The organism is Chitinophaga sp. ARDCPP14 (assembly GCF_051362515.1).
GTDB lineage: Bacteria > Bacteroidota > Bacteroidia > Chitinophagales > Chitinophagaceae > Chitinophaga.
This window is the reverse complement of record NZ_JBKIXB010000003.1, coordinates 748,097-805,767: the sequence shown is the minus strand read 5'-3', so window position 1 is coordinate 805,767 and position 57,671 is coordinate 748,097. Positions and strand designations below refer to the sequence as shown.

Annotated in this window: 45 protein-coding genes (2 of these 45 running past the window's edge); 30 read left to right on the top strand and 15 right to left on the bottom strand. The window is 47.4% G+C overall.

Going from position 1 to position 57,671, the window contains the following annotated elements:
• From ACLHR0_RS12375 to ACLHR0_RS12310, 14 genes are all read left to right on the top strand, one after another.
• Nucleotides 1–377 carry the end of a heavy metal translocating P-type ATPase gene (locus ACLHR0_RS12375; RefSeq protein ID WP_436486938.1) on the top strand. Its footprint begins 1,894 nt before the window's first position, so only the last 377 of its 2,271 coding nucleotides appear in the window; its start codon lies off the left edge, out of view; the stop codon is at nt 375–377.
• Nucleotides 378–395: 18 nt separating this feature from the next.
• On the top strand, nt 396–1,445 hold the full coding sequence (locus tag ACLHR0_RS12370) for a 2Fe-2S iron-sulfur cluster-binding protein (protein ID WP_436486936.1): 1,050 nt from the start codon (nt 396–398) through the stop codon (nt 1,443–1,445).
• A 15-nt stretch (nt 1,446–1,460) separates the two neighbouring features.
• Nucleotides 1,461–2,339: a hypothetical protein gene (locus tag ACLHR0_RS12365; RefSeq protein WP_436486934.1), complete on the top strand. Its 879-nt coding sequence runs from the start codon at nt 1,461–1,463 to the stop codon at nt 2,337–2,339.
• Between the two features lie 51 nt (nt 2,340–2,390).
• Nucleotides 2,391–3,248, top strand: coding sequence for a helix-turn-helix domain-containing protein (locus ACLHR0_RS12360; protein WP_436486932.1), 858 nt, complete (start codon nt 2,391–2,393; stop codon nt 3,246–3,248).
• A 95-nt stretch (nt 3,249–3,343) separates the two neighbouring features.
• Nucleotides 3,344–3,985: a class I SAM-dependent methyltransferase gene (locus tag ACLHR0_RS12355; protein ID WP_436486930.1), complete on the top strand. Its 642-nt coding sequence runs from the start codon at nt 3,344–3,346 to the stop codon at nt 3,983–3,985.
• Nucleotides 3,986–4,150: 165 nt separating this feature from the next.
• Entirely contained in the window at nt 4,151–5,311 is a 1,161-nt protein-coding gene (locus ACLHR0_RS12350; protein ID WP_436486928.1) for an acyltransferase family protein, read from the top strand.
• A gap of 137 nt (nt 5,312–5,448) precedes the next feature.
• The gene (locus tag ACLHR0_RS12345; RefSeq protein WP_436486926.1) at nt 5,449–6,993 is read left to right on the top strand and encodes a hypothetical protein; all 1,545 of its coding nucleotides are present in this window, start codon (nt 5,449–5,451) and stop codon (nt 6,991–6,993) included.
• Nucleotides 6,993–8,081 (top strand): hypothetical protein, encoded by a 1,089-nt coding sequence (locus ACLHR0_RS12340; protein ID WP_436486924.1) that lies wholly within the window; start codon nt 6,993–6,995, stop codon nt 8,079–8,081. Before ACLHR0_RS12345 ends, ACLHR0_RS12340 begins: the two co-directional genes overlap by 1 nt.
• 57 nt (nt 8,082–8,138) lie before the next feature.
• Entirely contained in the window at nt 8,139–8,753 is a 615-nt protein-coding gene (locus tag ACLHR0_RS12335) for an RNA polymerase sigma factor (protein WP_436486922.1), read from the top strand.
• A gap of 65 nt (nt 8,754–8,818) precedes the next feature.
• Nucleotides 8,819–9,943 carry a FecR family protein gene (locus ACLHR0_RS12330; protein WP_429048798.1) on the top strand — a complete coding sequence of 375 codons (1,125 nt, stop codon included), beginning with the start codon at nt 8,819–8,821 and terminating at the stop codon, nt 9,941–9,943.
• A 263-nt stretch (nt 9,944–10,206) separates the two neighbouring features.
• Nucleotides 10,207–13,761 carry a SusC/RagA family TonB-linked outer membrane protein gene (locus tag ACLHR0_RS12325; RefSeq protein WP_436486920.1) on the top strand — a complete coding sequence of 1,185 codons (3,555 nt, stop codon included), beginning with the start codon at nt 10,207–10,209 and terminating at the stop codon, nt 13,759–13,761.
• Between the two features lie 11 nt (nt 13,762–13,772).
• Nucleotides 13,773–15,134, top strand: coding sequence for a RagB/SusD family nutrient uptake outer membrane protein (locus ACLHR0_RS12320; protein ID WP_436486918.1), 1,362 nt, complete (start codon nt 13,773–13,775; stop codon nt 15,132–15,134).
• 91 nt (nt 15,135–15,225) lie between these two features.
• Nucleotides 15,226–17,190 (top strand): TlpA family protein disulfide reductase, encoded by a 1,965-nt coding sequence (locus tag ACLHR0_RS12315; RefSeq protein WP_436486916.1) that lies wholly within the window; start codon nt 15,226–15,228, stop codon nt 17,188–17,190.
• Nucleotides 17,187–19,775, top strand: a complete 2,589-nt coding sequence (locus ACLHR0_RS12310; protein WP_436486914.1) for an alpha/beta hydrolase family protein — start codon at nt 17,187–17,189, stop codon at nt 19,773–19,775. The genes ACLHR0_RS12315 and ACLHR0_RS12310 overlap by 4 nt, the downstream gene beginning before the upstream one ends.
• A 43-nt stretch (nt 19,776–19,818) precedes the next feature.
• Here ACLHR0_RS12310 and ACLHR0_RS12305 read toward each other — a convergent pair whose 3' ends face one another.
• Nucleotides 19,819–20,505, bottom strand: coding sequence for a DUF3592 domain-containing protein (locus ACLHR0_RS12305; RefSeq protein WP_436486912.1), 687 nt, complete (start codon nt 20,503–20,505; stop codon nt 19,819–19,821).
• A gap of 158 nt (nt 20,506–20,663) precedes the next feature.
• On the opposite strand from ACLHR0_RS12305, the gene ACLHR0_RS12300 reads away from it, so the two are divergent.
• Complete coding sequence (locus tag ACLHR0_RS12300; RefSeq protein WP_436486910.1) at nt 20,664–21,473, top strand: FkbM family methyltransferase; 810 nt, start codon at nt 20,664–20,666, stop codon at nt 21,471–21,473.
• Here ACLHR0_RS12300 and ACLHR0_RS12295 read toward each other — a convergent pair.
• The 13 genes from ACLHR0_RS12295 to ACLHR0_RS12235 form a co-directional block, all read right to left on the bottom strand.
• On the bottom strand, nt 21,470–22,879 hold the full coding sequence (locus tag ACLHR0_RS12295; protein WP_436486908.1) for an undecaprenyl-phosphate glucose phosphotransferase: 1,410 nt from the start codon (nt 22,877–22,879) through the stop codon (nt 21,470–21,472). The genes ACLHR0_RS12300 and ACLHR0_RS12295 overlap by 4 nt on opposite strands.
• 54 nt (nt 22,880–22,933) lie before the next feature.
• On the bottom strand, nt 22,934–24,130 hold the full coding sequence (locus tag ACLHR0_RS12290) for a glycosyltransferase family 4 protein (protein ID WP_436486906.1): 1,197 nt from the start codon (nt 24,128–24,130) through the stop codon (nt 22,934–22,936).
• Nucleotides 24,127–24,867, bottom strand: a complete 741-nt coding sequence (locus ACLHR0_RS12285; protein WP_436486904.1) for an FkbM family methyltransferase — start codon at nt 24,865–24,867, stop codon at nt 24,127–24,129. The genes ACLHR0_RS12290 and ACLHR0_RS12285 overlap by 4 nt, the downstream gene beginning before the upstream one ends.
• Nucleotides 24,864–25,967 carry a glycosyltransferase family 4 protein gene (locus ACLHR0_RS12280; protein WP_436486902.1) on the bottom strand — a complete coding sequence of 368 codons (1,104 nt, stop codon included), beginning with the start codon at nt 25,965–25,967 and terminating at the stop codon, nt 24,864–24,866. The genes ACLHR0_RS12285 and ACLHR0_RS12280 overlap by 4 nt, the downstream gene beginning before the upstream one ends.
• A 10-nt stretch (nt 25,968–25,977) precedes the next feature.
• Nucleotides 25,978–26,847 (bottom strand): FkbM family methyltransferase, encoded by an 870-nt coding sequence (locus ACLHR0_RS12275; protein ID WP_436486900.1) that lies wholly within the window; start codon nt 26,845–26,847, stop codon nt 25,978–25,980.
• The gene (locus tag ACLHR0_RS12270; protein WP_436486898.1) at nt 26,831–28,258 is read right to left on the bottom strand and encodes a hypothetical protein; all 1,428 of its coding nucleotides are present in this window, start codon (nt 28,256–28,258) and stop codon (nt 26,831–26,833) included. Before ACLHR0_RS12270 ends, ACLHR0_RS12275 begins: the two co-directional genes overlap by 17 nt.
• Nucleotides 28,259–28,273: 15 nt before the next feature.
• Nucleotides 28,274–29,179 carry a hypothetical protein gene (locus ACLHR0_RS12265; RefSeq protein WP_436486896.1) on the bottom strand — a complete coding sequence of 302 codons (906 nt, stop codon included), beginning with the start codon at nt 29,177–29,179 and terminating at the stop codon, nt 28,274–28,276.
• The gene (locus tag ACLHR0_RS12260; protein ID WP_436486895.1) at nt 29,179–29,826 is read right to left on the bottom strand and encodes a class I SAM-dependent methyltransferase; all 648 of its coding nucleotides are present in this window, start codon (nt 29,824–29,826) and stop codon (nt 29,179–29,181) included. The genes ACLHR0_RS12265 and ACLHR0_RS12260 overlap by 1 nt, the downstream gene beginning before the upstream one ends.
• Before the next feature lies 1 nt (nt 29,827).
• Nucleotides 29,828–30,520: an FkbM family methyltransferase gene (locus tag ACLHR0_RS12255; protein ID WP_429048772.1), complete on the bottom strand. Its 693-nt coding sequence runs from the start codon at nt 30,518–30,520 to the stop codon at nt 29,828–29,830.
• On the bottom strand, nt 30,517–31,863 hold the full coding sequence (locus tag ACLHR0_RS12250) for a flippase (RefSeq protein WP_436486893.1): 1,347 nt from the start codon (nt 31,861–31,863) through the stop codon (nt 30,517–30,519). The genes ACLHR0_RS12255 and ACLHR0_RS12250 overlap by 4 nt, the downstream gene beginning before the upstream one ends.
• Nucleotides 31,856–34,219, bottom strand: coding sequence for a GumC family protein (locus tag ACLHR0_RS12245; RefSeq protein WP_436486891.1), 2,364 nt, complete (start codon nt 34,217–34,219; stop codon nt 31,856–31,858). The genes ACLHR0_RS12250 and ACLHR0_RS12245 overlap by 8 nt, the downstream gene beginning before the upstream one ends.
• Before the next feature lie 8 nt (nt 34,220–34,227).
• Nucleotides 34,228–34,989: a polysaccharide biosynthesis/export family protein gene (locus ACLHR0_RS12240; protein ID WP_429064058.1), complete on the bottom strand. Its 762-nt coding sequence runs from the start codon at nt 34,987–34,989 to the stop codon at nt 34,228–34,230.
• 129 nt (nt 34,990–35,118) lie between these two features.
• The gene (locus ACLHR0_RS12235; RefSeq protein ID WP_436486888.1) at nt 35,119–36,339 is read right to left on the bottom strand and encodes an acyltransferase family protein; all 1,221 of its coding nucleotides are present in this window, start codon (nt 36,337–36,339) and stop codon (nt 35,119–35,121) included.
• A gap of 276 nt (nt 36,340–36,615) precedes the next feature.
• Between ACLHR0_RS12235 and ACLHR0_RS12230 the strand changes: the two genes are divergently transcribed.
• Nucleotides 36,616–37,308 (top strand): hypothetical protein, encoded by a 693-nt coding sequence (locus ACLHR0_RS12230; protein ID WP_436486887.1) that lies wholly within the window; start codon nt 36,616–36,618, stop codon nt 37,306–37,308.
• Nucleotides 37,309–37,325: 17 nt separating this feature from the next.
• On the opposite strand, the gene ACLHR0_RS12225 is transcribed toward ACLHR0_RS12230, so the two are convergent.
• On the bottom strand, nt 37,326–38,291 hold the full coding sequence (locus tag ACLHR0_RS12225) for a hypothetical protein (RefSeq protein ID WP_436486885.1): 966 nt from the start codon (nt 38,289–38,291) through the stop codon (nt 37,326–37,328).
• Nucleotides 38,292–38,448: 157 nt separating this feature from the next.
• Here ACLHR0_RS12225 and ACLHR0_RS12220 point away from each other — a divergent pair, with 157 nt between their 5' ends.
• From ACLHR0_RS12220 to ACLHR0_RS12155, 14 genes are all read left to right on the top strand, one after another.
• The gene (locus ACLHR0_RS12220; RefSeq protein ID WP_436486883.1) at nt 38,449–40,119 is read left to right on the top strand and encodes a hypothetical protein; all 1,671 of its coding nucleotides are present in this window, start codon (nt 38,449–38,451) and stop codon (nt 40,117–40,119) included.
• A gap of 152 nt (nt 40,120–40,271) precedes the next feature.
• Nucleotides 40,272–40,718 carry a hypothetical protein gene (locus ACLHR0_RS12215; RefSeq protein WP_436486881.1) on the top strand — a complete coding sequence of 149 codons (447 nt, stop codon included), beginning with the start codon at nt 40,272–40,274 and terminating at the stop codon, nt 40,716–40,718.
• A gap of 3 nt (nt 40,719–40,721) precedes the next feature.
• Nucleotides 40,722–41,609 carry a DMT family transporter gene (locus ACLHR0_RS12210; protein ID WP_436486879.1) on the top strand — a complete coding sequence of 296 codons (888 nt, stop codon included), beginning with the start codon at nt 40,722–40,724 and terminating at the stop codon, nt 41,607–41,609.
• Between the two features lie 94 nt (nt 41,610–41,703).
• On the top strand, nt 41,704–42,282 hold the full coding sequence (locus ACLHR0_RS12205) for an RNA polymerase sigma factor (RefSeq protein ID WP_436486877.1): 579 nt from the start codon (nt 41,704–41,706) through the stop codon (nt 42,280–42,282).
• Between the two features lie 49 nt (nt 42,283–42,331).
• Nucleotides 42,332–43,510 (top strand): FecR domain-containing protein, encoded by a 1,179-nt coding sequence (locus ACLHR0_RS12200; RefSeq protein ID WP_436486875.1) that lies wholly within the window; start codon nt 42,332–42,334, stop codon nt 43,508–43,510.
• A 227-nt stretch (nt 43,511–43,737) separates the two neighbouring features.
• Nucleotides 43,738–47,109, top strand: a complete 3,372-nt coding sequence (locus ACLHR0_RS12195) for a SusC/RagA family TonB-linked outer membrane protein (RefSeq protein ID WP_436486873.1) — start codon at nt 43,738–43,740, stop codon at nt 47,107–47,109.
• Between the two features lie 10 nt (nt 47,110–47,119).
• Nucleotides 47,120–48,619, top strand: coding sequence for a RagB/SusD family nutrient uptake outer membrane protein (locus tag ACLHR0_RS12190; RefSeq protein ID WP_436486871.1), 1,500 nt, complete (start codon nt 47,120–47,122; stop codon nt 48,617–48,619).
• Between the two features lies 1 nt (nt 48,620).
• Nucleotides 48,621–49,412, top strand: coding sequence for a DUF4397 domain-containing protein (locus tag ACLHR0_RS12185; protein ID WP_436486869.1), 792 nt, complete (start codon nt 48,621–48,623; stop codon nt 49,410–49,412).
• A gap of 37 nt (nt 49,413–49,449) precedes the next feature.
• Entirely contained in the window at nt 49,450–50,376 is a 927-nt protein-coding gene (locus ACLHR0_RS12180) for an ABC transporter ATP-binding protein (protein WP_370910460.1), read from the top strand.
• A gap of 9 nt (nt 50,377–50,385) precedes the next feature.
• The gene (locus ACLHR0_RS12175) at nt 50,386–52,716 is read left to right on the top strand and encodes a Gldg family protein (RefSeq protein WP_436486866.1); all 2,331 of its coding nucleotides are present in this window, start codon (nt 50,386–50,388) and stop codon (nt 52,714–52,716) included.
• A gap of 10 nt (nt 52,717–52,726) precedes the next feature.
• On the top strand, nt 52,727–54,031 hold the full coding sequence (locus tag ACLHR0_RS12170) for a MutS-related protein (protein WP_436486864.1): 1,305 nt from the start codon (nt 52,727–52,729) through the stop codon (nt 54,029–54,031).
• Between the two features lie 16 nt (nt 54,032–54,047).
• Nucleotides 54,048–55,364 carry a MutS-related protein gene (locus tag ACLHR0_RS12165; RefSeq protein ID WP_436486862.1) on the top strand — a complete coding sequence of 439 codons (1,317 nt, stop codon included), beginning with the start codon at nt 54,048–54,050 and terminating at the stop codon, nt 55,362–55,364.
• A gap of 20 nt (nt 55,365–55,384) precedes the next feature.
• Nucleotides 55,385–56,866, top strand: coding sequence for a S41 family peptidase (locus ACLHR0_RS12160; RefSeq protein WP_436486861.1), 1,482 nt, complete (start codon nt 55,385–55,387; stop codon nt 56,864–56,866).
• A 48-nt stretch (nt 56,867–56,914) separates the two neighbouring features.
• Nucleotides 56,915–57,671: the 5' portion of an MFS transporter gene (locus ACLHR0_RS12155; protein WP_436486859.1), read on the top strand. Its footprint extends 470 nt past the window's final position; only the first 757 of its 1,227 coding nucleotides appear in the window; it begins with the start codon at nt 56,915–56,917; its stop codon lies beyond the right edge, outside the window.

Below are 57,671 nucleotides of genomic sequence, written 5' to 3'. Positions count from 1 at the left end.
TGCAGCAATCCGGAAAAGTGGTGGCGATGGTGGGCGATGGTATCAACGACTCACAGGCACTGGCCCAGGCGGATGTAAGTATTGCCATGGGCAAAGGATCGGATATCGCCATGGATGTGGCCAAAATGACGTTGATTACCTCAGATCTCAATAGCATTCCAAAAGCGCTGAAGCTGTCGCGGAAAACGGTTAGCACCATTAAACAGAACCTCTTTTGGGCATTCATCTACAACATTATTGGTATTCCCATTGCCGCCGGTGTTTTATTCCCTGTCAACGGATTTTTATTAGATCCTATGATTGCCGGTGCTGCGATGGCCCTCAGCTCAGTAAGTGTGGTCAGCAATAGTTTGCGTTTAAAAGCCGCACGTCTTTAAAATAAATCATCAGAAAGCATGAACAATGTACAGATCTGGCGCACCGCGGGTATCATCCGGGAAACTGCCTCCACAGTCACCATAAAGTTTGATACCGGCGGCCAGCCTTTTATATATCAACCCGGCCAGTTTATCAATCTAACATTAACGATCAACGGCGCCACTGTTACCAGGTCTTATTCTTTAAGCACAGTCTGTAGCAGGGATAAACAACCAGCCATTACCGTAAAAAGAGTAGCCGGTGGCATCATGAGCAACTATATTGCCGATAAGGCCTCCGCCATTGAACATTGGACAGTATCCGGTCCCTATGGCTCATTTACGCCGGTACCCGGTAGCTATCAGGCAAAGCACGTTGTGCTGCTGGCCGGCGGAAGCGGGATCACACCTTTGTATGCCATTGCCAGGTCAGTGATCGATACCGCTCCGGACACACATGTTACACTCGTCTACGCCAGTCGTACACCGGATGAAATTATATTCAGAGATGACATTGCACAGTGGAAGGAACACTACCGGGAACGGATCAACGTTTATCACGCGATATCAGTTTATGAAGGAGCAGCTGCCCCCGAATTTATCAGCGGCAGACTGGGCAAACTGGTTACCCGTAAGCTTATTCAACAGGCAGTGACCGATTCCGGTGAGGGGGTTCACTATTTTCTCTGCGGTCCATCAGGCTTGATGAAAATGCAGCAGGAAGTGCTGGAAGCGCTGCAAGTGCCGGCAGATCGTATTTTCATGGAATGGTTTTCCCCGGATAGTAGCAAAGAAGAGGAAGTATTGCCCGGTGCCGCGCAGGAAGTATTGCTCCACTTTTACGAACAGAGCAACCTGCTGGACGTGGCCGCCGGCAAAACGATTCTCGAAGCGGCGCTGGAAGACAGGATACCATTGCCATATTCCTGCAAAGGAGGCACCTGCGGTATTTGTGCGGCGAAACTCACTGCCGGGAAAGTAAAAATGCGCGGTAATTATGCGCTCAGGCAACAGGAGCTGGATGAGGGAATGGTGCTGCTTTGCCAGAGCTTTCCACTTACGGATGATGTGACGGTAGAGATAGGCTAAAGTGGCATAATACTCGTGGGATCTGGCGAAAGCTGGAAGGGACAGCCACTGGTCGACCGCCAGCATCCGCATGACCTGTTTTCTGAATTATCCGTCAGTTACAGTTATGCTTTTTCAAAAAAAGTAGACGCCTTTGCTTATTTCGGCTATCCGGGTGAACCGGCATTGGGATCTGTTGCCTTTATGCATCGCCCGTCTGCGTTAGCAAACCCGGATGCGCCTGTCAGTCATCACTGGAACGACGGAACGCATATCACTTTCGGAGTGGCCACCCTCGGTGTGCGCGTGGATAAGTTTAAATTGGAAGGGTCACTCTTTACAGGAAGGGAGCCCGACGAGAACAGGTACAACTTCGATAAAATGCGATTTGATTCCTGGAGTGGCAGGCTTTCCTTTAACCCTTCCCGCAACTGGGCATTCCAGGTGTCACACGGCTACGTTAAAAGCCCCGAAGCGCTTCATCCCGGTGAAGATGTTAACCGGACTACCGCTTCTGCCATATTCAGCCTGCCAATGCGCAACGATAACCGGATGAATGTAACAACGCTGTGGGGCCTGAATAAAACGCCCGGTCATGAAGGAGAGAACGCGTTCCTGCTGGAAGGAGCATGGCAGATGAAGAAAGCAGCGGTTTATACCCGCTACGAATGGGTACAGAAATCAGTGGAAGAATTGGATCTTGATCCTGCGAAGTACGGTGATGCCCTGTTTCCGGTTAACGCACTTACCGCAGGGGTAAGTTACGACCTGCTGAATATTGCAAAAACGCGGCTTGCATTGGGTGGGCAGCTGAGTGTTTTCTTTGATGATAAATCCCTGCATGATTTGTATGGCAAAAATCCGCTGGCGCTCCAGGTATATTTAAGGATCTACCCCGGGCTTATGAAAATGTAATTACATTTGACTCACATTGCAGCAATAATAATTTTACTGGAGTGCAGTTAAATGGAAAAGATACCTGTCAGACATATTACTACAGCGGAAAAAGGTACGGATGCTGCTGAAGGCTTCGGCATCCGGGATCTTCAGACCTTACTGGATGGGGATGACATGGTGCAGGAGTATCACCGGCACGACTTCTTTTATATGCTTGTTTTGGAGAAGGGAAGCGGTAGTCATGATATTGACTTCACCCGCTACGTGATCGGCGACCATACTGTTTTTTTTCTTCGCCCGGGCCAGGTACACCGGTTAGTATTGAAAGCAGGCAGCACAGGGTACATGATGCATTTCAATGACGGATTCTGTTTCTCTCATCACAAAGTATCCAGCCAGTTGTTACGCAGGGCAGGAAATATCAACCACTATCAGCTTAATGCTGCCGGGTTTCAACAATTGCAGGCGATATTAACTGATATCTTCCGGGAATATACCGGCAAACAGGAAAACTACCGGCATGTTATTAAAGCCCACCTGGATGTGTTGTTTATTCAGCTGATAAGACAGTCCGGTAATGATGCTCACCGCAACGCAAACATTTACAGGCAGGAGCAACTGGATGCGTTGTTCAGTCTTTTGGAGACGCATGTTTTAAAGTGTAAGGAGGTATCCCAATATGCCGGGATGCTGAATCTTTCCAGCTATCAGCTGAATGCCATCACCAAGGCAACGATAGGTAAAACCTGTTCAGCACTTATTAATGAATATATTATACTGGAAGCCAAAAGACAGCTACTGGCAACATCCGGGCAGGTAAACCAGATAGCAGATCATCTTGGCTACGAAGATGTTTCCTATTTCATCAGGTTCTTCAAAAAACATACAGGCTATTCACCCGAAACGTTCAGACGCGATTACAGATAAATCCTATACTACTACATTTTTGTCCTACTCCTCTGTGTGCCGCTCCCATTACCTTTGCGGAAACCCTCTCATTTTTTAATTATAAATCAACGTATATGAATCAATCCTGGGATGAGCAATACAAAAATATGTGGGACGACCGGTATAAAAACAACGAGTACGCCTATGGGAAAGCCCCGAATGATTTTTTCAGCGAATGGCTGCAGCAATTTGAGCCGGGCGCCATACTGATGCCGGCAGACGGAGAAGGTCGCAATGGTGTATTCGCTGCACAGCTTGGATGGAAGGTAACTTCATTTGATCTGAGTGCAGCAGGGAAATCAAAGGCATTGCAACTGGCCGCAGCAAACCATGTTAGCCTGGAATATATTGTCGGCGACCTGGAGCAGCTAACGTTTGAAAAGGAATCATTTGATGCTATCGGGCTGGTGTATGCGCACTTCGCCGCCGCTAAAAAATCTATATTTCACCAACAATTAAGCAGCTACCTTAAACCTGGCGGGATCATTATTTTAGAGGCCTTCAGTAAAAAGCATGTAGAGCTGAAGAAGCTCAATCCTGCTGTAGGTGGGCCAACAGATATGAATATGCTGCTTTCCAAAACAGAGATAGCAGCAGACTTTGAGAACTATGATATACTGACACTGGAGGAAGAAGAAATCCTTTTAAGTGAAGGGCAATGTCATATTGGAAAAGGCGCTGTAGTAAGATTTACGGGAAGAAAGCGGCGCCGGTAATTAAATGTTAGGAATAACAATGTTGATAATCAATCTTTTAGTTGCTGATATAATGGGCTGATTTTCCTGCAGATTAATTTTAGAAAAAGTTAGCGCCATTTTTATTAGCTTGTATGCTGCCAAAATCGTTTGAAATTATACACTAATCGTTTGATCTCTTCAACAATGAGCACATTAACAGCATTGCCGGTGGAAACCGGGACCCCGGCAGCAATAAACCGTGACAATGAAAAAAAAGGCCGGCTTTACTCATTAGATGCCCTCCGGGGATTTGATATGTTCTGGATTATGGGCGGCGGCTCCATCTTTCATGAAATAGCAAAGGCAACAGGATCTCCTTTCTGGGGTGCCATCGCCGTACAGCTTGAACATCCTGCGTGGAACGGATTTCATTTCTATGATCTGATATTCCCGCTTTTCCTGTTCATGGCCGGTGTTTCCACGCCGTATTCGGTAGGCAGGGAACTGGAAAAAGGTAAAAGCCGCACCCAGCTGCTGTTGCGTGTAATAAAAAGAGGACTGGTACTGGTGTTGCTGGGTGTTATTTATAATAACGGCCTGCAATTGCAGCCGGTATCGCAGATAAGATTTTGCAGCGTTTTAGGTCGTATCGGCCTGGCTTATATGTTTGCCAACATCATTTACCTGTATACAAAGGAACGGGCGCAAATGATCTGGTTCGTAGGTATCCTGGTCGCGTACTGGCTGCTGCTGAAGTTTACAGCGGCGCCCGGATTTTCGCCCGGTGATCTTACCATGGAAGGGAATTTCGCATCGTACGTGGACCGTCTCGTTGTTCCTGGTAAATTGTATCTCGGTATTCATGATCCGGAAGGATTTACCTCCACCTTCCCGGCTATCAGCACCGCGATGTTGGGGATTCTCACCGGTAATTTATTACGGAACAGCACGATGGCCCCGGTAAAGAAAGTAGGCGTAATGGCCCTTACAGGACTCGTTTTTTTAGTGCTGGCACAGTTGTGGAACCTTGATTTTCCCATTAATAAAAATCTGTGGACCAGTTCATTTGTGTTGCAGGTAGGCGGTATCAGCCTGTTGTTGCTCGCGCTTTTCTATTATGTTATCGATATTGCAGGGTATAAAAAATGGGCTTTCTTTTTCCGCGTGATTGGAATGAACTCTATTCTCATCTATATTTCGGGCCACTTTATCGACTGGAACTATAGCAATGAGGTGTTTTTTAAATGGCTTGGGCAGTTGGTAGGAGACCCGTTCGGCGCGGTGGCCCTCAGCATCTCCCTGGTATTTCTAAAATGGTTATTCCTGTATTTTATGTATAAACAGAAGGTGTTCCTGAAAGTTTAGTTTAACAACGATATGATAAAAGCATGGTATCATCCGGAAGAAAGATGCCATGCTTTTTTTATGTAATATTTCTTATCTTAGAGCAGATTAGTACTTCGTAGCCCCCGACAATTATTCCTTATCCCTAATAGTTACACATGAAAAAGTTCCTTTCATTATTATTCCTGTTACCTATAGCAGACCTGTACGCCCAGTCGCCCGATACCATCCTGATCGACTACCAGCATTTACCCAAATCAAGGATAAAGCACCGCGTAAAGCATGGAAACCTGGTGGTACTGGAAATCATTAATATCAATAAAAGCCGCTACAACATCCAGGTAAATAATACCAGTACCAATTTCTTCGTGCAACAACCGGCTATCCTCTCAAAACTCGACGGATCAACCGTTGATCTTGGTACCGCAGATGATCCTAAACCCGCAGGTGGCGCCGCATTTTCATTTAACGATGGTGTGTTGAAATTGAAAACCTCGTACCAGGCGGAGTTAACGCCGTTTAAAGCAAGCTATAAAAAGTTAAATGATAAACTGGATAATTACTGGGAGAGCCTGGAGAAATTTAAAAAAGCAGTAGCAGTACTGCAACATAGCCTCTATTATAAAAATGAACTGATAGCCATAAAAGAGGCCTGTGATGGCGCCTACCCGCAGGCGGAGACAAACCTCCTGGCAGCCACCACCGCTTTTGTCAACAATAATAAAATCGGAACGGAAACAGCAGCGGCCTCAAAAGAACTGTTGCTCGCCCAGGTGATTAATATCCTCGATCACTATACGCAGGTGGCTACCACTGAAAAGGCAACGCTGGAGCAATTGGAGAAGGACATTAATGAGGCCGCAAAACCTTTTAAAGAAGATGCTGACAAGCTGATGGCAAAGTTGGTAACCGTAAAGAAGACAGCTAAAGCAGAAGAGTTTGCCAACGATAACCTTATCCTCGATAAGGCCATCAGGGTTACCAATGAAAGAGTGGAAACGAAACAATCCAATGAGGCGGCCGTTAAAAAAGGGATTGAAATCATTGATAATTATAAACTGCTTGATCAGAAGAATTTGATAGTGAATAGCTATAAGGTGATCAACCCCATCAATTATATCATCAGGCAGGCAGCTATTGCAGATAAAGATGAACTGAAATTTGACATCAAAATAGAACCAAAAGATAACACCACTTGTGCGGATCCTGGCTTACAAGCCCCGATTATCGTCAGAACGTATGGCGGGTTTAAACTCGACTTCAGCACCGGCTTCTTTATGAATTTTGGAAGCGACAATTTCTTTGACCAGTCTTACCGGCTGGATAGCATCAGCGGCGATCCGGATAATGTGAAAATAGGGAGAAATGATAACCGCAATAAAGTAGTACCCTCTCTCGGCGCACTGATGCACGCCTACTACAGAACAGGGTGGGACTTTCAGCCAGCGTTGGCTGTAGGGGTGAGCTTGTCCACAGGGTCTACCACAAAGTTCAATTACCACCTGGGCGTTTCTGCGGCCTTAGGCCGTGAACAGCGGTTTATCGCTAGCTTTGGATGGACACTCACCCAGGCAACATTGCTTTCTTCGAAATACCAGGAAGGCCAGATCGTTCCAAAGGCAACGATTGGAACAACAGTGGAAACGGAGTCTTTTTACAAATGGGGACATTTCCTGGCGATCACCTATAACCTCACCAGATAATGGCAAAGTATATCGTATGTATGTTGCTATGCGCAGCCGTTATGCTGCTGCCGGGGCAATACCGGGCATACAGCCAGACCGCCCCGGTTTTACAGCCGCTTAGCGATACCATCCCGGAAGATAGTAATTTCCTTTTTTCCTGCGGGTTTGTGAGTAGTCAGCTGGAAGATGATTGTATCCCGGATATGCAGCCATCATTAAGTGCAGATGGTTTTACCCCGGCTATGGTAATTCTCAAGATCCAGCAGTTATTAGGCATGGAAACGGACAACCAGGTGGCGGCAAATTTCATCCTGTATGAATGCGCCTTTCCGGGGCCTGTGTTTAAAGCCGTAATGACCCGTGGCGACAGTACCCGGTATATTTTATACAACCGTCAATACCTCAATAAATTAGTAGCCCAGAATACAGACTGGGTGGCCTTTGCCATCTTTGCGCATGAAGTAGGGCACCATTTTCTGGGGCATTCCCTCCGGAACCAGGCGTTAACATACGCCCTTTCCAGGCAAAGGGAATTAGAGGCAGATTTTTTCTCCGGGTATATTATTAAGAAGCTGAAGGGAACTTTAAAGAATGCAGAGTCGGGCATTCAGGCGGTGGATAAACATCCGCCCCCTGAACTCGAAGCAGGATGCAGTCACCCTACCAAAGCCAAACGGCTCCTGGCAATAGCAAAAGGCTATAATTTCGTCAATCAGCCGGATGCTTCCCTGAACAGCTTTTTAAACATCGATAGCCTGGTGAAAGCACAAGGAATAGAACAGTTGCTTAACCGGACTAACCAGCTGTATCAGCAGCAGAAATTCCAGGAGGCGCTGGATCAGATCGACAAGTTGTTTGATAGGGTTAGCAGCAACCAGCTACCGATGATGTTTAATAATAGGGGACTGATAAAACTGAAGTTAAACCAACAGATGTCTGCTTTGGAAGATTTCAATGAGGCAATAAAGATTAATAATAACCGCGCTGAATTTTTTGAGAACAGGGGACACCTCAAAACGCAGCTGGGCAATGAGATCAATATTAAAGAGGCACAGAAAGACATCAACAGGGCTAAGCTGCTGAAGCAACAGCAGCGGGTGCAATGATAAAGCGAACCATCCCGTTCAGGGATGGTTTTTTATTTTCCGTATCTTGCAAACGGATTGGCTAGTTCACATTTTTCGCAATATCACCGGGTACCGCTCTCCAACGAACATTTACTGGTACAGGCAGCCGCCGATGGCGACCAGGATGCCTATGCGCAATTGTACACCTGGTATTACCCCAATCTGCAGGTAGCCGTTAACTTTATTACACAGGACCGCCATGAAACCGACGAGGTTTTACAGGAAACATTTCTCCGGATCTGGAAGATCCGGGAAAAACTGTTGCTGGTGAAGTCCTTCGAAAATTATGCTTTCCGGATTGCCCGCAACCTGGTATTTGATCTGTTAAGACGGAAAAAAGTACATCTCCGGGCAATGGAAGCACTGGAACAGCGCGCCTCGGCAGCCGATATGCCGGATGCACTGGAGTATAAGGAATTACATGATACGGCCCTGCGGGCCATTAATGGCCTCGACAAACAAAAGCGCGACATTTTCCTGCTGCGCACCGAAGAAGGACTGAGCTTTGAGGAAATTGCCGCCCGGTTCGGCATCGCCGTGGTAACGGTGAAAAAACATTACTATGCCGCCTTCCATACCTTAAAGTCCGTGCTGGAACAGCACGGCGGACCTGTTGCTATCCTTTTCCTGCTTTGGCTTAACGGGAAATAAAAAAAAATTCCTTTTTGGCGTATACGAATACAACACGTGTTCGTCTGTAGTATATAGTGCCATCTATGAACAACGGGAATAAAATAGCGCTTTTAAATAAATACCGGAGCGGTACGCTGACGGAACAGGAAGAAATGGAATTTTTTTCCTGGTACGAAACCGTGTCTGCGGAAGAATTTCATCAGCAATTACAAGCGGCATCAGGACCAGTGTTGTACGAAGAAGCCTCCCCGGCTTTCCTGGAACAGCTCCGGCGCCGGTTGCAGGAGCAGGACCGGGCAAAGGTCCGCAGGATGCGGATATGGTGGCCCGCCGCCGCGGCCGCAGTACTGGCCGCCATACTGGTATTTACATTACGCCCCGGAACACCCAAAAAAGAACTGGCCGGAAAAGCAGATGTAGCGCCGGGTCACAGCGGGGCCATGCTCACCCTGGCAGATGGTAAGCAAATTACGCTCGACAGTATGGGCAACGGCATCCTCGCCAACCAGAACGGCACCACCGTGATCATGCAAAACGGAGGACTCAGTTACGATGCCGGCAAAGCTTCGGGCATAGCGTATAATACCGTAAGCACACCCCGGGCAAGGCAGTTCCGGCTTACATTGCCGGACGGCTCCCAGGTATGGCTCAACGCCGCCAGCGCTATCCGTTACCCCACGGCCTTCACAGGAAATGAACGAAAGGTGGAGGTAAAAGGAGAGGCGTATTTTGAAGTAGCGAAAGATGCTGCCAAACCCTTCCGGGTACAAATCAATAACCAGGCAACGCTGGAAGTGCTGGGCACGCACTTTAATATCAATGCCTATGACGATGAAACCAACATCAGGGCTACACTCCTGGAGGGCAGCGTGAAAATAAGTCTCCGGACCGAGGCGGCTATATTGCAGCCGGGGCAGCAAGCGGAAGTAAACAGCAACATAAAAATAAACAACCAGGTGAATACCGCCCAGGTAGTTGCCTGGAAAGAAGGCACCTTTAATTTCGACCAGCTGGGAATCGCCGAAGTCATGCGGCAATTATCCCGGTGGTACAATATAGAAGTCGTATACGAGGGCGCCATTCCCACCAGGAAGTTCTACGGTGAAATAGGCCGGAACCTTAGCCTGTCGCAGGTCCTGGAAGGATTAAAAGCATCCGGGGTGAATTTCCGGATAGAAGCCGGCAACCGGCTGGTAGTATTACCGTAAGTATTTTTCCCTATACTAAAAAACCGCTCTGAGGTAGGATTCAGAGCGGCCTATAGCCAGGGTGAACGATAGACAATTAATTCGCGTCAACTGTTTTCAATCAACCTAACCAATTGCAAGTTATGCAAAAAAATGCGTCTTGTAACCGGAGTGGCCATGCTATGCACAGATGCAGGCAGGAAGGGCCCCGGTTCTCAACCAAATCTCGGGGAATCAATGAGACAACCAAAGGGTATAGTCTCTGCAAAAAAATTCTGTTAGTGATGAAACTAACCACGCTATTATTAACGGCCGCACTGATGGGAGTAAGCGCCAAAGGAGTCTCCCAATCGGTTACCTTATCCGGCAAAAATATCACGCTGGAAAAGGCTTTTCAAACCATCCGGTCGCAAACGGGCTATCACATATTTTGTGACTTAGACCTGCTGAAAGGCACGCAGAAAGTGAACCTGGCTGCCGTGGATATGCCGTTAGGGCAGTTCCTCGACATTATTTTCAAAGGCCAGGAATTGCAGTATATGCTGCAGGAGCAAACCATTTTCGTCAGCAAAAAAACAATGCCTCTTCCGCTGCCTTATGCCAATACCACCACTCCTTTGGTAACGATTCCCGTGCAGGGCATCGTGAAAGATGCCCGGGGTAACATCCTCTTTGGCGCTACCATCAAGGTAAAAGGAACCGGGCGGTCAGTGATCAACGATGAAAACGGGCGCTTCGATCTGAGCGTGAATGTAGGCGATGTACTGGTGATCAGCTACGTAGGCTTCAAATCCCAGGAAGTGAAGATCAGCAACAACACCGACCTGGTAATCGTACTCGAACGCGCCACCATCGATATCAGCGCCATCAATGTATCTGTATCCACCGGTTACCAGACGATTTCAAAAGAAAGAGCTACCGGTTCTTACAGTATTATTACTGCGAAAGACCTGGCTGAAGTGCCTTCCAATAACATTATGGAAAGACTGGAAGGTAAAGTGCCTGGCGTAAAATTCGATATCAGGGGCAACACCATACAGATCCGTACTACCAATACTTATGGCAACACTACCGCGCCGCTCATCGTAGTGGATGGCTTTCCCATGATCCCCACCGGGGATGCTCAAAAACTGACGACACTCGGTGGCTCGGTCATGGCCAATGGTTCGGTGCTGTCGTCTTTTAATCCGAACGATATTGAACAGATCACCTTTCTGAAAGATGCGGTGGCGACTTCCATCTGGGGAGCAAGAGGCGCCAATGGCGTTATTGTGATAGAAACAAAGAAAGGAAAGCGGGGAGCACCCGCAGTAAGCCTTTCCGCCACATTCGGGGTATCCAAAGCGCCTTCCATTTCGGATCTCAACTGGATGTCTACCGCGGAATATGTAGATCTTGAAATGGAAATGCTGAATAAAGGATTTTTTACAGATGCACTTTCGCTCGGCTATTATAACCCATTGCAGGCATCCAATCCCAGCGAAGTACAGGAATGGTTTTACAAAGTGAAAAGAGGAACAGCCACACAGGCGCAGGCAGATGCCGCCATCGCGGAAATTTCCTCCCGCAACAACTACGGGCAAATAGAAAAGTACCTGCTGCGCACCGCCGTGAACCAGCAATACAACCTGTCCGTATCCGGCGGCGGCGATAACAACAGCTACTATCTCTCCGGTAACTTTAATAAAGACCAACCTATTTTCAGGAGCAACAGCGCACAAAACGTGTTCCTCACCGGTAACCTCACCAACGATCTGTTTAACCGCCGTGTTAAGCTGTCTACCGGTTTCAGCTACCAGAGCGGCACTACTTACTTTAATAATGCCGCTGCCGACGCATTGGGACAAAACGCTACTGCATTGCGTCCCTACGATATGCTGGTAGACGCAAATGGCAACCACATACAGCGAAATGTAGGCTTCCGCCCGGAAGTAAACGACAGCCTGGTGGCCAAAGGCTTTTTGCCCGCTACTTATAATGCGATCGATGAATTGGGGTATTCTACCACTAAAAATAGTATGCAACAGGTCCGGCTCAACGCAGGACTCAATTTCAAACTTACAAACTGGGCCAACCTGGACGTGACCGGTATGTACCAGCGTAATGCGAATAGTCTTCAAAGCGTGGATGATGTGCAAAGTTACGCCGGACGCACATTGATGAACACTTACACGGTGACCAATCCTTCCAGCGGCAAACCAACTTACAATCTGCCTTATGGTGGCCGTTATTATTTGTCGGATGCCAATGCCTACGATTACAACCTGCGTGGTATGCTGAACATCCACCGTAATTTTAATCCGGATCACCAGCTGATTGCACTTGCAGGAGGGGAAATCAGGGAAACCTATAGCAGGTCATATGCGTCTACCCGCTATGGATATAATGCGGATGGCAACACCTTTGCTACCGTGGATCCCAATGCACAGCTCATGACCATGTATGGCTGGACGCAGAATATCGGCCCGGTAACCACCCCGGTAACAGAACAAAAGAACCGCTACCTCAGTTATTTCGGTAATGGCAATTATACCTATAAAGCAAAATACAATTTATCCGCCAGCGCGCGCTTCGACGACTATACGCTGTTGGGTCTTGAACGCAGCAAACGCGCAAAACCTTTCTGGTCCGCCGGCGCGAAATGGAGTATGGGCCAGGAATCATTTATGCAGAATATTCATTGGCTGAATGGGTTAGACCTCCGCGTTACCTACGGTACCGGCGGTTCGGTGCCATTAGCAGGAAGCAATGTACCCCTTATCAATCTGGCTGCCACAGATCCCAGCACACAACTGCCCATCGGTGTTATTGAATCGCCGGGCAACCAGCAACTTGGATGGGAGCTGACCAAAACACTCAATTTCGGAGTTGACCTCAGGGCCTTTAATAACCGCTTAACGCTAACCGCAGATGCCTACACCAAAAGGAGCGAAGGCATCATCACCACGCTGCCGTATAACTCCACCTATGGCTGGTCTACCCTGCAGTTTAATACTGGTACGCTGAAAAGTCATGGTATGGAGTTCGGCATTGCAGGTAAATTGCTGGAAACAAGGGACTGGGGCATTACTTCTGTTTTCAATTTTGCATATGGTACCAACGAAGTAACTGATAACCGCTATAACATTACACAGGCCTCCAACCTTATCAGCGGCGGCTCCCCGGTAAACGGCTATCCCATTGGCGCTACGTTTGTATATCGCTCCGCAGGACTGGACAATAAAGGTCAAACCCAGATCTATGACCGCAACAATAAAATCATCAGCAATACCACCAACCTTACGTCGGCATTTGATATAAACGACCTGAAATATGCGGGCGTGAGAGTAGCGCCTTACCACGGCGGGTTCTTTAATACCTTCCGCTATAAAAGATTTGAAATGAGGGTGCAGATGACCTATTACATGGGGCATGTTTTTATGAAACCTGCGATCACCAACTATCCTACATCTGCGGGGTATTATTTTGGTTTGCCCGGAAGGCAAAAGGATCTTGCTAACCGCTGGAAGGAACCAGGTGATGAAGCCTTTACCGACGTGCCGGGTCTTGAAAACGTGAATAACAACAGTATTGTCCGTTACCGGAATTCGGATAAGCTGGTAAGAAAGGCCGACAACATCCGCCTGCAACAAATATCGCTCACCTATAGCTTCCCGAAAGAATTATTGCCGCAACGGGTGATTAAAAGTCTTAATGTTAGTGGCAGTGCGCGTAACCTCGGTATTTTATGGAGAGCTAATAAAGATGGGATTGATCCGGAGTACCTGAATTCAAATGCAAACTATTACAGCATGCCACCGGTAACCAGCTATATGTTTAACATCAATGCATCATTCTAACAGCGAAGAAAATGAAAAGACTAATATATTTCGTAGCGGTAATGGCGCTGGCCACAGGATGCCGTAAATACGTGGAAATAGATCAGATAGGAAAACGTACGCCTACCTACACCAAAGACTACCGCGCTTTGCTGGATAATAACTCCCAGTTGGAAGCAGGTTTCAGCCTCACTATTTATTCCGGTGATGATACCCGTTTCCTGGATTCCTCGAAACAGGCTACCATGACCGATATTAACGGGAATGCCTATACGTGGCAGCCGCAGTACTGGAGTGATACACAGTCGGATGGAGACTGGGACAAACTGTACAAAACAATTTACACCTGCAACGAAGTGCTGGCCGGTGTAATGGCCAGCGAAAATGGTACTGATGCAGACAAGAAACAGCTGTTCGCAGAAGCGCTCACACACCGGGCATATGCTTACTGGTGCCTGGTGAATATTTACAGTGCGCAGTACGATGCCGCCACCGCCGCCACCGACCTGGGTGTTCCTTTATTATTAACGCCCGACCTGTTTGCATCGCTGCAAAGAGTAGCTGTAGCTACGGTGTACAACCAGATTACCGGCGACCTGAAACAGGCAGTGGACGCACTGCCGGCTTTGCCTGATTATAATACGCGCCCTTCTAAAGCAGCCGCCTACGCCATGTTGGCACGTACTTACCTGATGACCCGCGATTTCACTACCGCGCGGAGTTATGCAGAACAGGCCCTGACACTGCAAAACGGCGTGCTGGACCTCCGTGACTACGCCACGAGTGTAGCCACTTTTCCCTACCGGCTGAAAGATCCGGAAGTGATCTTTTCAAAGATTAACGCTGGTTTCTACCAGGGAGGTATCCAACTGGACACGGCGTTGTTGTCGCTGCTCGGCACAAAAGATATGCGCTATGCCTTGTTTGTAAAACCGGGCGGCAACTTTTTTCCGGCGTTTACAGGTTATGGCTACTGGCGCTATCGCTACAGCCGCGAGGGCAATGCCATCACACAAGGTCCTGGCGTACCGGAAATGATGCTGATTAAAGCAGAATGCGCTGCCCGCTCCGGGGATGCGGTAACCGCCACCAACGTATTGAACAGCCTGCGCGAAAAACGATTCCTCACAGCAGACTATACGGCGTATACACCCGGCACCCCGGCGGAAGCGCTCAGCAGGGTAGTGGATGAAAGAAAGCGCGAATTTTTTGGAATAGGATTAAGATGGTTCGACCAGAAACGCCTGAACAAAGACGCCGCTTTTGCCAAAACGGTTACCCGCACTTTCAAAGGCGTAAACTATACACTGGAGCCAAACAGCAACCGGTATATCTTTCCAATTGGTACAAAATACATCCTGCTGAATCCGGAAATAGCGCAAAGCCCAAGATAATATTTAACCAACCATCATAACCCGGGATGTCCGGTAGAGCGGCTGCCACCAGGCAGCCGCTCAGGGCATGCCATTAAAAAACGGAAACAACATGAAAAGATGGATAAGTATGCTGGCGTTGCTGCTGGCGTTTTCCACAACCGCGTACACGCAGGACAGCAGCCGCTTAACGGGGCTGGAAAAACCCGTGGCAGGAGATACGCTCCGCCTCCTGTATAATCCCGCCGGCGGGCCATTGGCCGGTAAGGCAGATATAGGCGCCATGATTTATCTCTACCGGAATTACCGCTGGTATGTGGATGATATTGTACTGCAACAACGCGGCGCCACCTGGAACGGCCAGTACGCGGTTCCTGCAAACTGCGCATTTGTGGCCATTAAATTTGTGACCACTGAAAACGGTATGGTGGCCGCCTCCGACAATAATAATGATCATGGATTTATGTCGGTTACCACCGATAAAAACGGTAACCGTTTACCCGGCGGCCAGCTGGCATGGGGTATTTTCCGTAAGCCTTCTGTCGCCAAAGCGCCATTTTATTTTAATAACTACGATATCAGCAACGAAGCACTGGAAATGTGGGTGCGTAAGGAAATGGAAGCCTATCCCGATAGCATGCCAAAATTTTTCGACAGCTACCTGGCTATGCTCAAACTAAAACTCGGCGATGAATTTCCACAGAGAGCGCCGCGCAACCTGGAAAAGTTTTTAAGGATACCCGGACTCGATGAACAAGGCTATAACATCGTGTATGAAACCTACAGGTTCCAGCTGAAAGACCAACAGAAAGCTGATTCCGTGAGAAAGCTCCAACTGCAACGGTTTCCCAAAGGCCGTGCCGCCCGGTTCGATGCATACAGCAAAGCTTATATGGGACAAATGGGCGAAGCGCAGTTTGCTGCCATGGAAACTTTCCTCCGTGATTTCCCGGTGGCGGAATACCGCAGGGACACTATCGCCTCGCAGCAATTTATTTACCACAATATATACCGTTTGCTGGGCCAGGTGTACATTGCCACGGGTCGTACCGACAGCCTGAAAAAACATCTCCGCGATATGGATTTTGTTACGCTGAATGAAATATACCGGGCTAATCTCGATAAAGCATTTATTATCGGGAAAACACCATTAGCAAAAATTTATCCGTTCTCAAAAATGCTGATCGACGACATCATCAAAAAAAGCGATGATGGATCATACATGGAAGATACCCGCTACACCCCGCTGCAAGCCCGCGAAAATGCCCGCACACAAATGGATGCCCGCCTGGCTATCCATATCAGCATGCTGAATAAAATGGGTAAGTATAAAGAAGCACTTCCTTACGGGGCGCAGCGCTCCGGGAAAGGCCGCTACAACAATGCCAATCTGAATGAAGCCTGGGTAAACATACTGGAACATACCGGTGGCGAAAAGAAGGTGAAAACTGTATTGGAAGCAGGTGTTAAAGCCGGCGCCGCTACGCCTGTTATGATGGAAAAACTGAAAAGGATATACGGCAAAACAGCAGGATTTGATGCATACGTGGCGGGTCTTAAACCTGCTGTGGACAGCAATGAAATCAAGGCTAAACTTATCCGCGAAAAGATCACGCCTTTCCGGTTGAAGGATATGAATGGCAGCACCGTTAGCTCCGATAGCTGGAACAACAAGATCATTGTGCTGGACTACTGGGCTACCTGGTGTTTCCCCTGTAAAATGGCCTTCCCCGGCATGCAGATGGCAGTGAGCAAGTATGCCGCTGATCCGTCGGTTGATTTTTATTTCATCGCCACCATGGAACGCGCTAAAACTTACAAGGAAGATATCTCTAAATATATAAGGTCGTCGGGTTATAGTTTTAAAGTGTTGTACGATGATGAGAACCCGGATACGAAAGGAAACGACCGCGTATTTAAAAGTATGTTGCCCGTTTTCCAGTCTTCCGCTATTCCAAGAAAAGTAGTATTGAAAAACGGAATAATAAGATATACGGCAGAAGGATACGGCGGCAGTCCAAGCGCACTTGCCGATGAATTAAGCCAGGTTATTGAGATTTTAAAAGCAGAACAATGAGAAAAAGGTCTTTGCTCTTATATGCCGCACTGACAGGTACCGGCATACTGCCCGCTGCAGCGCAGCAGAAAGCGCTGGATACCGCCGCCTATAAAGAATGGAAACGTATAGGTATTCCCGTTATCAGTTATTATGGCGATTGGGTAATGTATGATTTGCCCGATGACGATAATCCGCAAAAACATCTGGTCAATACACAAACCAGCAAGGAGATCCTGTTGGACAACACTTCGGGGGCCGATTTTTTTAATAAAGGCAAATGGCTGAAGTATAATGTGAATGATTCACTAATGCTCATGCGTTTGAAAGATGGGAAAAAGATCCGGTGGACGACTACCTCGTTTATCAGCAACAGTCAAACATCTCCCTATATTTCCTATAACTATAAAACGGCAGCCGGTAGCCGGTGGGTGATCTGGAATACGGATACCAACGACAGTACCATCCTCGAACAGGCAGACAGGTATTCTCTTTCCGGCAAGGGCCAGGTGGTTTATCTCCGTGGCGACCGGCTCATGGCCGGCCCGCTGAAAGGCAGGCACACTGCGCTGTTTAGTGGTCCGGTAACCGACTACAGTTTTAATCCTGGTAAAGAAGAAGGCACGCTGTTGTCGGGCACAAAGCTGTATGCTTTTTCGCTGAAGAAAAGTACGCCTCAGCTGCTCATGGATTTCAACGATATTACCGCTCCGCCGGGTTACCGTATTACGCAAAAGGCATACGAAATTACACCTGGTACCACACAATTGCTGCTGGAAGTAAGCTTCAATACAGCGCGCAAAACCCCACCCAAGCCCAATCCCAACGCAGCAGACCTGGAGCTGTGGACCTGGAATGAACCCGTATCCCAACGGCGGCAACGGAGAGGGGTATACGACAGAACGATGATGGACGATGCAAAATTCATCTACCACCTGGATACGAAGCAGCTGGTGCAGGTGGCGCCTGAATATGCAGGGATGCTTTTTACACCTCAAAGCGGGAGTTACAATTATGCATTGCTCACGGATCAGTCGCGCTATGAATATATGCTCGACTGGAAGTACTCGCTGAATGCTGACATTTACCTGGTAAATGTGCGCACGGGCGAGCGCAAACTGGTGGCGGAAGATTGTACCGATAACCCGCAATGGAGCCCCAACGGCCGGTTTGCAGTGATATATAACGGCAATGAAAAACAATGGCAGGTATTGAAACCGGAGGAGGCAAAGTTTGTAACGATTTCTGCTGCCATTGGCTACCCGGTGTATGAAGAAGATTTCGACCTGCCCAAAGCGCCACCATCCTATGGTATGGCTGGATGGACAGACGAAGGCAATACCGTAATTGTATACGACCGGTACGATATGTGGGCAATAGACCTGACCGGCAAACAACCTGCCCGTTGCATTACCGGCGGCTATGGCCGGCAGCATCACGTAAGTTTCCGGTTGCAGGGGGCGGATTATGGCGGCATGCTGGACCTGAAAAAAGCACTCCTGCTGCGCAGCTTCAATGAGCAAACAAAGTCGGGCGGACTGTATCGCTTAAACCCCGGCGGGAAAGCAGTAGCGCTGGCCGATAATCCGGCTTACACCGTAAAAGTAATTAGTGTTGCAGGCAATGGTAATGCCTTCGTTTTCGCCCGGCAGAGTTACCGGCAGTATCCCGACATCTGGTGGGGCAATGCCGGTCTTACGGCAGTTAAACGCCTCACCAACAGGAACCCTCAACAGGCGCAGTACGGCTGGGGTTCAGCAAAAGTGGTGGAATGGAAAAATTACGAAGGGAAACAAAACCAGGGACTCTTATATCTCCCTGAAAACTTTGATACCACCCGGACTTACCCGATGATCGTTGATTTTTATGAAACGCATTCCCATGATCTGCATGAGTATTTAGTGCCGGGTTACAGCACGTCTACTATCGATATTCCTACTTATGTAAGTAACGGCTACGTGGTATTCCGCCCGGACATACACTACACTACCGGAAAACCCGGTGAAAGCGCTTACAATGCGGTGGTAAGCGGCGTAATGGACCTGATTAGCCGGGGTATTGCAGACAAGGCGCATATGGGTCTGCAAGGGCACAGCTTTGCCGGTTTTGAAGTAGCGTATATAGCTACCCGTAGTAACCTTTTTAAATGCGTTAACATCGGCGCCGGCGCCGTTAACGTTACCTACAACTACACGGCAGTGCGCTCCAATGGGGCGCCGGGTATGTTTAAATGTGAAGTGGAGCAGTATCGTTTAGGGAAAACGCTGTGGGAAGATAAAGAAGCCTACATCGCCAATTCGCCCATCTTTAATGCCGACAAGATCACCAGCCCGCTGCTGATTTTTCATAACGACAAAGACGGTGCGGTGGCCTTTACCCAGGGGCTGGACCTGTTCCTGGCTATGCGCAGGCTGCGCAAGCCCGCCTGGCTGCTTAACTACAAAGGACTGAACCACACATTGGAGGAGGAGATCCCGCAACAGGACTGGACACTGCGAATGGGACAGTTCTTTGATCACTATCTCAAAGATAAACCCATGCCAAGATGGATGAAGGAAGGCATCAGTGTGGATGAGCGTAAGGTAGATCCGAAGTATGCTTATTGATAACGACGGCGGGCTGTTACTTTCACAGCCCGCCGTAACTGTATTATTGCTCAAAGGCAGAAATATCCACGTAATACTTACGTGGATTATTTTTGTCCATGTATACGTCTATTTTTTGATGAACCCCAATCAGTGAAGTAGGGTCGGACCACATGAACCCACTCTTGAAACGGTAGTTTACGCCGGTGAGCGGATCTTTCCAGTTGCAGCGTATAAAGAAGGGATTACGACGGTTAACCCGAATATACCTGTTGGTGTCAACCGAGTCAAAGTCGGCCCGGACCAGCAACCCCGATTGTTTCAGCTGGTCCCTGCGCGAGCGGCTCACCTTTCTCTTTAAATAATACCCCAGGCCAAAGAAGCTGAATAGCAACCCCATGCCGCCAACGACGATAGCGCCAAAGTATTCCATCCAGCCGGCTATTTTCGCATCGTCCGGTTTTTTGGGGTCGTAATAAATGTCGACGCGTTCCCCGATTTCGTACCCGGGAGGATTGGAAGAAACGCTGGAAATATAACGGTGCTTCACGCCTGCATCATCGAAATACGTTATCACCGGGGCGTACGACCGTTTTCCCCTGGCGATCATGTCCACCACTGTTCCGCTGGTTTTTACCGCGGAGGCATTGAACGTTTTAACATTATAGCATATCATAACGGCAATGACCACCATCAGCAAGCCAATCCCCAGGAAAATATTAAAAGTAAGCGATACAGATCTGCGTTTCATTTAAGCGATCAAATTGGATAAGGGCGCAAGATACCAAATTGTACAGATAAGGACAGGTGCGTAAATCCGGAAATGAATAAAGTGAACAGGCCCCGCTGCATAAATAGCCGTAATTTAGTAGAGTGCAGTATTCACTGCCGGCAACCAATAACCAAACTATGAATGCGCTCGGAAAGTCTGTTAAAAGAGTGTATGTACTCTTATTCGCCCGGAAGGTTTTTTATCCCGTGAATCTCTTCTTGTATAAGCTCAGTATGTTCGGGTTGGGAATCAGGAATCATGAAAATGATACCGTGTCCGGAGAGAAGGCGTTTATTAAATTCCTGAAGGCCCGCCGCAAGCTGGATACCGGCGTGATCATGGACGTTGGCGCCAACATGGGCAACTATTCAGTGATGCTGAGAAAGAACGGCATCACCCTCCCGATCTTTGCTTTTGAGCCACACCCTGTGGCGTTCCGCAAGCTAAGCGCGGCGGCAGCAACCCACCATTTCACCGCTGTTCCACAGGGCGCCGGCGAGGAGAGTAGCATGGCTACTATTTACGACTACCAGGGCGATGGCGGCTCAGAGCATGCCAGCATGTATAAAGGGGTGATAGAACATCTTCATAAGGGCACCGCGGAAGAAGTGTCCATTGATCTCACTACCATCGACGAATTTGTAGCACAGCAAGAAATATCCAGGATAGCCTTACTGAAGATAGATACAGAAGGACATGAACTGAGTGTGCTGAAAGGCGCCCGCCAAACTATTGCCCGCGGACTGGCAGATGTGATACAGGTGGAGTTCAACGAAATGAATATTATCTCCAGAACCTTTTTTAAGGATATTGTAGATATATTGCCGGGCTATGAATTTTACCGCTTATTACCCGACGGACTCAAAGCCCTGGGAGCATACAACAGCACCAGCTATGAAATCTTTTCCTTCCAGAATATTGTGGCCCTGAGGAAGCCCCAGCGTTAATACGCATTTTTATCTCCCTTGATCATATTCATCAATGTCTGGAAAATGATCTGGCAGTCGAGCCAGAAGCTATAGTTTTCAATATACCACAGGTCAAAGTCAACCCGTTTCTGCATCTGCCCTGATATCCTCGTTTCCCCCCTGCAGCCATTCACCTGCGCCCAGCCTGTAATACCCGGCTTTACCACATGCCGCAGCATATAATTTTGTATCGTGTTTTTAGATTCCTGGTGTAAAGGAATGGGATGGGGGCGGGGTCCCACCAGCGACATATTTCCCATCAACACATTAAAAAACTGCGGCAGCTCATCGAGATTGGTTTTGCGGAGAAACCGGCCGACTGCAGTAATCCGGGAGTCGTTCCGGGTAGCCTGGAGGTATCGCCCGTTTGCATCCACTACATCGCTGTTCATGGTCATGGACCGGAACTTATAACAGGTGATTTTTTTGTTCTTCAGTCCCCACCGTTCCTGTTTGAACAGCACCGGCCCGGGCGACGATAGCTTGACCAGTATACTGATGAGCGGAAACAACCAGCTAAATACCGTAATAAAGAGGATGGTAGTAAAGCAAAGCTCAAAAAGGCGCTTGAACCGCTGCTTCGCCAGGTCATCCAGCGGAGAAGTACGGATCGTCAGCAGCGGGAATTTACCAAAGAAATTCATACTGGCGGTAGAGGTGCAGAAGCGGTGGCAGTCTGCAATGATCCTTACCCGTTTGGCTTCCTTCTCACTGGTGATAATAATTTTTTCCATCTCCGTATTAGGGTCCGGCAGGGCTACAATCACATCGTCTATCTCATGACTTTCCAGGATCCTCGTGAGGTCCGATATTTTGCCCAGGTACTGCCCGTTCAGGTAAGGATTGGTTTGTTCATCCACAAAGCCAACGCACCGGTAACCGAAATGATCGTTGGATAAAATGGTTTTATAGAATTTCATGCCGGTATCGCCGGTACCTACTATGAGTATATTTTTTATGTTGTAACCGTTTGACCGCAACCGGAGCAAAGATTGTTTGACCATAAACTTAACCACGGTAATACTTACAAAATTGAGGAAAGCATACAGCAAGGTGAACGTTCTCGGATAGGGATAATATTTAAAGCAGTAGAAGAACAGGAAGGTGAAGAAACAGGCATGCAACAATGCTGTTTTAAGAATGGCAATAAACTCGTAGGAAAACGACCTCGTTCTGAATTCGTCGTATAAATGAAGCGACATGCCGATGATGGTCCAGGCCGTAATGCTGATGCAGAGCAATAGCAGGTTAAAGCCGGAGAAGAATACATCTCCCAAACCCGCAATATATTCACGGGTGCCCAGAAAAGCCAGTATCAGCACTACATAATCGATCAGGAGTCTCAGCAGGAAATTAATATGGTTACCGGGTATCATAAGGTTCATAATTAAAAGATGATGGATAGTATGGGTGGCGCCGGTTATGAATGAGCATCTTTATCAGTTCAGGATGGTATTAAATACCTGAAGAAATTTGTTTTCAATATGTTTTATGTCGAAATGCTTTTCTGCATATGCCCGTCCGTTGTGTCCCATTTCCTGTCTTAATGTCGTATCCCTGAGCAGCTTTTCTATGTGCTGGCAGAAGCCCTGCTGATTATCCGGGGAAATGCAATAGCCGGCTTTGTTATCCAGTACAATGGCCGCGCTCAGGTTATCCGGTGGCATCGCCAGCACAATAGGCTTTTTAGCGCACAGGTAAGTGAGTACTTTCGACGGCACGGAATAGGCGCCCGCATCATTTTCCAGTATGGCCAGCAGGATATCCGCTGCGCCCAGCACCTGGCTCATATCCCTGAAATCCTGGAAGGGAAGGAGCAGCAGGTTGTCCAGCTGCCGTTCCTCTTTTTCTTTTTGCAGGAAGGCTGCTCCCAATCCTTCGGAGATAACAATAAACACCACATCTTTATGCGTACGGAAATAGGCCGCCGCTGCCGACAGCATCGCCGGGTTGTGTTTTAATCCCAATGTGCCCGAATAAACAATACAGGTTTTATCTGCTACGTTGTGCCGCTGCGCCCAATCGTTATTTTTACCGGTGAGCGTTATTTCCCGGAGCGGCGCCCAGTTGGGAATACAGGTTACCTGCTCCGGATGCAATTTCCACTTGTCAAAAAGATCATTGAAGTCCTGTGTAATACTGATCACATGCGCACTTCTCTTCAGCAGTTTTGTTTCCAGGCTTTTAAAATAGTACCAGATGGGAAAGCTGATCATGCCTAACTTCTGGCGGGCAATCTGCCGGATGGCGATGGTGTAAATGTCCTGGCACCAGTACACAAATTTGATCCCTTTCTGGAGGCAGTATTGCTGTACATGTTGCTGTACAAATAACGGCGTTGTGCCGCTCAGTACTACGTTGGGCCGGAATGTATCCAGTTTGTTAGTCAGCTGACGCGCGTATTCAATTTCCTGTTTCCTTCTTTTTAAAAGAGAGTATTTGTCGAATTTTCCTTTGATCATAATAGGCAGCACGGTAAGCCCGGACCCTGACAGGGGAAGGTCTTCAAAGTTTCCTTTGGGCGACTGGAAAGAAACAGAGTAGGCATGCAATACTTCATGCCCGCTTTCCGCAAATTGCCGGCTAAGCTGTAAGGTAAAGGCATGGCCGGAATGGTCGTTCACAACAATTTTCATCCTTTCTTTCTTTTATATAAAAGGTCCATTTGCAGGATCTGCAATTTTTCCGATTGCAGGAAGCCAACAGGCGCTATAAAATCGAATCCCAGTTCTTTAACAAAATGGTGCATTTCATCAAACAGTGGCTCGCCATCATACATTTGAACAAAAGAGGTTTCAAACAGGAGGTAGTCAATTTGCCGGAGACTCTGCAGCGCTCCTTTCAGTACTTCTTTCTCAAATCCTTGCACATCCATTTTCAATAATACCGGCGGGATAAAAGGCACTTTATGCCGTAGGTCGTCCAGGCGTTGTACCGGTACCTGTATGCGGTTGGAGTTAGCTGTTTTGGGAAGCATGTTTTTTTGCAGGTCAGATACATGCAGGGCTGAACTGGCGTGGGAATACGCATTGCTGTAAAATTCCAGTGTCCCTGTGGAGTTGCCCAGCGCCATGTTATACGTGTTGATGTTGGTGAGCCTGCGGGTATTGCGTTGCAACAGGGAAAACACGCCGGGCAGGGGTTCAAAGGAATGGATACGCGCCTGCGGGTAAAAGTGACTGGCAGCCATGGCAAACTGTCCCTGGTTGGCGCCTGCGTCTATAATTACGCCTAACGAGGGGATATAGTGCCGGCAGTTGTGTAGTATCTGCGTAGAGGCTACAGACGCACCTTTTTCCAGCAACGAAGTGAAACCCCTGCCGGATGTCAGGAATACTTTTACCGTGTCTGCAATTTTGAAAATAATACTCATGTCGAGAATTTGTAGTTCCAGCAATCTTTGTAAAAACCAATTGTTTCCTGTACGCTTTTATCCCATGTGAACTGTTGTACCTGTTGAAGTCCTTGTGTTATCAGCTGTTGCTTGAATGCGTCATTTTCCAGGGATCTTATTTTTTCTGCAAACAGCAGTGGATCTGCCTTGCCGGCCATCAGCCCGGCGGTTCCTACTACTTCGGGCATGGAGGTCATACTGGTGGTGACCACGGGGCAGCCCGCTTTCATGGCTTCTCCCGGCGGAAATCCGAAGCCTTCATAAGCGGAGGTATAGAGCAAGCAAAATGCATGGTTGTATAAAATATTGAGGTCTGCCTGGCTAACGGTCGGGAAGATATGATAACGGCCGGCCAGTTTTTCTTTCATCATATTGATCTCTTCTTTTTTCCAGGGCTCACCACCTATTACTACCAGGTGAAAGTCAGCAGGCAGCAGCTCCATGGTTTTTACCGCCATGAAAAAGTTTTTATAATTCCTGCGCGCACCTACATAGAGAATGAATTTTTTTTGAAGATCCATCTCCAGCGAACAGTTTACCGGCAGGCGTTTGTTGATGGGGTAGAAGTCGCCCGCAATGCCGTGATAGATTACTTTCACCTTTGCAGGATCGATGCCGGGATAAAAGTGGAACAGCTCTTTCCTGGTACTGTCTGAAATACAGATAATCCCATCGGCCCGCCTGATACCGTATGCTTTTTGCAGGGTATTGGCAAGGCCCCGCGGAAACTTCGACGCCAGCTTCCGTTCGTGTGCAAAGTCGTGTACCGTAAGGATGTTGAGGATATTTTTCTGTGGGGAAACCCGCAGGTATCCTCCATGAAAAACCGCCGCCGCAGGAAGCGGGTAGCGTACCGGGAGATAGCGGAGGTACTTGCTGGGAATCCAGCTTTCCCGGATACAATTAAACCGGTGATAATCTATTTTCCGTTCAAAGATGTTGTCTGATCCCGGGCGTGCATTTAAAAAGCCAACCGATAACCCGCTGTTGCACATACCGGACAACAGCTCGTACCAGTAGGCAGATACGCCACCTGCTTTCTGAATAGAGAATACAATATTGTCCAAAAATACCTGCATCATTGTATGATTAAATCCACATGTGTAACATCACCGGGTTGCCGGAGATGTAATGAATCCCTTTTACGAGGTGGTTGTACTCCGGTACCACCCCTTTTATCAGGGCTATCAGCGTTTCATAATTTTGTCCTTCATGATAAGTAGTGATGGCTATTTTGGGTTTGCTGGCCCTGATAGTTTCCAATGCGCCGCGGATCATGTTTTCCTCGAATCCTTCAATGTCTGCCTTCAGGTAATCTATGCGGATACCCTTTTCTGCAAAGAGGCTGTCGAGCGTTACTACTTCCACTTCCACCGCATTCCCGTTGCTGTTGTGCTGGCCGATGGTGCCATTCAATACCGTGTCGTTGGAGGCCATGTTGATGTACGCCTTCTGGCAGGTATCTCCCGCTGCTACCGGCAGAATCACCACTTTGCTTTTTTGCCGGAACAGTTGTTGAAGGGAATCCACGAACAGGGGTAAGGGTTCCAGTACAAAAATGCGGCTGGCGGTGTGCTGGTGTTTGAATGCAAAGAAGCCTTCCGCGCTGCCACAGTCAACCACCACATCCCCCGGGGCGATGGCTGTTTGCGGGATCTCATAGTAATGCCAGTGCTCCGGCCTTGCTTCTGCCAGGATCATCGCAAAGCTGTAATGCGGGGCGGACGCGGGGTAAATAAACAACTCCTCGTAACCTTTTATCCGGTAGTAATTGTATTTGTCATCTTTATTTACCAGGGTAGCTTTTTCATTGGCAATGGCATACATGCGCGGCGAAAAGAGATGGTACTTCATTTCGCGCCAAGTTGTCCGCCGTCTTACCTTGCTGTTGAAAAGGTAATGATACAGCAACGACAGCCGGAACCGGATACCCCATAGTATACTACGTGCTTTGTTCATATCCTGTATCATTTATGGATTCGTTATCATATGCACACAGTAATGCCACTATTATCAGGAACAGGTCTATCTGGCTGAAAAAGAAACAAACGGCTACATACGCCAGGTAGCTGCGCTGAAAGGGCATAATATGCTGCCCTGTTTTAGTGAGTATCAGGAAGAAGAAGAACAGGGAAACAGCCCCAAATTCTGCCAGGATAAAAAACCACCGCATATTGAGATTATGCCCGCCAATGCCTGCTACCCGGTTCTGGTAACTCAGCTGTCCAAAGAAATAGCTCGCCGGAATAAAGGTGCTGTTTCCCGCACCATATCCCGATATAACCAAATAGGGTTCATCCCGCAGGAAGTCGACCACCGGCAGTTCCATATCCCTTTGCAGCGGAATCCCGAGTATAATATTATTCTTACCCCAGATCTCATTATCATACCGGTAAGCAGATCTTTCGAAGAGGAGCTGGTATACCGGCTGGTTGCGGTTAGCCATGTAATGTTTCAGGAAGTATTCTTTTGAGGCAGCGATCGAAAGGAAAATACCAACGATCATACCCAGGGTACTGATGATCTTCCATCTTACTGGCATCAGTTTAGGGAGACATAAAAACAGGAGGCCGCCGGCCAGGATATTTATCCAGAAAGTTTGGGAAGAAGTGAGGATGCCTACAATGACCATTACAATGGCCGCTTTGTAATTCCTGTCCCTCATAAATAAAGGAATCGCTAAAGACAGGAAGGCGCTGAATATTTTGGGTTCTGCAAATAATGCCTGTACGCGTAACCCCAGCGGCCCGTTGATTTCCTGCAGCATATACCGGCTCTGTAACCCGAGGAGTTCACTCAGTTCCACGCTTCTGAAAATAAGCTGCACGGCGATTTGTATAGCGGCAATCACACAGGATATCACCGCAATTTTTTTCATGGTAACTGTAAACTTCTCAAACGAAAGCTGCTCCCTTTCCTGCACTATCTTGGCGCCGATCGCAAATAATGGTAAGTACGTTTTTACATAAAAATAAATGGGCTTGGTATAAAAAGCCAACATTTTACCACCAGGGTAATTAAAGGGATCTTTGTACAACTGTGTGATCAGGAACACGGCAATATTGGACAGGAGCGGAAGCAACAGCAGGAAAAGATATTCTTTCCGGATGTACTGTTTGCCGGTAAACAATTGATGCGCCTGTTCAATGAAAATGAAGATGCCAACAAAAAAGGTAGCAGTAAAAGTAGGCCCTATAACAAGCATAGTATACGCCTCCGACGCAAAGGCATACAGCAGCGTGTCTATAATAGAGATCCGCTTTTTATAATACAGGTACAGCAGTATCGCGGCAATGACCAGGGGCATGCTTTCCCTGAAACATTCCACGAAAAAATTACTGCTTTGAAGACTGGTATATCCTGTTTCCATATTATTTTTTACTGATCAAGGGATGCGTTTGTATAAACTGTACAGCAACCTGTTGTTCTTTACTATTTTTTTAAGCCTGATAGATAGCCTGCCGCTGTTATATAGTGTGTTGATGGTATACCGGTCTGCTGCCTCATCAATATTGTTTTCACCGGGGTGAATGATATCCGTTATGGCGCCGTAGTGTATTTTCCTGAACCACCGTGGGGTGGAGCGGGTATGGGTGGCTTCTTTGCCGTAGCCAATGTTTCTGACAAGACTAATATTCGGCGTAATTACCCATCCCTTGCAAAACCATACTGTCATGAACCATTGGATATCCCAGGTATCTGTTTGGGCGTCGTATATGGATTGCAGTTCGGCCCGTAAAAAAGTATTGAGCCCGCTCCGGGAATTATGCTGGTAGCGGTGAAGGGAGAAATCGTAATGCTGCCACGCGCGGCGCCAGGTAGCCCACCCCCACACATGTGCGTAGCGGGAAAAGTAATAGGAAGCCATTCCCCTTGTAACGCCCGACTGGTAATTACTCCCGTTGATATGCATGACGGTGTTGTTTAACCGGTATCTCTCCAGCATCGCTGTACAGAAAGAAAAGAAGGTGGGATCCGGTACACAATCATCTTCCAGTATAATCCCTTCTTCTACCTGGCTAAAGAACCAGTCGATCGCCGAACTTACCGCCTTGCCGCAGCCCAGGTTATGTTCCCGGAACAGCGTTGTTATTTTACATGGCCAGTCGATGCCCTGTAAAACGGCTGTCCGCGTGGCTTCGCACAGCGCAGCTTCCCCGGGTCTGTCCGGCCGTGGACCATCGGCGGCAATAAACAGCTGTTCCGGCTGCTGCAGCCGGATCTGGCTGAATACAAACAGCGTTTGTTCAGGGCGGTTAAATACCAGTAATAAGACCGGCGTCTGTAACATTATTTAGTTGCCTCCAATGCAACGGCGTTATTAAATCTTATTTCTTCTTCTACCAGTTTAAACATGGCATCGCTGCTGTCGTTAAACCCGCAGTGCCGTATGTTTTTAAATCCTGCTGCAGCCAGCTGGTGCGATAACGACAGGTGATCCCACATGTACAGGTGTTCACGGTTACCCAGGGCCAGCTGTACCAGTTGCTTCATGCCACGTATCCTGTCGTCTTTTCCCAGCAGGGTTTCTTCCATGAAGCTGGTGTTGGCTTTTGGATCGTTATTCTTTAGCTGGTCAATATATCTCCTGGCGGCGCCTTCCAGGTCGGGCAGCACGCAGCGGAAGTACCCGCCTGGCTTCAGGATGTGAAAGGTATTCCTGAGCGCCAGGAGGCAGTCGTTATAAGAAAGGTGTTCCAGTACATGCGAGCAATAAATACCGTCACAGGAACTTTCTTTTATACCGGGCAAGCCTCTGAGGATATCGCCCAGCAACACATCCTTATGAAAGGAAACATGCATCAGGGGTTTCAGCAGTTTACCGATCACGGGCATCTGCTGGATCCTGAGGGTGGGCGAGGAATCGTAATTTTTCCAGCCGGCGGGCGCCGAAAAAGGCCCGCAACCATATTGTACATATAACCTGCTTCCTGACATCTTACGCGTTCATGTTTTTAAAGAAGTAAGTGTAATAGGTTTTGGCAAACATGCTATATCCTACCTGGTGCATAAACTGGCATAACTCACTGCGGTCTGTTTGAAGTACCTCAAATGGTGATGATTCTGCCAGTACATATGCGGGTCTGTATTTATTCCAGTTATTAGATCTCAGTACTTCCATATCAAGGCCTTCGGCGTCGATGGTGATAAAATCTATGGCAACATTTTCCGGCAGGTATTTATCAAGAATATCCGCCAGTGGCCAGGTATCTACCTTTCTTTCACCGATCACCCGGTATTTGGTTAACTGTGTATATTCTTTTACTTTTTCAGGAGAAAAAGTACTTAAAGCCGGTTCATTAAAAATGAAATACGTGAGTTGTTGTTTTACTACCGAGACGCCTATTTCCAGGTTAATATCTTTGGGCCGGTGCCTGTTAAATAATGCCTTTGAACCCGGCAACGGATCTATGTTGATGCCCGTCCAGTTTCTCTTGTAAAGCAGGTAGGTATTGGATACCCGGAAGGGATGATGCGCGCCCACATCTATATAAACGCCTTTCTTTTTCTGGTCGAAAATCCTTTTCAGGATCAGGTCTTCTCCCTCCGAACTGTAGGCCCGCACACCGTAACTGAGGCGGGGGAATAAGGTGGTGACTAATTTTACAGCGATATCTTTGATGCTGCTCATTTCGTATAGTTTTTTTGTTGTACGGTAACCAGGTTGATGGTAAAAATCCGCAGGCTGTTGTATACTTGCCTTATATCAGAAAATGCCAGTAAGGGATGAAACATTCTTATGGTAAGCAAGTATCCCTGGCCGCTTTTATCGAGCAGGAGCAACATGCCATAAACGGTGCTGTAGGCCGCTACTGTGGCAATGGCAGCGCCTATGCCGCCATATAGCGGGATCAGGAAAAAATTAATGCCTGCATTTACGATCAGGCCGGAAAGATTACCGTACAGGTATATTTTATATTCCCCTTCCACGAACAGGTATTGCACCATCACAATGCTCAGGAATACAGGGATCCCTGCCCAGATATGGATCATCAGCATCCATGATGCCGCCGCGTAACCAGGGCCATAGAGAAACGGAATGATGATATGCGCGGTTAATGTAACCATTACGGCAATGACAACGCTCAGCCAGAACGACAGCCGCAGCCATTTTTCCAGTGTTGCCAGGTAAGCCTTGTGACTGATCTTTTTCGTTTGCAGGAGGCTGGGCAGCATCGCCACGGATATCACCGTAGGAATAGCGTACCAGAGTTCAGAAATCCTGGCGGCGCCTACATATTTCCCTAGTTCAGCAGGGTTAGCCAATGCATCCAGCAGCACCAGGTCGATCTTCATAAACAACACCACCACGAGGTTGGAGAGCATCAGCGGCCAGCTTTGTACCAGCAGCGTTTGTGCCAATGCCGTATCAATACGCCAGGTAAAAGCCGCAGCATGACGGGATAGATATACCGCAATGATGATCAGGTACGTAACCACTAATTCTATTATGGAAGTCCACAGGAATGCAATCAGCGCGCCATCCAGGTATACGATGAGCACTTTTATCCCGCAGAAAATGATAAATACCACTACTTTGGGGATGATCACCTTTTTGACATTATTTTTTGCCTGGTAGAAATAATCCAGTACATCAAAAGACTGCAAGAGGATGATGAGGGCAGAGAAAATGGTACAGTAAAGATAAAGCTGCTGATGCTTTCCGGTCAGCAGCACAATGCCAACGCTTACCGCCATGCACACCACGCCGGCAATGATCCGCATCAGGATCACAGTGGCTACAATAGTTCCCTGCTTATGTTCATTGTTGATCAACTCTTTCACGGCGAGTTTATCCATGCCCAATATGGCCACACTGCCGATAATAGTGGTGAGCGCCAGCGCATAGTTCCAGATCCCGAATTCTTCGGGACCCAGGTGCCTGGCAATAAGCGCCATGATGATAATGCCCGGAAAAAGTTTGCTGAGCTTATCAACCAGAAGCCAACCGCTATTTTCAAATAGTTTATGCAATGCGTTGTTTTATTTTTTTAACCAGTGACGACCACGTATGATTATGTTGTTTATTTTCTGTGTATGAATAATGATCGTAGTAATAATAAGGGTAGAAAGTATCCTGCTCTATACCGTTAAAGATGATCCCGGTTTTTTTGAAGAATCCTTTCCGGATATTTTCCGATACCGGTATCAGTTTGGATTTGAGCGTGAAATTGTACCGTACTACAAACAGGGCGCAGTCTACCTGGTGTGAAATGCTTTTCGCATCAGACACGATACCGATGGGCGACATATCAATCACCACATAGTCAAACAGGTCTTTCAGCTGCGCCAGCAGATCAGCCATGCGGTCTCCTTCAATCAGCTCAATGGGATTAGGCGGAATGGGTCCGGAGGAAACCAGGTAGAGGCCGTCGGTACCGGGTACTTTTTTGATGATCTCTTCAATGGTTTTATTACCGATGATATAATTCGTAACGCCCACGTTATGATCCAGCCCGAGGAACTGCGAGAGCTTTGGTTTCCGGAGATCCAGTTCCAGTAGCACTACTTTTTTATTGCTTACTGTTAAGGAGTTGCCCAGGTGGGCCGACAGGAACGTTTTTCCTTCGCCTGATATGCTGGAGGTAAGCAGGATGGTGGGCGTACCGGATACCCCGGTGAGCAGAAACTTCAGATTGGTACGCATATTAAACACCTGCTCCACCAGTACAGATCTGTTCTGGAGCGACATATCGCGTGCGCCTTCTTCCTGCTGGTAAATTTCTGCGATCACCGGCAGGTCGAACACCTGTTCTATTTCTTTTTTACTGAGTACACTTGGGTTTAAGAAATATTTAAGATAGATATAGGCGCTGGTAAGTACCAGTCCTGCTGCAATAAAGCCAATGAATACCAGTGATTTTTTAGGGGTAATGGGTTTGTCGGGAACAAATGCCGGCGCTATCACTTTATTGTCTACCACGTTACTCGCATAGGCGACCGATGCTTCTTCCTTCTTTTTCAGGAGATAGAGATACAGGTTCTCCTTCACGCCTTGTTGTCTTTTGATGTTAATGTATTCTTTTGCGTAGGTAGGTATATTCGCTATTTTGCCTTGTATCTGGTTTACCTTGTCCTGTGTTTTTCTTTGCACCACGCCGGCATTTCGCCTGTAACCGGAGATATAGTCCTTAATGGTTTTCCGGGTATCGGTAATTTGCGACTCCACATTTTTCAGGATGTCGCTGGTAGGTTTCAGCGAAAGGGAGAGCCGTTTCTTTTCCCGGAGCGCTTCTTCGTACCGGTTGATCATAGAAGTAAGTGTTTGGTCGATGTTGCCAAGCACGGGGGCGAAGGGGTAATCGCTGGCGGGGTTGCTGATGTAGCTGTCCACCTGGTCAAATACCGACAGTTGCAGGTTGGCTTCACTGAGCCGGATATCCGCCTCCTTTACCTGTTCCAGTGCCAGTTTGGAACTGGCGTCAATATCGGTGATGCCTCGCTGGATCTTGAAATTTTCCTCCTGTTTTTCCAGCAGTCCCAGTTCTTCTTTTAAGGAATCCACTCTCACCGACAGGAAATGAATGGTTTTGAATGCCACTTTATTTTTATCATCGAGGGTATATTCGTTGTAGGCTTCCAGCAAGGAGTTGAGGAAGTCGGCAGTTCTTTCCGGAACGGGGTCTTTGTAACTCACCAGTATCACAGTGGCGTCCCTGTTAACGAGCGCAGTACCTATTTCCTCTATCTTTTCGTAGGCGTATTCCGGTACGGAATCCACCCGGATGCGGAAGGTATTAGCAGGAGTGCTGCCGGCGAGCGGGGAGAAGGTAATCACGAATTTATCTTTCGCCACGGTAAATGGTTCGCCGGGCTTTGCTGTTAACTGCAGGCTGGTGTCGGTGTTATAGTTCACCAGTTTTATTTTCAGCAGGTCCTTTTCCCGGGTTACATCAAAAACGTAGTTCCCTACTTTTGAGCTGTCGCCCAGTACTCGGAGGTGGAGCGGCGGTTGGTTATAGATCTCTTCATTCTTTACGGTTCCTTTTATATAATACCGGATATTAAAGCTGTTGCCGGCGATTACTTTTTCCACCAGGATAGGAGATTTCAGTACCTCCATCTCATTTTCAATATTTTTACCGTTGTTAAAAAGCGACAGTGATTTGAGGGCATCCATTTCTTCTCCGCCGCCTTTTTTTTCATCTTTCAGGTACAGTTTGGCGCTCGACATGTATATCGGTTTTTTGTACTTGAGGTACAGCATGGCGCTGGTCACCATGGCCATAAGCACCAGGAGATATAGTGGCCAGTGAAAAACTATTTTCTGGAAAAGATCATTGAGATCTATAACGGAGTTCCTGTTGTTTGTCGTTTTTGGTTGATTCATATTACGGATCATTTACTTAAAATGACAATCGTGGTAATGAGTGATATCACGCCGATGATAGCCGGCAGCAGCTGTATTGTTTTGGATGTGGCGAACTTGCGGTCTGGTCCGGGCTTTACATATATAACATCGTTATTGCTGAGATAATAGTACGGCGACGAGAGGGTTTTGCTGTCGTTCAGGTTAATGGAAGCATATGTTTTTATGCCATTCACTTCCCGGATGATCATGATATCATCGCGTTTAGCCGTTACGTTGAGGTCGCCTGCCATACTTAATGCATCCAGGAGGGAGGCCCTTTCTGCGCCGATCCTGAAAGAGCCGGGACGGGCTACATCGCCCAGTACGGAGATCCTGAAATTTACCAGGCGGGTAGCTACATAAGCATTACGGACTGTTTTCTCCAGCTCCTGCGATACCAGGTCGTTGATGGCAGCAGTTGTTTTGTCTTTTACATTTATCTTCCCGATGACCGGCAGGGAAATATTACCGGTGCTGTCTACCAGGTATCCCTGTTCTATGCCGGTTCCTGCTGCGGGGCCGGAAACCGCCACGTTGGGATTAAAGATCTGTGATACTTCTTTGTCGAGCGTGGTGATGGTGATTTGCAGGATATCACCCGGTTGTATTTTGAGCTGCTGCAGGCGGTTGAGGGAATCGGCTCCCGCCGCTGTGGCAATGTCATTAAAGTAAGTTAGTTTTTGGGTGCCCGCGCATCCGGTAATGATAACTAACGCCAGGATCAGTGGTAAGCTAAATTTTAATCCCATATATAGTGATTAATTTATCAATGCGGTATTGTATAAAATGACGTGTGAATACAGGATTTTCTCCGGTAATTATTCGCTAAAGGTTTTTCATCAAACAGGAGGTGATGGGCCTCCTTCATTACGGAACTTTTAAGTCGTTACGTTTACATCAGCAATCGTTACACGGGTTTTATTCTTTTTGGAAAATCTGGCTCTGAGCTTGTCCTGGGCGGGCAGCTCGAAATAGTAATAAGTGACCATGCTTAACGGGATCAGTAAAAGGAAAAACAGCATTAATGTAACTGGCGATCTTAATACAAGGCGGCTCATATGAAACCAGTCAACTACGAGAACGAATATTATCTGTAACGGGTAATGGATCAGGTACATGGCGTAGCTACAGTTGCCCAGCAGCGCCCATTTCTTGTTCAGCATACCTTTGGTTGTTTCCCACATTGCCAGGGTAAGGATAGTGCAGGGAGATACAGCAAGGCGGAAAAAGAAGTTCCGGAGCTGGCCAAACAGGCTCATCGCGGTTTCGGTACTTGTACCGGGCATCACCTGGTGAAGCAGTTTTATCCATATGCCCTGTAAAATAGAGAATTGGTATTCTGCGAACATGGCTATCCATAGCAGGAGCGTGATGGTGATGAGGGACGGCAGGTATTTTTTTGCCCTGTTTTCTTTCATCATCCAAACGTACAGGTAGTATACAAACGCCCCCAGGAAAAAGGTAAACATGCCTTTCCCAATCAGAGAATAATGATATTGTATAAATGCGCCAAGAGGAATCAGCAGGAAGAGCAGCAGTTTGTTCTTTTCCAGTTTGAGGTAACAGATAATAAAAAACAGGAAATACAGGAATACTTCTACGGAAACAGACCAGGAAGGACCGTTAAAGGAAGGACCTTTCTCAAATCCCCAGTTTTGCATGAAGACGAGGTTCAGCAGGAAATGATAACCATCATTATATTGAATGATAAAATAGTGCCCTATATTTTTCAGCATCAGCCATTGAAGCACTCCCACCAGCACCAGGGTAACAAAGTGAATAGGATAGAGCCTGCTGACCCTGTAAATGATGAACTTGCGGAAGTTTATCTGCCGGTTGGCAATCCTCTCTGCATACAGCCAGAAGAAGATGAACCCCGACAGGAGGAAGAACAGGTCGACCGCCACCATCCCATCAGTATAGAAAATAGACAGGTATTTATACCACGGAAGTGCCGTTTTCTCAAACCCTCCCTGTACATAAACGTCGTTTGCGTAGTAAAAAAATTGCCAGTGGTATAGGACCACTATCATAGCGGCGATGCCTCTGATAGCGTCGAGGGCGTAAAAATGCTGAGGAGGACTTTGATTTGAAGTCATTAGGGAGTTTTCGATAGCAATATGATCAATAGACGATATCCAGATTCATTTCGACAGTAGTAATTTAATTATAATACTGATAGCTAGAAGCTTAACACGGATAAAGGATGAAATGGATATGACAATGTTAAAATGAATGAAATGAACAGAGGGGTTGGAAGGGGGTATGTTATATTATAGGACCATCTTTTAAAAACCCCCGTTTCCAGGTATATACAACCATCATGAGAGGGCTATCTTTGTAGCTGATAGAACAATACTGATTAAAATAAACGGATGGACTTTCACTTCGGCCCTTTTGGCGAGTATTTGATATACACATTTTACTTTTGGTATGTTACCCTGCCAGCAGGTTGTCTGTTGCTATGGGCCTGTCTTCGCCGGAAAAACAGCAGCTGGGTAAGATGGTTTTCCGGCATTGGCGCCGCCGTGTTACTGTTTCCGCTGCTGGTAGCAATGTGGGTAATAGTGAGCGGATGGATCAGTGATGGGGAAAGCAGGAGGGAATTCAGGCAGCAGAAGGCGCTTCACACTTTCATATTAAAACAGCCTGAAACCGTAGCCGGTATTGCTCTTTCAACAAACGATACGGTTTATTATCAAACTGATTTTGATATGAACTACAGGAAACAGGCCCAACTGACGGATGTTGATTCGGTTCATTTATCAAAGCCTACCCGCTTTTTCAATTTGCAGGTGAAAGATTACATAGGGGTTGTTATCAATTGCCCCGATACGTGGAACGTTACACTTGCGTATGATCAGCTGGTGTTTGGCTGGCCCTGCACCGGCAAAGCGGTCATCGCAACCGATAGTACGTTTGTTTCCGGAACACTGTCTGAAGATCATTTGGCGGGGGGCCGCCAGTTACCCAAAGGTGCGAAGGTGACATACAAAAGGGATTATGAGCAGCTAAACATCATTTTGCCGGATTCGGAGTTCATCACTATTGACCTGAAAAAAGAATAGCTTATTTTTTGTCTTAACTATAGCAATGCCATGCTGAACAGTCCATGCTGCACTCCTTTTTTATCGGCCAGGTAAACGCAGCAAACTTTATCACCGGGCAGGAAGCGGTCATCATCATGATATCCTGATACAATTTGCTCTCCAATACGGTACCAATATACCCTGGTATCTTCACTGCCATCGTTATCATAACGGGAAACAAAAACTTCTGTAATGATACCGGTAAGGACTATTCTTTGTTCAGCGTTTTGTACACGGCGATTGAAAACCAGGGTGAACCCTGCCAGGAAAATAGCAATCGCTGCAACGAAAAGCAGCATGCCTAACATTATTGCGGGTTCACGTGCCCTTTCAGAAACCATCAGGCAGATGCCAGATGGAATTGCGAGTGTGAAGAATAGTATTTTGATGGTGCGGCTGTTCCAGCGCATCATCAGGGTCGCTTTTTCTGCTGTGCCTGCAGGTCCGGCGATGCTGGTCGCTTCCGGCACATCTTTATAATGTACGTTCAGTAGTATATTATCTTGTACGGTGACGGGAAGCCATTCCAATACGATTAATGCCCCCGGCAAAAAAAAGCTGCCGGAAACATGTTCTAAAGGTCCCGGTGCAGCTACCTTTATGGTGTTATGGTCTATCGTATAAGTGAGCAGATGTTTATCTGCTGTCACCTCCTGCAGCGTACCTGTGGTCACCTGTTTCAATCCCCTGCGCAGAGCGGTCCGGGTTGGCCTCATCTTTCCAAAAACATTCACCAGCTTATAAACAAAAAATGCAGCAAATGGCATAAAGGGAAGTATAAATATATAAGCCCACAGCCTTTCTTCCCGGCCGAATAAAATAAAAAACAAGGCTGACAGCAGGAAGGGGAGTACGAGCAAGCCGGCCCACTGCCAGGCTTTCCTGCCATACTTTTTCTGCCACCAGCGTACCAGTTTTTCATCGTCCGGACTAAGCGCCTGACCGCTGGAATTTATCATCATATTCTTTTCTTGTTTGATTCCTGCCTGCATATGGCCCTGAAATTAAAGAGAATATACACAGGTTATTATACCTGTTTCCAGGGATATTATCAGGAAGCAATTGTGTTTATTATTGTGTATCATTACAGCCTCAGGGTTTAAAACAGCAATTATGCGTATGAAATTTATTTTAGTGGCATTGTTACTGGCTACAGGCATAACGCTTGTTGCACAGGATAATGCAGTTATCAAATCATTGTCTGTGTTTAAAAACGGGCAATCCTTTGTGGTAAAAGAAATAACCGCCCAGGTACCCGACAGTGGCTTCCGGCTCAACAGCCTTCCGGTGGCGTTATTTGGCACTTATTGGTTTGCCGGCACTACTAATCCTGTAAGCCGCGTGAGCAGCCGGGTAGAGCAGATAAATGAAATACAGGAAAGAAAAGCCAACAGCTTTTTAGAACTGCTGCATGCCAACAAAGGCAAGAACATTACAATTGTTGCCACAGATAATAATACTTACAAAGGCAGTGTGGAAGACTTTGACCTGCCCGAAGAAATTAACAGCAGGCTGCAGTTGCAGCAAATGCAATTGTCGAATGAATACCGCGGGCAATACCAGTTTGACCGGCTGTATGCCCCGGCCAACCCCGTTCTTTTACTGAAAATGAATGGTAAATGGATCGGTATAGAGCCTGCCACCATCAAGACAATTACATTTGAAGATAAACCCAGTCGCACTACAACCGCGCGTATTGCTGTTCAAAAACCTGTAGTTACCATACATTTTGCGCAAAGCGGGCAGCAGTCCTTTACCATGATGTACCTGCAAAACGGATTGAGCTGGACCCCTGTTTACCAATTGCAATTAGCGTCTGAAACAGAAGCAACGCTCAACCTGCAGGCAGAAGTAAATAATAATGTAGAAGATATTAAGAATACGGATGTTGATTTTGTGATGGGGGTACCCAATTTTTCGCAGGCTACCACACTGGCTACCCTGCTTAACTTTAGCGCTACCGGTGGTGTTGAGAACGCCAATATATACAGCAACGCCACACAATTGAGGTCGGATTACGCCAGGGACAGGATGGTGGAATCCGTTGTAATGCCTGAAGAGGCGCCATCGGAAAATAATGTGGCAGTGGAAAACGAAGACCTCTATTTTTATACACTCAAAAACATTAGCCTCCGCAAAGGAGAAAGGGCGCAATATCCGGTGTTTAAAAAAACGGTGAAGATCCGCCATTTTTATAAAACGGTATTGCCCGCATCTGTGATGAGTACCTACCGGACAAACGGCGATGATGATGCGGCATCAGAAGAGATGGAAGCCGCGAGTCATGCAGCGCGTAGTGCATCGCCCAACAAAGTGAACCACTTTGTAGAAATCTACAATAATACCGACAATCCATTTACATCGGGCGCTGTTTTAATCTTACAAAAAAATACACTAAAGCCCATTGCACAGGATGTGCTTAAGTTTACCGCCAAAGGCGCCTCTACGCCCATATTTATTACCACTTCGCCGGATATCCTGGTACAGGAAAAAGAAGCGCTTGTTTCGGTGAAAAAAGAGGCCAAAACGTATAACGGGTATAAATATACGTTAGCTACCGTAAAAGGCACCATTACTGTTGTTAACAGCAAGGGCCGGTTGGCCGATATACAGGTACAGAAAACAATAAGCGGCGCGGTTACTTCGGCCAGTACCAAATATAGCCAGTCACTGAACCTTGAATACAAAAACGATATCAACCAAGGACGGCAACTGGATTTTGAACTGGCCGTAAATGCCGGCGCAAAAAAATCATTCACGTATACATATGAAATGTATATCCGCGAATAAGGACTATAACCACGCCCGGATGTGAATAAGCAAACATCACCCTGTCCCATCCTGAAAAAACACTATCTTATTTTAAGGGGCAAACCCAGGAAATGCCGCATAAGCAGCTTTTTCGTTAATTTGGTACAATATAATTTTACATTACAGATAGAATGACGTTAGACATAGCAAGACAAATTGGTAGAAAGCAGGCAATCGCCGCTCAACTGGTGGCAATGATTATACTGGAGTTGATATGGTTTTTTGGAGAAGCAGGGTCCGACCTTGCGAACGGACTGATCTTTTTTATTGATGCGCAAATCAACATCGATATGCTGTTGTTTTTTGTGTTCCTTTTTGGTGCTACCTGGTTTTGGGGAGGCAAAGCCGGCATGGCGATTTTTGCTGATCCCCGCCGCTACCTGGTAACGGGAATTAAGTATAGCCTGCGCGTTTCCGGCATAATGGTCCTCTATATATCGGTTATTTACGTGATGCATAATGGATTTGATCCGTTATTTTACCAGGCACTTGCAGGGGCGGCTTTAGTGATAACCCTGTGTGTAGTAATTGCCTGGCTCTGGGCCTCCAGGCAGATGATGTTAAAAATGAAAAACTGACTTGTGGAAAAAAATGCTGTAGCTGACCGGACGAAAGGGATAATCAGCATCGTGTTTGTTATGCTCATTTGGGGCAGTTCATTTGCGGTTACCAAAACAGTGGTGCAGGAAGTATCCCCGTACCTGTTTGCCACGCTGCGCCATATCGTTGCCTGCGCATTGCTGTTACCATTTTATCTTCATCAGCGTAAAAAAGTAAAACAGCAGCTGCCTTATAAAAGGCTGGCGGTAATGGGCATCCTGGGAATTACGGTATACTATGGCCTGTTCAATTTTGCCATGCTTTATATCCCGGCATCTACCGGTGCGCTGGTGGAGGGCCTGATACCGGTGGCTATTGCCATCCCTGCAGCCTGGTTGCTGAAAGAGCATATCAGTGGCAGAAGTATTGCCGGTATTATATTATGTGTAACCGGAGTGGTGCTGGTAGGTTTTGTGGGAAGCCCGCAGGGAACGCATACATTGCGGGGAAGTATACTGATGCTGCTGGCAGTTTGCTGCTGGAGCGCATATACGTTGTTGTCGAGGAGCCTGAAAGATACAGATACGATCTTAGCTACTGCGATCAGTACTTTTATTGGCTCGGCTTTCCTGATACCCATATCGGCGGTTGAATTATACCAGCACGGCATGCCTGAAATATCGGGGAGAGCCTGGGCCGGAATTATTTACCTGGGGGTGTTTGCTTCTGCGCTGGCCTATTTTCTTTATAATAAAGCATTGGAAAGTTTACCCGCTGCCCAGGTGGGTAATTTCCTGAACTTAAACCCCGTGATCGGCGCCGTGATTGCCATGATCTTCCTGAAAGATACCTTTACTCCCTGGCAGATGGCCGGCGGCGTATTGGTGTTGGCGGGTATCTGGCTAAGTTCAAAACGGGTGAAACAATAGATCGCCTGTCCTGTTATAAAATCTGGTAATTAATGTTTAATTTACCTGTCGTCATGTGAACGGTCTCCCGATTGAACGATATTATCACACCATAATGAATGAACAGGAATTACTAAACCAACTTGCTCTTGGCAACCAGGAGGCGTTTACAGCTATTTATTTAAAATACCACGGTGGTATATATAATTACCTGCTGAAATTTACCAAGAATCCCATACTTACTGAAGACCTGGTACATGATGTTTTCCTGAAGATATGGGAGGTAAGGGGGCAATTGGATATTAAATCATCGTTCCAGGCTTACCTGTACCGGCTGGCCAGGAATACGGCATTAACGCAATTGAACCGGATCTCGCTGTACGATACGATCCGGGATGAAGTACTGCACCGGGTTTCCCTGGGTATCAACGATCAAACCTTAATGAATGCCATGGAGGCGAAGCAGTATGAAGAGCTGCTTCAGAAAGCGGTTGCCAGCCTGCCACCACAACGTCGCGAGGCATTTATGCTTTGCCGGCAGCAGGGCAAAACATACGAAGAAGCCGCTGCACTGATGCACATCTCCCGTAATACATTTAAACAGCACCTGTCGCTGGCGGTAAAGTCAATTAAGGAGTATCTAATGGAACACGGCGATATTTCATTGCTGATACTGTTGGTATCGCTGAAATAATTTTTTCCCCCGCATCCACCCATTTGTTTTATTCATTAGTCTTATTAATATGGAGCCGAATAAATTTTCCGAAACTGACTTGCTTCAAAAGTACCTGGACGGCACCATTACGGAGTCCGAAAGCGCAGCGTTGTTTGAATTGTTGAAGGAGAATGCCATTGAAGACAATGAAGCACTGGAAACGTTATTGCAGCGGGTTTATGATCAGTCATTCGCTGAGCCACCCGTGCTTTCCGGCGAAGCCAGCCAGCGGATCCTGCAGCGGTTACAGGCAGCAGTAGAAGACAGGAACGTGCCGGTTCGCCGTATCTCTTCCTGGTGGCGTTATGCGGCAGCAGCAGTATTGATCATGGCGGTAGCTACAACAGCGGTATGGTTTATCAACCACCATAAAAAAGGCGTGCCATTACTGGCGGGGAATGTATCTTCTTCCGGGGAAATTATGTCAGGGTCCAACCGCGCGGTGCTGAAGCTGGGCGATGGCGATGAAATATTGCTGGACAGCACGCAAGGCAGTATTGTGCGGAATGGAAATTTTAATGTGAATAATGACAGCGGCAAACTGGATTACGAAGGGAAGGCCGGCAAGGTGGAATATCACACACTTTCCACGCCCCGTGGTGGCCAGTACCGGCTGCAGTTGCCGGATGGTACCGCTGTATGGCTTAACGCGGAATCCAGCATCACTTATCCTACTGTTTTTACAGATAACTACCGCAAAGTAAAAGTGACCGGGGAAGTTTATTTTGAAGTGGCCCAAAACAAGGAGCAGCCGTTTATGGTGGATATTAATAGCAAAGCCACCGTAGCAGTTTTAGGTACCAGTTTTAACGTAAGCGCCTATACGGATGAACAAGTAATCCGGACCACTTTACTGGAAGGAAGTATTATGATGATCCATGATCAGCAAACTGCGATGCTTCGGCCGGGGCAGCAGGCGCAGATCAACAATGAGTTGAAGATGAATATCATTCACAACGCGGATGTGGAGATGGTAGTAGCCTGGAAAAATGGACTGTTCCGGTTTAACCATGCGCATCTCGACGAAGTGTTGCGGCAAATGTCGCGGTGGTATGATGTAGGCGTTGTTTATGAAAACGGCGTACCGGATATTATATTCAGCGGGGAAATAAAAAGAGATCTGAATTTATCACAGGCACTTCTTGTGCTGGAAAAGATGGGTGTTCATTACAGGATCGAAGGAAAGAAAATAATAGTAATGCCATAGCTAAGGTTCGTAGTATCAATCAACATCAATTAATGGGTATGCCAGTCCGGAATCACCACCATCCGGTATGTTTAAAAGAAAAGCTGTAAGGCTACAGGCGGAGCTTTATCCAAACTGAAGAATTAAACGCATTTGAAACGGGGAGTGATCACAGTAAAGTGACTCCTCCGGGAGTGGTATGCTCCACAGGAAAGAATTAGTTATTTAAATCAACCAAAAAGATTGTTATGCTAAGATCCAGATTTTACAAGCGGTTGTGCCGGGGGGACCGGGTGTTCAGCAGGCTGATTGTATTATTCCTCATCACTGCTGCACTGGGTTTGCCAGTTCATGTATTATCCCAAACCATCACCTTCAGCGGCAAACAGGTACCGTTGCAGCAGGCTTTTGATGAAATAAAAAAGCAGGCTGATTATGCGGTGATATTTAATCCCGAGCTGATCAATGTAAACGTGGCTATTTCGGTAAATGCAAAGAAGCAGCCGCTGGAAGTATTTATGAAATTGATATTGGCTAAACAGCCTTTAAGTTACACGATTGTAGGTACCACCATTGTTGTTTTTCCCAGGGTTGACAACGGTTCGGATTCGATAAAAATAAACCTGGATCCGGTTGTGCATGATGTAACCGGCTTGGTGTATGATGAGAAGACCAGCGCTCCGGTGATAGGCGCCAGTATCATTGTAAGAGGTTCTGCTAAAGGAACGCAAACAGATGAAAAGGGATCTTTTGTTTTGAGAAAGTTAAAGGAGGATGAGCAACTTACGATTACCTGTATCGGGTACGAAAAGGTAATGGTAAAAGTTCCAATGGGAATGTCGCTCGTATACGTGACTATGAAAACGGCTACCAGTGTATTAGACCAGGCCGTGGTGCAGGCGTATGGTATTACCAGCAAGCGTTTGGCTACCGGGAATATCAGCAGGGTAACGGCGGAAGAAATAGAAAGGCAACCGGTGATGAATCCTTTACTGGCATTGCAGGGGAGAGTGCCAGGTTTGCTGATCACACAAACCAGTGGTTATGCTGCTGCGCCTGTGAAGGTAGAAATAAGGGGAAGAAATTCGCTGAATCCGGATATGTTATCTGAACCATTGTATGTAATAGACGGGGTACCACTAACAGTACTGGATGTAAGCGGCTCTATCCGTTATAATTCCGGGGTTTCGCCGGGATACACGCAGGGTGGGCTTTCAGTTACCGGCGGGCAAAGTCCGTTGTTTAGTATGAACCCCAGGGATATTGCCAGCATAGAGGTATTGAAAGATGCAGATGCCACTGCTATTTATGGCTCCCGCGCAGCGAATGGGGTGGTATTGATTACCACCAAAAAGGGCAAGCCGGGGAGGACCACTTTCAACATGGAAGTTAACCAGGGGATCATTGATGTGCCCAAACGTTACCAGATGCTGAATACCTCACAGTATTTGCGGGTGCGGAGAGAGGCGCTGAAAAATGATGGTATGTTTCCAACAATAAGCACTGCGCCGGATGTTGTATTGTGGGACAGCACGCGGTATACCGACTGGCAAAAAGTATTGCTGGGAACCGGTAAGCAAAGTGGAGTGGTAACCAGTTTAACGGGCGGCGATAACCTGGCGATGTATCGCATCAGCGCGAATTACGCGCAACAGGAAGATCTGATGAAGAACAGCGGTCTGAATCAGCAGGCGTCTGTGACATCCAGCATAGATGTGCGCAGTGTTAATCAGAAATTCTCACTCGGCCTGGTGCTTGGTTACAGTTATACAAACGTAGATGCGCATTTTGCCAGTATTTCTATCTTAACGCTGCCTCCCAACGCTCCACCGGTATACGACAGCAAGGGTGACCTGAACTATGCCGACTGGAATGCAGCGGGCGTAGGTGATCGATTCCCTTTTGCTGACCTCCTCAGGTCGAATAATACACAAACCAACCAGTTCAGCAGTAGCATCAGGATGAGCTATGAGCTGGCGAGAGGACTAAAGTTTGTTACCAGCGGTGGCTACTCTTTTATGACGGGTGCAAGTAACTATTTCATGCCCATCGCATCGTACAACCCGATTAGTAATCCGACAGGGTCAGCTGTTTTGGGTACGTCGAAAAATGCCAACCTGACCGTTGAGCCGCAACTCACGTACAACCGTTTTATAGGCCGTGGAGATCTGAGCTTGCTGGTAGGAGGTACTTATCAATCCACGATGACGAATGGCATCACCACCTACGCTGCGGGCTATGGGGATGATGATCTGATCCGCAGTGTTGGCAGCGCGCCTTTTTCGCAAACCAGTGAGGGATATAGTAAGTATAAATACGTCGGTTTTCTGGCGCGTATCAATTATGACTGGGAGCACAAGTATATTTTAAATATGACTGCCAGGAGGGATGGATCTTCACGCTTTGCCCCAGGCAGGCAGTTTGGTAATTTCGGATCGGCAGCTGCTGCATGGAACTTCTCAGAAGAAAAATGGATAAAGCGTTTCCTGCCGTCCTGGGTGAACTTTATGAAGCTAAGGGCCAGCTATGGACTTGTAGGAGGGAATACACCAACGGATTACCAGTACCTGTCGCAATGGGCAGTAATAGCAGCCGGTGATTTTATGCCGCTTTACGCCTATAACGGTGTGCAGCCTTTTGTACCCATACATGCCGTTAACCAGGACTATCACTGGGAGACAAATAAGAAATTCGAAGCAGGCTTCAGCGCCAGCTTCCTGGAAGAGCGCATTACGATAGATGTATCCCGGTATCAGAACCGTTCCGGGGATCAGATTACCGGTCTGCCTACCCCTGCTTATACTGGCTTCAAAACTGTGACGAGCAACTGGTCTGCACTGGTGGAAAACAGTGGCTGGGAAGGGATGATCTCTGCCACTTTGATTAAGAAAAAAGATTTGATATGGTCTGTCAGTTTTAACATGGCCGCTAACCGCAACCTGCTGGTGTCTTATCCGGATTTTGAATTATCTCCTTACTACACCCAGTATAAAGTGGGGCAGTCGTTGAATGCACAATATGTATTGCATTACCTGGGGGTAGATCCGCAAACGGGTGGATACAGTTTTGCTGATCATAATAAAGATGGCCTCGCAAAGGCAAATTATAACGTTCCTGCCGGTACTATGGACGACGACCGGTATATCGTCATAGACAGAACGCCGAAATATTTTGGCGGTATAGGCACCACCGTAAACTATAAGGGACTTTCCGCTAATCTTTTATTTGATTTCAAAAAGCAGTTGGGACGGGATCCGTTTATTACCAACGTACAAGGGCAGATGTCTAACTTTCCCGCAAGCATACTCAATGACCGCTGGCAAAAGCCTGGTGATAACGCCCGGTATGTCCGCTATTCCAATACCAGCAGGGGGGAAGTATCCAGTTCTGATGCGGGGATGACAGACGCCTCCTACTTTCGTTTGAGGTCTGTGGCCATTAGCTATTCTTTCTCCGATAAATTATCAAAGAAGGCTGGATTAAAAGGATGTACGCTGTCGTTCCGGTTGCAGAATATTTTCACGATCTCCAACTACCCGGGTATAGATCCTGAAGTGCAGGATTATTCAGCTGTTCCGGCTGGCCGGAGTTTTTCCGGCGCCTTATCAATTACGCTTTAAAATACCAGTGATGCGGATCTATCAAAGAACAACACTCATCGTTATCAGCAGCCTTTTCTGGAGTATGATACATTCATCCTGCAGAAAACTGATCGCTATTCCTGCACCTATCAACACCATTACCACTACACAGGTGTTTAGCTCAGAAACAAAGGCCAACGCTGCTATGGCCGGCATATACAGTGTCATGATCAATGGAGATAAGGTGCAGAGTGTGGTGTCGGCCGGGCAAAGTTTTCTTAGCGCCGGACTGTTAACCATCATGGGCGGGCTATCATCCGGCGAGATGGATAACTATTCAGGTAGCAATGAACCGGCACTAAATCTGCTCAGTACCAACAAACTTACCGTTTACCAGGCCGATAAAGCCGGAATGGCCTGGGAAACGGCCTATAAAACAATTTATGCTGCCAACTCGGTGATAGAGGGCATTGCGGCATCTACTGCGGTAGCGCTGAGAGACAGCACGCGCAAAGCGCTTACCGGGGAAGCAAAGTTTGTGCGCGCTTTTAATTACTTCTATCTCACCAATTTATTTGGCGATGTTCCCCTTGCGCTCACGGTAGATTTTAACCAGACGCGCAGCATGTCCAGAACGGCGCAGCAACAGGTGTACCAGCAAATAGTAGCAGACCTGAAGGATGCGGAAGCCAATATGCCGGAGAGCTATCCTACCGGCAACGGCGAAAGGGTACGCCCCAACAAAGCCACTGCCACCGCTTTGCTGGCACGGGTATACCTCTACCTGGGTGAGTATGCCAACGCTGTTGCCGCTGCTACAACGCTGATCAACAACACGGCGGTGTATGGCCTGGAAACTGATCTGACACACGTTTTCTTAAAAGATAGCCGGGAGGCCATCTGGCAGTTAAAGCCAACTACCACAGATGTTTCACTAAAGAATGCCACACCGGAAGGATACCAGTTCCTGCCAGGCATTTTTGTTACCGGCAAGACGAGCTTCATGTTATCCGGTCAATTGTTGAAAGTTTTTGAAGAAGGGGATCAACGTTATGTTGCATGGACGGACAGTACTGATAATTCCTATGGAACAGGTACATTTCCAGGCATTACCCATTATCCCAGTAAGTATAAGATCGGCTCCGGCAACGCTGTTTATGGTGCAGATGCAGAAGAGTATTATGTAGTGTTCCGTTTGGCTGAAATGTACCTGGTACGTGCGGAAGCCGCCGCCAATGGAGGGCCCGGAGGTATCGCCGCTGCGATTGCCGACCTGAATGTAATCCGCCACAGGGCAGGGTTGGCAAGCCTGCCGGCTAACCTCACCGTCGTGCAGGTAAAGGCTGCCGTAGCAAAGGAGCGGCAAACAGAGCTTTTTGCAGAATGGGGACATCGTTGGCTGGATCTGAAACGCACCGGCATGGCGCATGATGTGCTGTCGGCTATGCCGGTGAAACAGCCCTGGTTAGGCGATTACCAATTGCTTTATCCTATTCCGGTATCGGAAATTACGGTTAATCATTTCCTCACCCAAAATCCCGGCTATTAATATGCAGCAGATATTTTCCAGATCAGAAACCGTATGGCAGCCGCTCCGCAGCGCGCTTATAGCCGCCCCGCTGCTCATGCTCATACTGGGTTCCTGCGCCAAACAAACAACAGCGCCCGGTAGCGCATCACTTACCCTGATCAATGCGGTAGTGGGCAACAGCTCAATGGTAACTAATTTCAAAGGAGGAAATCCGTTTGAATATTATCACGCCAACCGGATATACTACAAAGCATACAGTGATTATAATAACCGCTATACACAGTTTAGCGGTACCCAACCGCTGGCCCTGTATCAGTATCCCGACACCACGGAGAAAAGCGTTCCTCTTTTTAACCTGGTGCTGGATTTGCCCATTGGCTCTATTCATACGTTGTTTTTAACGGGTACTGTTGCCTCACCGGATACACTGTTTATTAAGGATGACCTGCCTTATCATGTCACTGCCGACAGTTCAATGAGTATCAGGTTTGTCAATCTTTCTCCCGGCAGCAAGGATGTCAGCATCAACATCAAAGGGCAAACAGGGGCGCCGGAAGTAGCACGCCTGCCTTATAAAGGCAGTACTGTTTTTAAGAAATACAGTGCCGGGTTTGAAGTGCCCGACTACGAGTTTGAGTTCCGGGATGCCGCCAGCGGCGCGTTGCTGGGAAGCTTTATCACAGTGGGCATCTATCATCAAACCACTGTTTGGGCGCATCCCTGGATGTATAAGAATTTTACCCTGGCCCTGGTGGGACTGCCGGGAGGTACCGGCACCAATGCAACCGCGGTAATGCAGATCAGGTACTGAATTAATTCATCAATATTTTATTTACTAAAAACGCACTATGAGCACTATACTGAAAATTGAGGGGCTCTCACACAGGTACAGCACTTCCTGGGCTATACGGGATATTAACCTTGAAATAGAACAAACCGGGGTAGTAGGACTGCTGGGGTCCAATGGGGCCGGGAAGTCCACCACCATGAATATTATGTGCGGTGTGCTGAATCAAACGGAGGGCCGTGTTTATGTCAACGGAATCGATATCAGGGAGCAACCGGAACTGGCAAAAAAAGAGATCGGTTTCTTACCGCAAAATCCTCCTTTGTATACAGACCTTACGGTAGATGAATTCCTTACCTATTGTGCAGAGCTGCGGTTGATAGAAAAACACCGGATCAAAGCAGCGGTGAACGAAGCCAAAGAACGCTGCGGTATTGCCCACTTCAGCACAAGACTGATCCGCAACCTGTCCGGCGGATACCGTCAACGGGTGGGCATTGCGCAGGCCATTATCCATAAACCCAAACTGGTAGTCATGGACGAGCCCACCAATGGGCTCGATCCTAACCAGCTGATTGAAGCCCGTAAACTGATCAGGGAAATTGCCCTGGATCATACCGTGTTGTTGTCTTCTCACATTTTATCTGAAATACACCTGCTCTGTAAAGAAGTGATCATGATGGAAGGAGGAAGGATCATTTTCTCCGACAGTATGGACGCATTCAACAATTATGTACAGCCGCATACCCTGTTGGTGGGAATGGAAAACATGCCGCCGGCTCCCGAGCTGATGAGGATCAGAGGGGTTTCCAAAGTGGAGTTGCTGACAGAAAAACAGGCGCGTATTTATTTTGACGGGGAGAAAGATATCACAGAAAGGATCATCGCCGCTGCCGTACAACACGAATGGCGCCTCCAGGAGATCAGTCTTGATAAAGGTCTGCTCGACGACATTTTCAAGCAATTAACTATTCAATCCCACCAATAAACTTACGACATGAAGATGATATTTAAAGTTGCGAAAACAGAGCTTCGGAATCTCTTTTATTCGCCGGTAGCCTGGTTTCTGACGATTGCGTTTATGGTGCAGTGCGCGGTTTTTTATACTTACGCATTGTATCCGCTTACAAAGTGGCAGGAAATATTGGCAAAAAATAATCCGAAGTTCAAAGACTTTAATCTTTCGCTGACGGCGGGGATGTATTTAGATCCCAATGGTATTTTCGTTAATGTGCTGCAAAACCTGTACCTGTTTGTTCCATTGCTCACCATGGGCCTGATCAGCAGGGAAATTAACAATGGCACCATCAAGTTACTCTATTCGTCCCCGGTGAAGTTGCGTGAAATTGTTTTTGGGAAGTACCTGGCTATTATGTTATACAACCTGTTGCTGGTAGGCATTGTAGGGATTTTTATTGTAACAGGTTTATTCACTATCCGGTCGGTAGATTATGGCATGTTGTTATCCGCTATGCTGGGCTTTTACCTGCTGATGTGCTGCTATACGGCCATCGGGTTGTTTATGTCCAGTCTTACTACCTACCAGATCGTATCCGCCATTGGCAGCTTCCTGGCTGTTTTTATCCTGAGCCGTATCGGTGGCTTATGGCAGAAGTATGATTTTGTGAGAGACCTGACCTATTTTCTTTCCATCTCGGGCCGTACCGGGAAAATGTTGCAGGGGCTCATTACCACGAAGGATGTCATTTATTTTGTGCTGATCGTTTATATGTTTGTATCGTTTACAATGATCAAACTGAAAGGAGGACGGGAATCGAAACCCTGGTTTGTGAGCGCCGTGAGATATGTAGCAGTTGCGCTGGTGGTGCTGACGATCGGCTATATATCCTCACGCCCGGCACTAACAGGGTATTGGGATACCACTGTTGGCGACATCAACACCCTGCATCCGAATACACAGAAGATCATAAAGGAACTGGGCAAAGAACCATTGGAGGTTACCCTTTATACCAACCTGTTGGGAGGAGGGGCGGGCCGCGGCTTCCCGGAAAACCGGAATGATTATTTAACAACCCTCTGGGAGCGCTACCAGCGCTTTAAACCGGATATTACTTTTAAGTACGTATACTACTATGATAACGACGACAACGACAGTTCCATTTATAAGAACTGGCCAGGTAAAAGTTTGAAAGAGATTGAAGAGCAGGTAGCAGATGGGTATGATTTAAATCCATCTATGTTTATGCCGCGGGAAGAGATCCGTAAGAAGATCGACCTGGGACCTGAAAGTTACCGGCTGGTAATGCAGTTGAAGTACAAAGGCGAAACTACCTTCCTGCGGACTTTTGAAGATAATCTATTCTGGCCCGAAGAACAACAGGTGGCGCCGGCTTTCAAACGGCTTTTAAAAGCTGATTTGCCAAAGAACCTTTATCTCACGGGCAACCTGGAGCGTAGCATTATTAAAAGAGGAGAACGGGAATTCCGCTTCCATACCATTGAAAAAGGTAACCGTAATGCCCTGATCAACCTGGGTTTTGAGTCGGATACGCTTTCACTGGATAACGCGGATATCCCTGCTAACATCACCACGCTGATACTGGCCGATCCTAAAACGGAACTGAGCGCTGCTACCATGGGCAAATTGAAGCAGTACATCGACAAAGGCGGCAATATGTTCATATTGGGAGAACCAGGCAAGCAACAAATGCTGAACCCCTTGCTGGCACACCTGGGCGTGCAGTTAATGGATGGCACACTGGTGCAGCTCTCCAAAGATGAAATGCCTCATATGGTGGTACCATTTATTACGCGCGACGCTGCTAACCTGGCCGACGAACCTTTTCTTCTCATACTGAAGGAAGCGTATAAGGAACACGGCGACAGCATGTTCATGATGGCTCCCGGAACTACTGCTTTTGCTTATACGGATACCGGCGCTTTTGAGATAAAGCCTTTACTGCAAACACTGGAAAACAGGGTATGGCTGAAAGCCGGCACCCTGGTAACAGATTCAACGCCTCCTGAATTTAACCCCGGGGAAGGAGATAGCCAGGCGAAAGCATATGCCAACTACATCTCCCTGGAAAGGAAAGTCAACAACAAGGATCAACGTATTGTTTTAGGCGCAGACGCTGATATGATGAGCAACCTGCGGCAGGGCGGCGGCTTCCTCGGCAAAGGTTTTTACAGCTGGCTCGACTACAACCATTATCCTATTTATACACCCCGTCCAAAACCACTGGATAGCCTGTTCACCATTTCATCTGCCGGGGCAGCTGTGTTGAAAATTTTATACGTGTGGATATTGCCGGGCGCGGTACTGCTATTCGCCATCATATTATTGATCCGGCGTAAAAGAAAATAAAACAACAACTATGTTTTTACAAACAGATGATCAAACGATAGATGACCTCCGGATATTTGGTAAACGTGATGTGAGCGGCATCTACGACCTGTACAATCATACCCACACCCGTGGGGGTGAAACGGTACTGGAAGAAATGTTCCGTAACCCGTTGTCGGACCGCGAGGAGATCAACAGGCGGAGCAGCGTGATTGCGCATTTTGCCCGCCTGAAACTGGCCTTCCCCTTTGATGCGGCCCTGTTTGATATGGCTGAAAAGTATTTAATGAATACCGGCGCCAATGCAAAACAAACCGTGCTGAGTGAAAAGGATATCTCTAACGGGGTAAGCGCGGTGATATCACTTATTCATCTTATAAAATTTTTTATAGAGAGAGAAGAAGTGACCGGCATTGTTGCCTATGCACGGGAGCGGGAACGCATTGCGGTATTACTCACCGACGCTGCCTTTGAACCGGCACTGAAAGAAAGCGGGAAAGGGAAGTTGTCTTATGCGGCGGTAACCGCGTATGATCTCCTTTTCCGCACCCGGGAGCGTTATAAGATAGAAAAACTGATGGGGTATATCTATTACCTGGATGTGTATCTCTCCGTAGCAAAAGTGGCGGTGGACAGGCAATTTGTTTTTCCAAAAGCGCTGGACAAAGGCGCTACTGAGTTGAAACTGGAAGGGGTATATCATCCGGGGCTGAAACAACCCATTGGCAACAACCTGGTGATGAATGCCAGTCAGAACCTGATCTTTTTAACCGGGGCCAATATGGCGGGGAAGTCTACTTTTTTACGTTCCTTAAGTACAGCGGTATACGTAGCACATATGGGCTTCCCGGTGGCCGCGGGGTTCATGGAGTTTTCGGTGATGGATGGTATTTACACCACCATCAACCTGCCGGATAACCTGGGTATTGGCGCCAGTCACTTTTATGCGGAGGTGCTGCGCGTAAAAAAAATAGCTACGGAATTAAGCGGCGGAAAATCATTGCTGGTAATATTTGATGAGTTGTTCCGTGGTACCAATGTGAAAGATGCACATGAGGCTACAGTGGCTATTACTAAGGCATTTGCAGGGAAGCAGAAAAGTATGTTCATTATTTCCTCGCACATCGTGGAGGCCGGCGAAGCATTAAAGCAACGGGGCAATATCGGGTTCCTGTATTTGCCCACGCGCATGAACGGCCACACGCCGGAGTATACTTATACGCTGGAGCGGGGGATCACAGATGATCGTCATGGTATGATCATTATCCGGAACGAAGGGATCCTTGAAACGTTGAAGAACGGGAAGAAGCGCAGCGTTGTACATCTTGTGAAATAAAAAAATAATCATCATCATGGGTTTTAATACAGACAGGCAAACGATGGATGAACTGAACCTGCTGGGCAAATACCGGCAGGGATCAGTATATCACTTGTTCAACCACGTAAAAACAAGAGGAGGGGAACAGTTGCTCGACGATATGTTCCGTCACCCGATGGAGCATGCCGATGCTATCAATAACCGCAGCCGTATTTTCCGGAGTTTTCAGCGGGCGAAACTGGGCTTTCCATTTGATATATCGCAGCTGAATTTAATGAGGGAATACCTGGATGCCGGCATGCTGGCTAACGGGCTGCTGACACTGGCCGATACCCTTCTCAAAAAATGGCTTTCCGGTCTTACCCGCGATGAACGGTACAAGAAAAAAGTGCAGGGGTTGCAGGCAACTATTGTAACGTTGAAAAGATGTTATTCCTTTCTCGAAATGGCGCCGCCGGATATGGGGCCTTTTACCGTCCGTTTACAGGCCGTAAAAACTATCCTCTCCGATAAATTGCTGGAGCGGTTGCTGAATATGGATATCTACCAGGCGTTGCCGGTGAAAACCCTTGCCTTTTATGATCACCTGCTGAAGAGCAGGTTCCGGAAAGAGATGGAAGCAGTGCTGTTGTTTATTTACGAACTGGATGTAAACATTGCCGTGAGCGATGTGGCGCGCGCCAGGGGCTTCACCTACGCTGAAGCGTTGCCGCCGGCAGAAAATATGCTGGCCGCGGAGGAGCTGGGCCATCCCTGTATAGAGGGCGCGGTGGGAAATATTGTGCAGATGAATGACCACAGCAATGTGCTGTTTTTAACCGGCGCCAATATGGCCGGTAAATCCACCCTGATGAAATCTGTAGGGATCGGGATGTACCTGGCGCATATGGGTTTCCCGGTGGCAGCTGCACATATGCAGTTTTCGGTGCGGGAAGGCATTTATTCGTCTATCAATGTGGCGGATAATATCAGTCTTGGTTACAGCCATTTTTACGCAGAAGTTGTACGTGTGAAACACGCCGCAGAAGCCGCCGCCAGCGGTCAGCGGTTGCTGCTGATGTTCGACGAGCTGTTCAAAGGTACCAACGTAAAAGACGCGTACGACGGGACTTTGGCGGTGACGGCCGCTTTTGCCGAGTACCGCGACTGCCTCTTTATTGTGTCCACGCATATTATTGAAGTGGGCGAGGCATTAAAGGACAGCAGCAATGTTCAATTCGTTTATTTACCAACTATTATGGATGGCAACCGTCCGCGTTATACCTACAAACTGGAGGAAGGTATTACAGAAGACCGGCAAGGGATGATGATCATCCGGAATGAAGGCATCCTGGAATTGATCGGTTCTTAACACAGAAAATCAAAAAGTATATGAAAAAACTGTTGATACTTGGCGTTACCGCCATACAGGCATGTTATTGTTTAAACACAGCTGCCCAGGAGAAAAAGTTATCGAACCTGACAAGGGAAGATGTTATTTCAGATTTTAAACTGGCGGTAGATATCTTGAGGAAACAGCATCCCAATCCGTATAAGTTTATAGACTCCGTCACCTTTGCGCGCAAAGTGGATTCGTTGTTAAACAAAGTAGCGCAGGAGCCGGATGTATTGTCTGGCCTGCAGTATTCGCCTGTTTACCTGTTAAAGGATGTACATACCAACCTGGGCTTCTCTAATGATAACGGGAAGGAGTTGTACAGCATGATCAATTTTTTCCCGTTCCCTGTTGTGATAGAACGGGAGAAGATATTCGTTAACATTAAAGGTGGTAGTATTCCTTTTGGCGCAGAGGTGGTGAGCATTAACAGTATGCCGGTAAAAGATATCCTGGCTGCTTTGTCGGCCCCCGCTTACAGCGATGGCTACATTACTACCGGGATGGACAGGCTGTATCCGAATTTCCAGGTAGTTTTCAGCCTGTTGAATCCAAGGCTTAAAAGTTACGAAGTAACTTTTCTTGCGCCCGGGAGCAGGGAGGTGAGGCGCACTACGCTTTCCGCTGCCGATCCTACCCAGGCGTATCACGCCGGGCGGTTGTCGGTTTTCCCGGTAAACCTTTTGCAGCGGGCGTATTATATCTACAATGATTATTTTGATGATACACAAACGGGGCTGTTGACAGTAAACACTTTTGGGTTAAATGAAGCGGATGCCTATAAAGAATTCAGCGAATTTTTCCGGGAAGTAAACAAGCGGAGATACAAGCAGGTGATTATAGATATCCGTAGTAACGGGGGCGGTAACCCGGCTATTTCCGCATTGCTTTATTCCTTCCTGGTAGAGGCGCCTTTCCGGAATGTTTATAATTACCGCACCCGCACCATAGATCTGGCCTATCCCGAATACGCGGTGGCGGATAACGGCAGAAGATTATCTGACGAAGATATCCAGGGGCATAAGAACTTCCTTTACCAGCGTTTTGATAAAGATTCTTCCGGGTTTTATGTTGGAAATGCCCGTTTAAAAGAAGGGTTGCTGGAAAATTTTCCGCCGGATAAAGATGCGTTTCACGGGAATGTATATGTGCTGACGGGCGGGGGCACTGTTTCTGCTGCTACTTATTTTGCTTCGCTTGTCCAGAAAAATAAGCGGGGAGAGATTATCGGGAAGGAAACCGGCAGCGGTGTGGCTGCTACTACGGCAGCGTGGTTTATGAAATACCTGTTGCCCAAAACAAGGTGCGTGTTAACCGTGCCGCTGTCGGAGTTATATTTCTTCAATGCCAGCGCCGACAATGGCCGCGGTATTATCCCCGACAGGGAAATTCCGTTGACGAAGTTTATGACGTATATCCAGGCGGGTAAGGACCCGGAAATTACCTATACGATGGAACTGATTAAAACAGGCAAATAAAGTTGATTAGATACCGTATTTTGGGTAAGCGAATCAACAGCTATTGTAATGATAACCAGCCCTGTTACGGACAAAAGAATAAAGGATAGCAATATAAGAATAGCCACCCTGCTGGCTTTTGCCATGATCCCGATGTCGGGTTTTGCCACAGATATTTACATCCCGTCACTGCCGGGTATGGCCAACGCCCTCGGTATTTCCAGCAGCCAGGCCCAGCTCACGGTGAGCCTTTTCCTGATCAGCTACGGCGTATCGCAGCTTTTTATAGGAGGCTTGCTGGACAGCTTTGGCCGGTACCGGATTGCATTGGTAGCGATGCTTATCTTTTGTGCATCGTGTGTGATCATTGCCAATACGCATAATATTTACGTCATTTATGCCATGCGGGTGCTGCATGGTATTACCATAGCGATGATGGTGGTGAGTAAGCGCGCCTTTATTGTAGACCTCTACAAGGGGGAGCAGCTGAAACATTACCTGAGCCTGTTTACGATTATCTGGTCTACCGGGCCTATTGTGGCCCCTTTTATCGGTGGATATCTTGAAATCACCTTTGGGTGGGAATCTAATTTTTATTTCCTGGGTGGTTTTGCCGCAATATTATTCCTGCTGGAAATAATTTTCAGCGGGGAAACCATCCAGCATACCACGCCGTTTCACCCGGCGAAGATCCTGTCTATTTATTATGGGATGATCCGTACCGGCAGTTTTACACTGGGTATTGTGATGCTCGGACTGGCCTATTCGATGGTGATGGTATATAACATGTCCGGTCCTTTTATCATTGAGCATTATTTTAACCTGT

Coding starts and splice junctions, on each gene's coding strand:
- ACLHR0_RS12370 (WP_436486936.1), top strand. CDS start 396: ATGAACAATGTACAGATCTGGCGCACCGCGGGTATCATCCGGGAAACT.
- ACLHR0_RS12360 (WP_436486932.1), top strand. CDS start 2,391: ATGGAAAAGATACCTGTCAGACATATTACTACAGCGGAAAAAGGTACG.
- ACLHR0_RS12355 (WP_436486930.1), top strand. CDS start 3,344: ATGAATCAATCCTGGGATGAGCAATACAAAAATATGTGGGACGACCGG.
- ACLHR0_RS12350 (WP_436486928.1), top strand. CDS start 4,151: ATGAGCACATTAACAGCATTGCCGGTGGAAACCGGGACCCCGGCAGCA.
- ACLHR0_RS12345 (WP_436486926.1), top strand. CDS start 5,449: ATGAAAAAGTTCCTTTCATTATTATTCCTGTTACCTATAGCAGACCTG.
- ACLHR0_RS12340 (WP_436486924.1), top strand. CDS start 6,993: ATGGCAAAGTATATCGTATGTATGTTGCTATGCGCAGCCGTTATGCTG.
- ACLHR0_RS12330 (WP_429048798.1), top strand. CDS start 8,819: ATGAACAACGGGAATAAAATAGCGCTTTTAAATAAATACCGGAGCGGT.
- ACLHR0_RS12325 (WP_436486920.1), top strand. CDS start 10,207: ATGAAACTAACCACGCTATTATTAACGGCCGCACTGATGGGAGTAAGC.
- ACLHR0_RS12320 (WP_436486918.1), top strand. CDS start 13,773: ATGAAAAGACTAATATATTTCGTAGCGGTAATGGCGCTGGCCACAGGA.
- ACLHR0_RS12315 (WP_436486916.1), top strand. CDS start 15,226: ATGAAAAGATGGATAAGTATGCTGGCGTTGCTGCTGGCGTTTTCCACA.
- ACLHR0_RS12310 (WP_436486914.1), top strand. CDS start 17,187: ATGAGAAAAAGGTCTTTGCTCTTATATGCCGCACTGACAGGTACCGGC.
- ACLHR0_RS12305 (WP_436486912.1), bottom strand. CDS start 20,505: ATGAAACGCAGATCTGTATCGCTTACTTTTAATATTTTCCTGGGGATT.
- ACLHR0_RS12300 (WP_436486910.1), top strand. CDS start 20,664: ATGAATGCGCTCGGAAAGTCTGTTAAAAGAGTGTATGTACTCTTATTC.
- ACLHR0_RS12295 (WP_436486908.1), bottom strand. CDS start 22,879: ATGAACCTTATGATACCCGGTAACCATATTAATTTCCTGCTGAGACTC.
- ACLHR0_RS12290 (WP_436486906.1), bottom strand. CDS start 24,130: ATGAAAATTGTTGTGAACGACCATTCCGGCCATGCCTTTACCTTACAG.
- ACLHR0_RS12285 (WP_436486904.1), bottom strand. CDS start 24,867: ATGAGTATTATTTTCAAAATTGCAGACACGGTAAAAGTATTCCTGACA.
- ACLHR0_RS12280 (WP_436486902.1), bottom strand. CDS start 25,967: ATGCAGGTATTTTTGGACAATATTGTATTCTCTATTCAGAAAGCAGGT.
- ACLHR0_RS12275 (WP_436486900.1), bottom strand. CDS start 26,847: ATGAACAAAGCACGTAGTATACTATGGGGTATCCGGTTCCGGCTGTCG.
- ACLHR0_RS12270 (WP_436486898.1), bottom strand. CDS start 28,258: ATGGAAACAGGATATACCAGTCTTCAAAGCAGTAATTTTTTCGTGGAA.
- ACLHR0_RS12265 (WP_436486896.1), bottom strand. CDS start 29,179: ATGTTACAGACGCCGGTCTTATTACTGGTATTTAACCGCCCTGAACAA.
- ACLHR0_RS12260 (WP_436486895.1), bottom strand. CDS start 29,826: ATGTCAGGAAGCAGGTTATATGTACAATATGGTTGCGGGCCTTTTTCG.
- ACLHR0_RS12255 (WP_429048772.1), bottom strand. CDS start 30,520: ATGAGCAGCATCAAAGATATCGCTGTAAAATTAGTCACCACCTTATTC.
- ACLHR0_RS12245 (WP_436486891.1), bottom strand. CDS start 34,219: ATGAATCAACCAAAAACGACAAACAACAGGAACTCCGTTATAGATCTC.
- ACLHR0_RS12240 (WP_429064058.1), bottom strand. CDS start 34,989: ATGGGATTAAAATTTAGCTTACCACTGATCCTGGCGTTAGTTATCATT.
- ACLHR0_RS12235 (WP_436486888.1), bottom strand. CDS start 36,339: ATGACTTCAAATCAAAGTCCTCCTCAGCATTTTTACGCCCTCGACGCT.
- ACLHR0_RS12230 (WP_436486887.1), top strand. CDS start 36,616: ATGGACTTTCACTTCGGCCCTTTTGGCGAGTATTTGATATACACATTT.
- ACLHR0_RS12225 (WP_436486885.1), bottom strand. CDS start 38,291: ATGATGATAAATTCCAGCGGTCAGGCGCTTAGTCCGGACGATGAAAAA.
- ACLHR0_RS12220 (WP_436486883.1), top strand. CDS start 38,449: ATGAAATTTATTTTAGTGGCATTGTTACTGGCTACAGGCATAACGCTT.
- ACLHR0_RS12215 (WP_436486881.1), top strand. CDS start 40,272: ATGACGTTAGACATAGCAAGACAAATTGGTAGAAAGCAGGCAATCGCC.
- ACLHR0_RS12205 (WP_436486877.1), top strand. CDS start 41,704: ATGAATGAACAGGAATTACTAAACCAACTTGCTCTTGGCAACCAGGAG.
- ACLHR0_RS12200 (WP_436486875.1), top strand. CDS start 42,332: ATGGAGCCGAATAAATTTTCCGAAACTGACTTGCTTCAAAAGTACCTG.
- ACLHR0_RS12195 (WP_436486873.1), top strand. CDS start 43,738: ATGCTAAGATCCAGATTTTACAAGCGGTTGTGCCGGGGGGACCGGGTG.
- ACLHR0_RS12190 (WP_436486871.1), top strand. CDS start 47,120: ATGCGGATCTATCAAAGAACAACACTCATCGTTATCAGCAGCCTTTTC.
- ACLHR0_RS12185 (WP_436486869.1), top strand. CDS start 48,621: ATGCAGCAGATATTTTCCAGATCAGAAACCGTATGGCAGCCGCTCCGC.
- ACLHR0_RS12180 (WP_370910460.1), top strand. CDS start 49,450: ATGAGCACTATACTGAAAATTGAGGGGCTCTCACACAGGTACAGCACT.
- ACLHR0_RS12175 (WP_436486866.1), top strand. CDS start 50,386: ATGAAGATGATATTTAAAGTTGCGAAAACAGAGCTTCGGAATCTCTTT.
- ACLHR0_RS12170 (WP_436486864.1), top strand. CDS start 52,727: ATGTTTTTACAAACAGATGATCAAACGATAGATGACCTCCGGATATTT.
- ACLHR0_RS12165 (WP_436486862.1), top strand. CDS start 54,048: ATGGGTTTTAATACAGACAGGCAAACGATGGATGAACTGAACCTGCTG.
- ACLHR0_RS12160 (WP_436486861.1), top strand. CDS start 55,385: ATGAAAAAACTGTTGATACTTGGCGTTACCGCCATACAGGCATGTTAT.